This window comes from Amycolatopsis sp. NPDC104587, assembly GCF_055583645.1.
Genome location: NZ_JBVJNO010000018.1, coordinates 129,085 through 186,755, shown reverse-complemented (window position 1 = coordinate 186,755; position 57,671 = coordinate 129,085). Strand labels below are relative to the sequence as shown.

Here is a 57,671-nt window from a genome sequence, read left to right as displayed (position 1 = left end):
GTTCCCTGCTACGCTAAAACCTCACGTGGACGTGAGATTCAACCTCGAGTGCGGCAGATCACTTCGGGAGCGGCGATGCGGATCGGGGAACTGGCCGAGAAGTCCGGCGTGAGCGTGCGGGCGCTGCGGTACTACGAAGAACGGGGCATGCTCGTCCCGGAGCGCAGCGCGGGCGGGCACCGGCACTACACCGACCGCGGGGTGCAGCTGGTCTGGCTGATCCAGCAGTTCTACGCCGCCGGGCTGTCCAGCAAGTCGATCCTGGAGATCCTGCCGTCCGTCGACACGGGCGAGGCGACCCCCGAGGCGCTCGCCGTGCTCGTCGCCGAGCGCGACCGCATCGACCGGCAGCTGGCCGAGCTGGCGAGCACCCGGGAGAAGCTCGACCACGTCATCGCGAACGCGTCGGCGGCGTCGTGCTCGCACGAGTGCCCTCCGGTGGAGTGAGCACGACGAGCTTTCCCCGCCGCGGCCCGGTTTCCGCGGCGGTGTGGGCGGCGGCCGTGTCCTCGAGCGGGAAGACCGCCTGCACGGGCACGCGGAACGAGCCCTCGGTGAAGAGCCGCGCGGCGACCGCGAGACCGTGGCGCCCGTCGGGCTGGCCGGCCAGCGCGCCGACCGACATCCGGACGCCGTGTTCCGGCCCGCTGAAGTCGGCGAGCGTGACGACCGAGGACGGCGAACCGGTCAGCGCCACCAGTTCCGGAAGCGAGCCCTTTCCGGCGACGTCGAGGGCGGCGTCGACCGGGCCCGGCACCCGGCCGGGCAGTCCCGGGCCATAGGGGACCGGTGTCGCCCCCAGCCCGGCGACGAACTCCTGGTTGCCCGGCGCGGCCGTGCCGACCACGCGGGCGCCGCGGGCGAGGGCGAGCCCGACGGCGAGGCTGCCGACCCCGCCGGAAGCGCCGTCGACGAGCAGGGTCGACCCCGCGCCGACGCCGAGCAGGTCGAGCGCGCGGGTGGCCGTCTCGATCCCGGAGGCCGCCGCGCCCGCCTGCGCCCACGGCATGGCCGGCGGTTTCGGCGTCCAGAAGGCGAGCACCGCGAACTCGGCCGTCGCGCCACCGAGCCGGGCGAGGTCGACCGAGCCGAAGACCTCGTCGCCGACCGAGACGCCGTCGGCGTCCGCTTCATCGACCACCCCTGCCGCGTCGACACCGGGAACGTGCGGCAGGGAGAGAGGCGAGCGTGACTTCCCGGCGCGGATCGCCAGGTCGACGGGCGACACGCCGGCCGCGCGCACGCGGATCCGCACCTGCCCCGGCCCGGCGTGCGGCTCCGGCAGGTCGCCGACGGACAGGACACCGGGCGGGCCGAACCGCTCGAACCGGGCTGCGAACACGTTTCACTCCAGGGAAGTTCCGGCGGGCTGGTGGTGTTGACGCTAGGAGTGACCACCGGAGGCCGGGGCGAAGTGAGAGCCGTGCACGAGCAACTGACGCAGAACCGGCGGGCGGACGCCGAGCGCAACCGCCGTCACCTGGTTTCGGTGGCCCACACGACGTTCTCCCGGCTGGGCACCGAAGTCCCGGTCCGCGAGATCGCCCGGCGCGCGGGCCTGGCCCCCGCGACGGTGCACCGGCACTTCCCGTCCCGCGACGACCTGGTCGCGGTGGTCTTCGCCGAGCAGGCCTCGCGCTGCGCGGCACAGCTGAGCGCGGCGCTGGCCGACCCGGACGTCCGGCGGGCGCTGACCCGGACGTTCCACCGGTTCGGCGAGTGGCAGGGCCCGCTCACGGACGCGATGCGGGCGAACCCGGCGTACGCGGCTCTGGCCCGTGAGCACGGAGAGGTCTTCGCCCGGCTGGTGGACCGGGCGCGCGAAGCGGGCATCCTGCGGGCACCCGCCGAAGACGTCCGGCTGGGCCTGCAGGCGTTGACGTCGGTGCGCGCGTCCCCGGGAGACGCGGTGCGGCGCCTGACCGGCGTGGTGCTTTCCGGCCTGCTGACCCCCTAAGCCGATTCTCGGCGAACAAGCGCTTCGAGCACCGAACGCGCCGAGGTCGCCGGGCGGCCCAGGAGCGTCTCGAGCGCCGGGTCGGTGACCGCCATCTCGCCGGCCCGGGCGGCGCGGAACATGCCGAGGGTGAACTCGGCCGCGGCCGCGGGCATCCCCTGCCCGGTGACCGCCGCCGTCCACTCCTCGTCGTCGACGACGATGCGCTTGATCGTGCGGCCGGTGAGGTCGCCGACGATGTTCGCGACGTCGGCGAAGTCGAGCAGCTCGGGGGCGGTCAGGGGCGGGGTCGGGCCGTCGAACGCGCCGGGGCGGGTCAGCACGAGCGCGTCGGCTTCGGCGAGGTCGTCGTGGGCCGTCCAGGAGACCGGGCCGTCGGCCGGGAGCCGGAGCTCGCCCGTCCGCAGCGCGTCCGCGAGGTAGTACTCGAACGTGCTCGCGTAGAACCCGTGCCGCAGCGCGGTCGAAGCGACTTTTTGGGCCGCCAGATGGGTTTCCGTGGCGGCGTGCTGCCGGCCGGGGTCGAAGCGGGAGCCGGCCGAGGCCATCTGGTGGCTGGTGTACAGCACCCGCGACGCGCCCGCCCGGACCGCGGCGTCGATCGCGGCCTGGCTCGCTTCGGCGGCCTGCGGGCCGCGGATCGCGGCCGAGACGACGAGCACCTGGTCGGCCTGCTCGAACGCGGCGTCGAGCGTGGCCGGGTCGGTGAAGTCCCCGGCGCGGACGCGGACACCACGGGCGGCGAGCCCGGCGGCGGCGCCGGGGTCGCGCACGCTCACCCCGACGGTGTCCGCGGGCACGCGGCCGAGCAGGTTTTCGACGATCCGGGAGCCGAGGCGGCCGGTCGCGCCGGTGATGACGATCATGGGTTCTCCTCCGTGAATCACTGGTTCGCTTTCGACGATACCACTGATTCGAACCAGTGGTATCGCGATCCTGATACCATTGGTTCATGCAGGGAGAGTCCGCCGTCGACGTCCGGTCCGGGATCATCGCCGCCGCGGCCGAGCTACTCCACGACGACGGGGCGCGGGCGGTGACCACCCGCGCGGTCGCCCAGGCGGCGGGCGTGCCGCCGCCGACCATCTTCCGGCTGTTCGGCGACAAGGACGGTCTGTTGCGGGCGGTCGCCGAGCACGTGATGGCCGGCTACGCCGCGGGCAAGGCGGAGAAGGCCGCGGGGGAGAACGGCGACCCGGTCGACGACCTGCGCGCCGCGTGGCGGGCGCACATCGCGTTCGCCCTCGCCAACCCCGAAGTCTTCCTGATGCTCGCCGTGCCCGGCCGCCTGCGGGACTCGCCCGCGACGGCGGCCGGTGCCGAGGTGCTCCGCGCCCGGGTCGCGCGGGTGGCCGCCGCGGGTCTTCTCGCGGTGCCGGAAGCGCGCGCGGCCGACGTGATCCACGCGGCCGGCACCGGCGCCGTCTTCACCCTGCTCGGCCGTCCGGAAGAACGGCGTGACCCGGCGCTGGCCGAAGACCTGCTGACGGCCGTCCTCGCGACCGTGCTCACGTCGGTGCCGGCGCCGCCGGCGTCCGATCCGGGCGCGGTGGTCAACGTGTTCCGCGCGGTGCTGCCGGAGCTGGCCGTGCTCACCGACGCGGAACGCGCGCTCCTGGCGGAGTGGCTCAGCCGCTGACCGACCACCGCTGGCCGTCGGCTCCGGCGCCGGCCTGCTGGGTGACCCGGGCGCCGTCGGCGGCGGACGACGTGGTCAGCGTCAGGCCACTGTGGACGGACGTGAGCGTGACGGTGCCGTCGGCGCGCCGGACGGCGGTCCAGTGCTGGTTGTCCCCGCCGGTGCAGGGCCACTGGATGACGGCCGCGCCGGCCGTCGTGCGCCCGCCGTCGACGTCCGCGCACAGGCCGGACTCGGCGCTGCGCAGCTCGTAGGACCCGTCCGGCTGCCGCGTGAAGGTCCAGCGCTGGTTCGCGCCGCCGTTCGGGGTCCACGTGACCAGCTGCGTTCCGCGCGTGGTGCTGTGGCCGGGAACGTCCAGCGCCTTGCCGCCCGCCGTGAGGACGTGGGTGCCGTCCAGGCCGCCGGCGGTTCCCACCGGCGTGATGGCGAGCGTCTGCTGCGCCGCGGTGCGGCCGCCGCCGACCGCCGAGCCCGTCCGGTCCGTCCAGTGGCGGACCGGTGTCGTCTCGGCCGCCTGCCCGGTGGTCACCGGCAGGCCCAGCGCCAAGCCGCTGTAGCGGTTGACCAGCCGGTAGGCGCCCGACGGGCCGGGAACGACGAACCACTGCTGACCCACGGCCGGGCCGCCGGCGCCGGCCGCCGTCACCGTCGGCGCGGTGCCCCACGCCCGCGTCGCCGCGGAGGAGGAACCCACGCCCAGGAGGTGCCCGCTCGCGGCGTTCGTGATCCGGTACGAGCCGTCCCCGTTGCCGGTGAACGTCCACGCCTGCGCCGCGGACCCGTCGCCGGCCGCGACCGACGTCGTCGCGGAGCCGCCGGGGACCTGCGCGAGCACCCGGCCGGCACCGTCGGCGATCCGGTAGGTCTTCGCCGGGTCGAAGGGGACCGCCGCGCGCCGCGGGTTGTCGATCGAGACGTCCACGTACTCCCCGGAAGCGTCGCCGGAGCAGCCGAACGAGCAGTAGGCGCGGAAGTCCTTGCCGACGATGGTGGAGCTCGTCTTGTTCGCGGAGTCGACGAACCACCGGTACCAGGACGCGGTGTGGTAGCCGCCGGTGGTGCCGATCGGGAACCACTTCTGCGTGGCCAGGTCGTCGGTGGCGTAGTACTGCTGGGGCGCGTTGCCGCTCTGGTCGACCGCCTGCGGCTCGCCGACGTAGAGGCCGAGGTAGGCGTTGTAGGTGATGTCCATGACGAACAGCGGTGAGGTCGCGGGCATCTTGCCCGCGGCGACCTGCTGGTCTGCCGTGCCGGCGTTGGCGGGGTTGTACTCCTGGGCGGGCGGGGTGTAGCCGGCGGGGTTGTCCGCGCCGGCCGGCACCTGGTTGCTTTCCTTGCCGCCCACACCGGGTTCGGTCCAGGCGCCGTCGTACCACTTGCGCCAGGAGCCGGGCGCCATCTTCGAGGCGATCGGCGCGCGGGCGACGTGGGCGTAGAACGCTTTCCAGCTCCCGTTCTTGTCGACCACGCGCGAGCCGTAGAAGACGTAGAAGTACCCGGAAGCCGCGTCGACGTAGAGGCGCTGGTCGCCGTCGCCGTAGTAGTAGGTCTGGTTCGGGAACGCCGTGGTGTCGCCGCGCCGGGTGCTGTACGGCGAGGTGAGGACGTGGGCCTTGATCGTCCAGGTCCGGCCCCGGTCGGTCGAAACCGCGTAGTCGATCGCGTCGTAGTGCAGGCCGTCGCCGAACGGCTGCGGCGTGAACTCGTTGTGCACCAAGCCGTACCAGTCGCCGGTGTCCGGGTCGACCCAGGTGCCGACGAGGTCGCAGTAGTTCTTCTGCGCGTACCGCGACCCCGAGGGCGCGGCGGTGGACTCCACTCCGGTGGGGCTGGTGTTGCAGCGCCAGGTGGTGTTGTTGTTGCGGTCGTCGGGGTTCGCGGGGTTCACCGCGTCGCTGACGGCGTTCTTGGTGAAGCTGTCGAAGTCGCGGCCGCTGTAGAAGTCCCATTCGCGCGGGTCCGTGGCGCCGTAGAGGGCTGCGGACTGCTGGAAGTAGAACGTGCCGTCACGGTCCACGTACGGGGACGCGGGCGAGTCGGTCGGGGTCGACCACGGGTGCGTCGCGCCGACCGAGACGGTGTAGCCGTCGGTGGGCGGTGTGGCGGCGGGCGGCGTGGCGGGCGTGGCGGCGGCGGGCGTGGCGCCGCTGACCAGCGCGGCCGCGGCTACGGCGGCCAGGAGGGCGTGCGAGCCGCGCCGCGCGCGGGACGACCGGTCAGAACGCATCGGAACTCCTCGATCTCCGCACGGGCGGGTGGTCGGCGTGCTCGCAGTCTGCACGAAGATGCACAAAGTCGCAAGAAACTACTCGCAATCAATCAACATCAGTCATGGAGTGTGATCGGTGCTCCGGACGTCAGGGGGCGGGGTGTCCGCTGCGGGTGCTCGGACGTCGGCCCGGGGGAAATTGCCGACTTTTTTGGTGGAAAACGAAAGTCCGGCTATTCGTGTCGCGTCCTGGGTGGCGGGCGGATGTCCGGTTCGACGAATTCGACAGTGGTTCCTGGCTGACCGACGTCCGGGTCCCGATCGCTTGCCTGGACCGGGAATGTGAAGAAGTTTTTGGCGGTGGGATAGTTTTACGAAGGGGCACAAAAAGGCAACAACTGTGCATCTCACTCTTTCGAGTGGATTGATGTTCACGGCGAGTCAGAGGTGGTCAAACTGGTAACTCCGATGGCGGATTTCACGACTGTCGGGACGTCTCTTGTTCGCGATCGGTCACCGGGTGTGGCCGGTCCCGGCGGAAGGTCGGTGTCCGTGGGAGCTCATGGTCCGATGTCCCTGGTCACCCGGCGGCGGGTCGCCGTCGCGCGGGTCCGTCCCGCCGTCCGCAACCGGTGGCTGCTGTTCGCCCTGGTGGTCTTAGCCGTCGTACCGGCCGACGAGGGCGGCGGCGCGTGGGCGATGGCGGGAGTCTTCGTGGCGGCGGTCGCCGTGGCGCTGGCCCACCGCGCACTGACCCGGGCGGCCGCGAAGGTGCAAGCTGCACTGGACGACGAACTCGACGCGCGTTAGCCCAGGCGGGGCGGGGCGCCTCTGGTCGCGAGGCCGGGCCGACCCGGCTGCAGCCGCGCCGGCCGGAGCCGCGTCGGCCGGGTCGGAACCGGAGCGCGCTACAGCCGCACTGGCCGGATCAGCCTCGCCACAGGACCAAGGTGCCCGGAGCCCGGTCGGCCGAGCCTCGCAACAGATCCCACCGGAGCCGCGCCGGCCGAGTCGGCCGGGTCGGGACCGGGCGCGCCGGAGCCGCGTCGGCTGGGTCGGGACCGGGCGCGCCGGAGCCGCGTCGGCTGGGTCGGGACCGGGCGCGCCGGAGCCGCGCCGGCCGAGTCGGCCGGGTCGGGACCGGGCGCGCCGGAGCCGCGTCGGTCGGGTCGGGGAGCGGGCGCATCGGAACGCTCCGGTCCCGGCTCGGCCGATGCAGCTCCGCCGCACTCCGACCCCAAGCCAGGCCGCCGCGACCTGGCCCGCCTCCACCGAAACACGGGGTGTGGCGCCCGACCAGCGTGGCGGTTTCCGGCCCACTGCCCCATTAGTCACAACGGTAAATATGCCCGATCAGGTGCAACCGGACTACCCATTCAGGCGATAAACGACCGCCTGGAAGGGGGCCGGTATGACTTTGGGAAGGCTCAGAGCGCTAAGACACACTGTGGTGGCAGCCCTGCTGACCGGGGCGTTACTGCCCGTCATGTCCACCGGGGTCGCGGACGCGGCTCTTCCGCAGGGATTCGTGCTGAGGGACACCGACACGGGGCTGGGGCAGTACCAGTTGACCGACTTCGGGTACCTGCCGGACCAGTCCGTCGTCGCCACGGCGAAGGACGGGCGGGTCCAGTGGGTCCCGGCCACCGGGACGCCGCGGACGCTCGCGACGCTGCCGACCCGCGTAATCGGTGACCTCGGCCTGGTCGGCGTCGCCGTCGCGCCGGACTATGCGACGTCGCGCAGCGTCTACCTGACGCGGTCGCTCGACGTCGGCGGCGGTTTTGTCATGCGGCTGTCGCGGTTCACCGTGACCGTGGACGCGGCGGGCGCGCCGACCGGGCTGACCGGCGAGCAGTCGCTGTTCGAGGTGCCGGGCATCCACAACGTCCACGGCATCAACGGCGTCATCGCCGCCGCGGACGGCACCTTGTGGACGTCCATCGGCGACAATGGCGACTTCACGCAGGTCGACCCGGGCGCGCTGCGGGCACAGGACGTCAACCAGCCCTACGGCAAGATCCTCCACTTCACCCCCGACGGCAAGGGGGTGCCGGGGAACCCGTACTACGACGCCGCGAACCCCTCGTCGACGGCGAGCAAGGTATACGCGCGCGGCTTCCGCAACCCGTTCCGGTTCAGCATCGACCCGAACCTGGGCCTGCCGGTCGCCGGTGACGTCGGCTGGAACACCTGGGAAGAGGTCGACGTCGTGCAGCGCGGCGGCAACCAGGGTTGGCCGTGCTGGGAGGGCAACCACGCGACGCCGGGGTACACCAGCCTCGCGGGGTGTGCCGGCGTGGCGAACCAGCCGCCGATCTTCGAGTACCTGCACGGCACCGGGGCGATGCAGGGCAACAGCGTCACCGGCGGCATCGTCTACAACGGATCGAGCTACCCGGCCGCCTACCGCGGGTCGTACTTCTTCGGCGACTACGTGACGCACAAGATCTGGACGATGAGGTACGACGACCAGGGCAAGCTCACGCAGGCCCCGCAGAACCCGCCGCCCTTCACCGACATCGGTGGTCCGACCAAGTTCGCGGCCGCGGCCAACGGCGACATCGTCTACTCGGACATCCTGACCGGGAAGCTGCGGCGGCTGACGTACACGGCCGGCAACACCGCGCCGGTGGCGAGCGCGTCGTCGACCACCGACCCGGACACCCGCACGGTCTCCTTCGACGGCTCCGCGTCGGTCGACTACGACAACGACTTGCTGAAGTACGACTGGGACTTCGGTGACGGGAGCACCGCGGCCGACGCCGGCCCGAAGGTGAACCACACCTACGCGGCGGGCACCGAGTCGTTCACCGCGAAGCTCACGGTGCGCGACCCGCTGGGCGCCACCGGCACGACCACGGTCGTGGTGGCGCCGGGCAACCACAGCCCGGCGCTCACGGTGACCACGCCGGGGGACACCGCGACCTTCGCGGTGAACCAGCAGGTCGGTCTCAGCGGCACCGCGACCGACGTCGAAGACGGCGCCTTGTCGATCACGTGGACCACCGCGGTCCGGCATTGCCCGAGCGAAGCGACCTGTCACTCGCACCCGGGTGTCGGCGGCACCGGGTCGAGCTTCGCGCAGCCGTTCACCGACCACCCGGACTCCCGGATGGAGTTCACCGCGACGGTGACCGACAGCGCGGGTGTGGTCACGTCGAAGACCTACGTGGCCCGGCCGCGTGAGCACCGGATCACCCTGGTCGGCACGCAGCCCGCGGCGCTGAGCATCCCGGTGGAGGGAGGGGTCAGCTCCGCCATGGTCACCGAAGGCGCCACGTTCGACGTCGAGGCCGCGCCGCTGGGCACCGACGGTGTCTCGAAGTTCACCGGCTGGCAGGGCGGTCCGACGAGCACCACGTGGGTGGTCACCGTCGGCACGACCGACCTGACGCTGACGGCGAACTACGCGACGCCGATCGACCAGCGCTACGACGGCGACGCCGCGTTGCGGACCAAGCTGGGCGCGCCGACGGCGGCCGAGGTCACCGACGGCACGGTCCACTACCGCACGTACGTCAACGGCCGGTTGTACTGGAGTGCCGTCGGGGGCACGAAGTTCATCACCGGGCCGGTGCGGGACAAGTACCTCACCTTCGGTGGCCACGCCAAGCTGGGGCCGCCGACGACTGACACGGCGTCCACTCCGGACGGTGTGGCGCAGTACAGCCACTTCACCAACAACGGCAACATCGGGTCGATCTACTACACCGCGGCGACGGGTGCGCACGCGGTTTACGGTGAGATCCGGAAGCGGTGGGCGGCGCTGGACTACGAGCGCGGCCTGGGCTACCCGACGACGGACGAGGGCGGCACGCCGGACGGCGTCGGCCGGTACAACCACTTCATCAAGGGCGGCAACGTCGGGTCGATCTACTACACGGCCGGCACCGGCGCGCACGCGATCTTCGGTGAGATCCGGAAGCGGTGGGCGGCGCTGGACTACGAGCGCGGCCTGGGCTACCCGACGACGGACGAGGGCGGCACGCCGGACGGAGTGGGCCGGTACAACCACTTCCGGCTCGGCGCGTACGAGCACTCGATCTACTACACGGTGGCCACGGGTGCGCACGCGGTGAAGGGCGAAATCCGCAAGCGCTGGGCGGCGCTCGGGTGGGAGCGGTCCTACCTGCGCTACCCGACGACGGACGAGTACGTGACGGGAGGGGTGTACCGCAGCGACTTCCAGGGCGGTTACATCACCTACACCGTCGCGGGCGGGGCAGTCGACCGCCCTTGGTGACAGCTGAGTGAACGAAGGGCGGCCCGCCTCCGGAAGTTCGGGGGGCGGGCCGCCGTTTTCGCTCGAGCCAGCAGGCTGGGGGAGCACGACGGCCTTGTTACTGGGCGAAGGAGTCCGGTGGTTCGCCGGGAGCGTCGGGCGCCACCCGGTCCGGCGACGACCAGCCAGTCCGAGCCGGGGAGGGCGAGGCCGCTGTAGCGGTCGGCACCGAACACGTCGAAGACGGCGAACTGCGAGTGGTCCACCGGATTCGTGGCGGCGCACCCTCCTGTTTACATAACTCGAGAGCCGCCTCGCGGGACCCGGTGACACCCGACCTCCCCGCACCAGGGGATGATCTCCTGCCGAACGGGCACCCGTTCGTGGCACCCGGCGAGGAGAGGCATGCTCGACGACGTGATGGGGGCGCTCGACACCGTCCTGCCCCAGCTGGCCGCAGTCACCGGCACGCCCGGGGTGGCCGTCGCGGTGGTGACCGGCGCCGAGCTGCGGACCGCCGCGACCGGGTTCGCGGACCTCGGCGCCGGCACGCCGATGACCGGCGAGACGGTGGCGCCGGCCGGGTCGCTCACCAAGCCCGTCACGGGGCTGGCCTTCATGCAGCTCGTGGAGGCCGGCGCGCTCGGCCTCGACACGCCGATCGACCAGGTGCTGCCCGCGGGGCTGCGCGGGCAGGACCCGGCGCCCGTCACGGCGGCCATGCTGGCCGCCCACCAAGGTGGTTACTACGGCGACATCGTCACGGCCACGGCGCACGCGGCACCCGCCGAACCGGTCCTCGACTACGTCCGGCGCCGCCACGAAGCCGGGCGCGCCGTGGAGTACGGCGGGGCGCTGCCGCTGGTGACAAAACCGGGCCCCTACTCGTATTCCAGCTTCGGTGTCGGGGTGCTCGGCGGCGCCGTCGAGCACCTGACCGGCGAACCCTACGGCGCGCGCGTCCACGAGCACGTGTTCGCGCCCGCCGGGATGACCGCCACGAGCGTCGACGACGGCACGCGGAACCCGTGGGCGACCGGCGCGGCGGACCGGACCGGCGGGCGGGCGACCGGGTACATGGCGTTCGGTGACTGGTGCCTGCCGAGCCCGCCGCTGCGCACCTCCGCCTACCCGGGCGTCGGGATGCACACGAGCGTCGCGGACGCCGGGCGGCTGCTGCAGTCCTTGCTGCGCACCGCTCGCGGCGACCACGGTCTCGTCCGGGCGGAGTCGCTCGCGGCCATGGTGACACCGCGGGTCGCGCGCCCGAGCCACGGTGCCCGGTCGTACTCCGGCCTGACCCTCGAGCTCGCCGACCCGGAGCTGGGGCCGGACTGGTGGTGGGGGCACACCGCCGCGTTCCCGTGGGGCTTCTGGTGGGAGGCCCGGGTCTGGCCGCACCGCGACCTCGCCGCCGTCGCGGTCGGCAACCGGTGGGACATGGCCCGGTTCCACAACCCCGCCACCCGCAGCGCGCCGGGCCTGGCCGTCGAGTGGGCGGGCCGCTGGGCCGTGTCCGGCGTCCCGGAGAGCCTCCCGGACATGGACGGGCGGCCGCGGTGGACCGGGCCCCGGCCCACCGCGGAAACCTCGCGCTGGATGGGCGTTCTGGTGGGGGAGCGGACGCACGGGCTGCTCGGCGTCCTCGACCCGCTCCCGGTCACGGCGCTAGCTTCGGGGGCACGGTCGCTGGGCGGGGCCGACGTGCGTGGCTGGGACCCGGACGCGTTCGCGCGCGGGCTGGAGCAGGCGCGCGCGGTCGCCCCCGATCCGGACGCGCTCGGCGCGCTGGGCCGCGACCTCGGTCCCGCCGCGGCGCTGTGGATGCTCGAGTGCGGGGCGTCGAGCGCCGACTTGACGATGCCGGTCGGCGCGTTCGCCCGCGCGCCACGCTGAGCGCTCGTCACCCGCTGCCCGGCTGCCCGATGGCCGCGGCGTTCGACGCGGTCGGCGGGAAGTGGAAGCTGACCCTGCTCTACTGGCTCGCCCACGGTGAGTCCCACTCCGCCGCCGCGCCACGCCGATCACACCCAAGGTGCTCGCCGAACAGCTGCGCGAGCTCGAAGCCGACGGGCTCATCGAGCGCGTGGCGACCGGCCCGCGTCCTGTACCGGCTCACGCCCTACGGGACCACGGTCCTGCCGGTCGTCGAAGAGGTCCGGCTGTGGGGCGAAGCGCACCTGCGACGCGCCCGGCGCGGCTCAGCGGAGGCGGACCTCCAGGTCGACCCGGTGCCGCCCACGGGGCAGCGGCACCCACTTCGGCTCGGCCACCGGGGTCACCGCCGGGAAGCGGTCGAACAGGCTCCGCAGCGCCACCTCCGCCTCGACCTTCGCCAGGGCCACGCCCAGGCAGAAGTGCGGTCCCCAGCCGAAGCCGACGCCGCCCTCGCGGCCGCCGTGCCGGGCCTGCCAGCGGACGTTCGCCGTGTGCGGGTTGGCGAACTGCGCCGGGTCGCGGTTGGCCGCGCCGAGCACCACCTGGACCGCGTCGCCCGCGCTGATCTGCACACCCGCCACCTCCAGATCCGTTGCCGCGTAACGGAGGCGGGCCAGCTGGACCGGGCCGTCGGTGCGGACCAGCTCGCGCACCGCCGCCGGCCACAGCTCCGGCTCCGCGCGCAGCAGCTCGCGCTGGGCCGGGTCGCGCATGAGCGCGAGTGCCGCGTTGGACAGCATGTGCGCCATCGTTTCGTGGCCCGCCAGCACCAGGAACACCACCAGCGCCACGGCGTCGACGTCGGTCAGGTCGTCCTGCGCGACGACCTCGCTGAGCAGATCTTCCCGCGGTTCGGCGCGGCGCCGGTCCACCAGCGCGTGGCAGTACGCGAACATCTCGCCCAGCGTCGGCGTGATCCGCGCCGGGTCGCCTTCGACCAGCACCTTGCCCCAGCGGTACCAGTCCGCCCAGTCCGCTTCGGGCACCCCGACCATTTCGCACACCACGGCCATCGCCAGCGGGTACGCGTAGTCGGCGAGCAGGTCCGCCGTCGCGCCGCCCAGGCCGTCGAGCAGGCCGTCGACGATCTCCTGCACCCGGGGACGCAACGCGGCGACCCGCGACGCGCTGAACGCGTGGCTGATGCTGCGACGCAGGCGGGTGTGCTCGGCGCCGTCGAGGCTGAGCAGGCTCGCGCGCAGGTACGGCAGGTGCTCCGGCGGCGTGCCGAGCGCGAGGAACGCCTCCTCCTGCGTCTGCGCGCCCTGACCCGGCAGGCCGGTGGGATCGTTGCGCACGGCGGGATCGGACAGCACCGCGCGGGCGGCGTCGCTGCCGGTCACCAGCCAGCCCTCACCGCCGCCGGGCAGCCGTGCCCAGCAGACCGGCGCCTCGGCGAGGACCCGGTCGTACCCGCACATCGGGTCGCCGAGGACGGCCGGGTCGGCCACGTCCACCACAGGTTCGGACGCCATGTCAGCCTTTCAGCGGTCCGCCGTTGATCGCGACGCGGTGGCCGAAGCGGGTGTGCGGGTAGTAGTCGTACGTCGCGTGGTGCTGGACGCAGCGGTTGTCCCAGAACACCAGTGTGTTCGGCTCCCAGCGCACGCGGCAGGCCAGCATCGGCCGGTTCGGCACCATCGAGAACAGCAGGTCGAGCACGGCCTGGCTCTCGTCGGCCGACAGCTGGGGGATGCGCGAGGTGTAGGCCGGGTTGACGTACAGCAGCGGCCGGTCGGTTTCCGGGTGCCGCACGACGATCGGGTGCTCACTGGACGGCGGCTCGTAGCCCTCCGGGATCTTGTGGCCGCGGAAGGCGTGCGCGCCGTCGTGGATCGCGGTCAGGCCCGCCAGCAGCTCCTTCAGCTTCGGCGACAGCATGTCGTACGCGAGGTGCATGTTCGCGAAGAGCGTGTCACCCCCGCTGCCGGGCTCGGGCATCCGCGTGATGTGGAGCATCGAGCCCAGGGACGGCTCGGCGTCGGCGGTGCCGTCGGCGTGCCAGCCGTTGCCGAAGACGTTGGCCGACTCCGGCGCGGTCGCGACCTCGAGGATGTACGGGTCACCGTGCTCGGGCGGCGGGTTCACCGGACGCAGCTCACCGAAGCTCGCGGCGAGGCGCTTGTGGTCCTCCACCGTGATGTCCTGGTCGCGGAACACCAGCACGTGGTGGTCGAGGAACGCCGTCTTCAGCTCGGTGAGCTGCTCGTCGGTGAGCTCCCGGGTCAGGTCGAGGCCGGTGACCTCGGCGCCGATGACCGGGGTCAGGCCCCGCACCGCCAACGTCCGGAAGTCGCGCGCCGGCCGCGTCGTGATCCGCTTGACGGCGTCGAGTTCGTACTGCTCCATGGTTTCCTTTCTTCCCTGTGGGTCTCACAGTCCGAGGGCCGCGGCCACGGCGGTGACGTGCGGCGCGCGCACGATGCCGTAGTGGGTGGTGGGCAGTGCGTGCCAGCGGCTCGGTTCGGGCAGCAGGGCGCGCCAGCCTTCGCGGTCGCCGACCGGCAGGCCGGGTTCGGGTTCGGTGGCGAGCCAGACATGGCTCGGTGTCGCGGCCAGGCGCGGCAGCTCGTGGCCGGCCATGCTGCGCAGGTTGGCCCGGCACGCGCGGGCGAGCCGCCGCGCGTGCTCGCCGGCGGTGCCGCTCGAAGCGCCCAGCTCACGCTCGAACACCGCTTCCAGCTGCGTGTCGCTGTAGTCCGCGGCGCTCGCGCCGGGCGGCGGCGGGTCGATGAGGTGCAGGGCGCGCACCGGCTGCCCGGCCGTCTCGGCTTCGGCGGCCATGCCGGTTGCGACCCAGGCGCCGAACGACCACCCGGCCAGCTGCCAGGTGCGGCCGGGGAAACGCTTCTGCAGCGCCGCGTGGTAGCGACGGGCCCGGTCCGCGATCGGCCAGCCGGGCGGTTCCGGTCGGCTCAACGCCGGGTCGGCGATCACACAGACGCCGAGCTCGGGGTCCAGGGCCTCGACGAGCGGGCGGTACGCGTGGACGTCCCCGCCGACCGGGTGCACGAGGCACACGACGTCCGTTTTGGTCCCCTCGCGCCAGACCTGCACCACCACTTCGCCGGTGTCGCCGGCTTCGGAGAGCTTCGCGAGCAACGCCGTCATCGTCACCTCGGGCCCGAGCCAGGCGAGGTCGAGGTCGACGCCGTAGAGCCGTTTCACGGAGTCGATGACGTCCAGCAGGGTCAGGGAGTCGGCGCCGAGGTCGTACAGCGGCACGTCCGGGTCGAGTTCGGCGACGCCCAGCAGGGCGCGGACTTCCTCGGTCAGGTCGGCTTCCGCCGGTTTGGCCGTGATCTCCCGCTCGTGGAACCCGCGAGCCGTGTCGAGGCCGGTCGTCGCGACGAGGAGCTGCGGGAGGCCCGTGGTCAAGGCGCGGGCGAACGTGCGGCGGCCTTCTTCGTCGCTCAGGCCGACCGCGAGGTGCGCCTGGTGCCGCGTGTCGGTTTCCAGTGCGGTGACGGCCATCCCGGTGTCACGCCAGACGTCCCAGCCGATCGAGAGGCGGGCGGTGGGGCCGTCGCGGTGGGCGAGGGCGTCGAGGAACCCGTTGGCGGCGGCGTAGTCCAGCTGGCCGGTGCCGCCGAACCGCGCCGACAGCGACGAGCAGTAGACGGCGAACGCGGGCCGGTGGCGTTCGATGAGCTGTTCCACGAGCAGGGCGCCTGCGAGCTTGACGTTCTGCGTGCCTTCGCCGCGGGTGGCGATCAGGCTGCCGGCCGGAGCGCCGGCCGCGTGGACGATCCCGGCGAGGGGCTCGCCGAGCGCGGCGTCGACCTCGTCGGCGGTGATCGTCGTGACGTCGGCGGCGAGGAGGCCGACGCGGTCCGCCCAGGGTTTGAGCGCTTCGGGCAGGAAGGGGTTGCGCGCCAGCAGGACCACTCGGCCGGTGGTGCGAGTCAGGAGCTCTTCGGCGACGGCGGTGCCGATGCCGCCGGTGCCGCCGAGGACGAGGTGGGTGCCGTCGCCGTGGCCGGGTTCGCCGGGGGTGACCGGCGTGCTTTCCTCCGTCCACCAGAAACCGGCCCGGAGCGCGACCCGGTCCGGCGGGGGCGGGCCGGTGAGGAGGTCGGCGAGCCCGTCCAGGCTGGGGTCGGGCAGGTCGACCCAGTGGCCGGGCAGCCCGCTCTCCTGCGGGCCGACGGCCGTGATCCCGGCGAGCAGCCCGGCTTCGGGGCGCGTGACGGCGGTGTTGGCGGGAGCCGCGCCGCTCGAGATCCACCAAGTCCTGAGTGGACGGTCGTGGGCGGCTCGCACCAGGGCGGCTGGGGTGTCGAGGCAGGCCCAGGTCGCCTGGGCGAGGGAATCTTCGCCGAGGGGGCCGGTGATGGTGAGGGGGAGGGTGTGGAGCCAGTCGATGCCGGTGTCCGGCAGGGCGGCCAGGACCTGACGGAGGTCCGCGACGTCGGCCGGGTCGGCTTCGAAGGTGTCGGGTCCGAGGCGCGCGAACGCCGCCGCGGCGTGGACCCGGACGACGCGCGGGTAGGCGGCGTCGAGCGCGGGGGCGGTCAGCGGGCCTTCACCGGAGATGACGAGGACGCGGTCGGTCTTGGCTGCGGTGGTGGCGCGGCGGAGACGGACCCAGGTGGGCTGGTGGAGCCAGTCGCTTTCGGGCAGCCGCGAGGCGGTGGCTCGCCGCGGGAAGTCGAAGTCGCGGACGGCGAAGGCGGGCGGCGGGAAGTCCCACGGCGCGGACGCGGAGGAACGGCCCCAGTCGACGGCCGCCCCGGCCACCCAGGCAGCGGCCAGCTCGGCCGCGCCCGAGGCGAGCCCCGAGCTTTCACGTGAAAGCTCGACACCGAGAGCGGAGCTTTCACGTGAAAGCTCGGAGTCGGGCACCTCCAGGGGCTCGGCGGTGCGCAGCCAAGCCACCGCCGCGGTCGCGTCCTCGAAGACCGCCGCCATGCGCCAGCGGGCCTCCGGGCGGCCGGACTGCAGGTGGCGGAGAACGTCCACATACGACTCCGGGTGTGCGGTCAGGTAGTCCGCCACGCGGGCCGCCGTCAACCGGAGCGCGGACGCACTGCGTGCGGAAAGCACCAGGCACCGCACCGGTTCGGGCGCCGGAACCGCCGCCGGGCGGACCGACTCCAGCACGACGTGGGCGTTCGTCCCGCCGATGCCGAAGCTGCTCACCCCGGCCACCCGCGGGCCCGCGGGCCACGGCTCCGCCCGCGTCGGCACGCGGAACGGCCCCAGGTCCAACGCCGGGTTCGGCGCCCGGAAGTCCACCGTCGGCGGAAGCACGCCGTGGTGGAGGGCGAGGGTCGCGCGGATCAGGCCCACCACCCCCGCCGCCGCGCCGAGGTGGCCGATCTGGCTCTTCACCGACGACAACACGCAGCCCGTCGACTCCGGCATCGCCTCGCGCAGCGCCGCCACCTCGATCGGGTCGCCGAGGCGGGTGCCGGTTCCGTGCGTCTCCACGTACCCGACGTCGGCGCCGGAACGCCCGGCTCGCCGAAGCGCGGCTTGGACGGCCGCGCGCTGCCCAGCCGGAGACGGCGCGCTGTAGCCCTGCTTCACCGCGCCGTCGTTGGTCAGCGCCGAGCCCGTGATCACCGAGTACACCGTGTCGCCGTCGCGGCGGGCCGCCGACAGCGGCTTCAGCACCACCACACCGACGCCGCTCCCGCCGACGGTGCCGTCCGCGTCGTCACTGAACGGCCGGCAGTGCCCGTCCGCCGAGAAGATGTGCTGCGGCCGGTACCGGTACCCCTCGGCCAGGGTGACGTCGACGAGCACGCCGCCCGCCAGCATGACCTCCGCCTCGCCGCCGCGCAGCATCCCCGCCGCCTGGTGGACGGCGACGAGCGAGCTCGAACACGCCGTCTGCGTCGTCAGCGCCGGGCCGGTCAGATCCAGGTGGTAGGCGACCTTCGTGGCCAGGAAGTCCTTCTCGTGGTGCAAAGCGAGCTGGAAACCGTCCGGCAGCGCGCCCGGGTCGGCCGAGCGCAGCATCTCCTGGAAGTACGTGTTCTCCCCGCACCCCGCGATGAGCCCGACCCGGTCGGTCCGGGTGACCCCGGCGTGGGCCAGTGCTTCGACACACGCCATCAGCAGCTGCCGCTGCTGCGGGTCCATCAGCGCCGCGTCCCGGTGGCTGATCCCGAAGTGCTCCGGGTCGAACTCCAGCGGCCCGTCCAGCAGGCTGCTCGCGCCGACCAGGCCGTCGGCGGCCGGGAACTCCTGGATGCCCCGGCGGCCGGCGACGACCAGGTCCCAGAACGCCGCCAGGTCCGGTGCGCCGGGCAGCCGCACCGCCATCCCGACCACGGCCACCGGCTCGTCGGCCGCGGCCTCGGAAACGACCCGGGCCGGAGCCGGGCCGGTTTCGAGGTGCCGGGTCAGGTCCCGCAGCGTGACGTGCTCGAAGAGGTCGGCCGCGGTGAACCGGTACCCGGCTTCCGCGCAGCGCAAGTGGAACCGCATCAACGAAAGGCTGGTGGCGCCCGCGGCGAAGAACGTCTCGTCCGGCCCGATCGACGCGCCCGTCACCTCCTCGAACAACGCCGCCAGCTCGCTCGACGGCGGCGAGTCCCGGCGCAGATCCGTGCCCGGCGCCAGAGACGCGGCGTCCCGGTCGAGCTTTCCGCTGGGTGTGCGCGGCAGAGCGTCGACAACGCGGAAACGGTCCACTCTCGCGTGCGGTGGCAGCAGCGGCGCCAGATGATCCGCGAGCTCCGAAGCGGACGGCGTCCGGCGGCACTCCAGGAACGCGGCCAGCCGGTCGCCCTCGGGCACGACCACCGCGTTGACGACGTCCGCGTGCCGCAGCAGCGCGGCTTCGACCTGCCCGAGCTCGAGGCGGTACCCGCTGAGCTTGACCTGCCGGTCGGCCCGGCCGTCGAAGTGCAGCAGCCCGGCGCGGTCGAAGTGCGCGAGGTCGCCGCTGCGGTAGTACAGCTCCGGCAGCTCGGCGAACTTCTCCCCAGCCGCGTCGCCGAGGTAACACCGGTTCGCCGCGAGACCGCCGATGAGCAGCTCGCCGACCTGTCCCGGCGGCAGCGGCGCGCCCGAGGCGTCGGCGACCCGCAGCACCGCGTTCGCCACCGGACGCCCGATCGCGGGCCGCTCGGGCCATTCCGCCGGGTCGCCGTCGAGGGTCAACGCGCTCACGACGTGGGTCTCGGTCGGGCCGTAGTGGTTGTGCAGCCGCGCGCCGGGCAACCCGGCGAACCAGCGGCGGATCGCCGGGGTGCACACCAGCTGCTCGCCGGCGGTGACGACGTCCCGCAGCCGCGACGGGAACCGCCCGAGCCGGACGCCGTGCTCGGCCAGCAGCTGCAAGGCGACGTACGGCAGGAAGATCCGTTCGATCCCGGCGATGTCCAGCTGGGCCAGCAACGCCGGGACGTCGTGCCGCCACTCCGGACGGACCAGGTGCAGCCGCCCGCCGCCGCAGAGGGTCGTGAAGATCTCCTGGAACGACACGTCGAACGACAGCATCGAGAACTGCTGCGTCACCGCGGGCGGCGCGTCCTGCCACTGCAGCAGGTTGGCCAGCGTGCGGTCCGGGACGCGCACCCCCTTCGGCACCCCGGTCGAGCCCGAGGTGAACAGCGTGTAGAGCGGCCGGCCCGCGTGCCGGGCCGGGACCTCCGGGACCGGCCCGTCGGTGAGCGTGACGAACCGCCGCTCGACGTCGGTCTCGAAGTCCTCACCCGGGGCGAGCAGGACGCAGCGCGGCCGGACCTGGCCGAGCACGTCCCGCAGCAACGCCGGCGGGTACGCGGGATCCAGCGGCACGGCGGTGATGTTCAGCCGGGCGAGGGCGAGCAGCGCGACGACGTGTTCGGCCGACGGCCGCAGGTACAGCGCGATGTCGGTGGCGTCCGCGGGCAGGGTCGCGGCCAGCCGGGCCGCGTGGGCGTCCAGCTCGGCGTAGGTCAGCGTGGTCTCGCCGGTCAAAGCCGGGGCGTCGGGTGTCCGCGCCACCTGACGAGCGAAGCCTTCCGCCACGGTCTCCCACGTCAGCGCCGCCGTGGCGCCGCGGCCGTGGTCGCGGTGGTCCGGTGTCTGCGCGTCGCCGTGCAAGGCGCGGTCGAAGACGTCGCCGAGAGCGGTGATTTCGGCTTCGGTGAAGTGGCCTTCGCCGTACTCCCACAGGCAGTCGAAGCCGTCGGGCCGTTCGACGACCGAAAGCGTGAGCGCGCACTTCGCCTCGGCCGCCTCGATCCACTGTGGACTGACCGAGCAGCCCGGCAGCCGCAGCGCGCCGAAGTCGGTGTTCTCCAGGACGAACAGGTAGTCGAACGCCGCGTACCCGGGATCGAGGTCGGCGAAGGCGACGTCCTGGCCGTCCAGTGCCGCGCCGGACGCTTCGCCGAGCCGGCGGAGCTGGGAACCCAGGTCTTCGTCCGGATCCACCGTCAGCGGCAGCCGGACGGTGTTGGCGAACATCCCGACGCTGTCTTCGAACTCCCGCACCGGCCGGTTCGCCACCGGCGCGGCGATCCGCGGCCGGGTCCGCCCGGTCACGGCGTAAAGGCTCCAGGCGAACACGCCGAGCAGGAGCTGGAACCGGGTCAGGCCCAGCTCACCGGCCCATGCGTCGACCCGCTCGTGGTCGATCCGGGTCGTGTGCAGCCGCCCGGTCAGGGACGCTTCGCCGAGTGGCTCGGCGTCGTCGGCCCGGTCGGTCAGCCGGTCGCGGTAGCCGGGGGAGGCGAACCAGCGGGACTGCCAGGCGGCGAAGTCGAGTGGGGTGTGCGCTTCCGGTCGTGGCGGTTCGCCGGACAGCTCGCGGAACAGGATGTTGAGCGACCAGCCGTCGACCGCGATGTGGTGCAGGCACAGCAGAAGCGTGCCCTCGGGCCGCCAGGCCGCGCGCAGCAGCCGGCCGGAAGCGAGGTCGAACGGCGCGGTGAAGAAGTCGTCGGAAGGCGCGGTCCACGGGTCGTACGCCGGGTTCGGCGCCTGGCGCAGGCCGTCGGGAGTCGCCTCGAACGCGGTCCGCAGCGCCGGGTGCCGTGCCACGAGTGCCCGGACGTCGCGGCGCAACGCCTCGACATCGGGTGCGCCGCTGATCTCGAAAGCCAGCGGCACGTGGTACGCCGTGGCGGCCGGATTCCGTTGCTGCAGCAGCCAAAGCCGCTGCTGTTCGCTGGTGGCCGGGGCCGTCGTCGCCGTCGTCGGCGGTCCCACCGGCGGATACACCACGCGCCCGGCCGAGGAGACGGCGGCGGCGAGCTCGGCGAAGTTCCCGCGCTGCACCACCGAAGGCGGGAGGTCCGCGCCCCAGCGTTCCCGGATCGCGAACCGCAGCCGCAACGCCTTGAGCGAGTCGCCGCCCGACCGCAGCCACGTGTCGCCGGGACGAAGATCCGGGACGCCGAGGACGTCCGCCACGACGTCCAGGACTTCGTGTTCCCACGCCGTCGCGTCGCCGCCGGTGTCCGGTCGCCACGGCGGGAACCCGCCGGCCAGCAGCGCGGCTTCGTCGACCTTCCCGTTCGCGTTCCGAGGCAGCTCGCCGAGGCGGAAGACGTGGTGCGGCCGCATGTAGACCGGCACGGTTTCGCTCAGATGAGCGTCGAACGCGTCGAAGGTCAGGTCACCCGCCACGACGAACGCGAGCAGCTCGGCGGTGGCCGCGCGGCGCACGGCGACGTGGGCCTGCCGGATCGCGGGGTGCGCGAGCAGGCGCTGCTCCAGTTCACCCGGCTCGATCCGGAACCCGCGGACCTTCACCTGCCGGTCGGTCCGCCCGGCGTAGGCGTACCGCCCGCCCGGCAGCACCCGCACCAGGTCGCCGGTCCGGTAGAACCGCGCGCGGCCGTCGTCGAACCACGGCAGCCGGACGAACCGCTGCCCGGTCTCCGCCGGTAGACCGCGATAACCGAGCGCGACGCCGGCGCCGGAGAGGTACAGCTCGGCGATCTCGCCCTCGGCGGCGACCCGCTCGTCCGGCGTCACGGCGACCGCGCCGGTGCCGGGCAGCGGCCGGCCGATCGGCACTACATCCCCGTCGAAGCCCCGCGGGATGGCGTAGCTGAGCGCGAACGTCGTCGTTTCTGTTGGCCCGTAACCGTTCTGCAGCCGGGTCGGCGAGTCCGGGTTGGCCCGGTACCAGCGGCGGATCAGGGGCGCGTTGAGCTGCTCACCGCCGATGACGACCCGGCGCACGGTCGCGAAGCTGCCCGGCACGGTCTCCGCGACGGCGTTGAACAGCGTCGCGGTCACGAACATCGTGTCGACGCGTTCGCGGACCAGCGCGTCGGCGAACGCCCGCGGGTCCCGCACGGTCTCGTCGTCGAGGATCACGCAGGTGCCGCCGGTCAGCAGCGGCACCCACACCTCGAAGCTGATCGCGTCGAACGCCGGGTTGGCCAGGCAGGCGAACCGGCTGCCCGCGTCCAGCCAGCCGGGTTCGGCGAGCCGCAGGACACCCGCGTCCCGCACCTCGACGCCCTTGGGCCGCCCGGTCGTGCCCGAGGTGTAGAAGAGGAACGACGCCGGCGCGGGCTCGGCGGGCAGGCCGGGGGAAGCGGGCGTGGCCAGGAGTTCGGCCGGGGTGACACCGGGCAGCTCGTCGCTGACGACGGCGGCCGCGCCCGCGTCGGCGAGGATGACGTCACGGCGCGCGGGCGGGCTCTGCCTGTCCAGCGGCACGACCTGCGCGCCCAGGCGCAGCACGCCCAGCATGACCTGGACCAGCTCCGCCGAGCGCGGCAGGCCGACGGCGACCGCGTCACCCGGGCCGACCCCGAGGCGCGACAACGACTCAGCGACGGCCGCGGCGCCGGCGTTCAGCTCCGCGTAGGTGAGCCGCCGCGAGCCGTCGGACACGGCTACGGCGTCCGGGTGCCGCAGGGCCCGGTCGTGGACGCGGCGGGCGAGCGACGTCATCGGGCCGCCAGCTCGGCCGTGATCACCTTGGCGACCAGCGGCAGCGCGTCGCTCTCGAGCATGTCCCAGTGCCCGCAGCCGGCGGGGACGACCTCGAACTCCCCGCGGACGCGGCGGCGCCAGAACTCCGCGGTGCCGGGGATCGTGTCCTCGCCGACGGCCTGCACGAAGACCACCCGCGCGGCCGACTCGCCGGGGTCGTGCTCGCGCGCGGTCAGCCGGTTGTGGTTGTACGTGCGGTGGTAACGCTCGATCTGCGCGTCCTCGATGCCCGGGTACATCCCGTTGAACCGCACCAGCTTCTCGCGGAACTCGGCCGCCGGCACCGGCTCGATCGCCGCCTTCGCGGCCGGGTCGTCGGTGGCGGTGGTGTCGAGCAGGACAACGCTGACGCGCGGGTGGTGCCCGGCCAGCCGTCGTCCCATCTCGTAGGCGACCAGGCCGCCGTAGGAGAGTCCACAGAGGACCAAAGTCTCGCCGGGCCGCGGGTCGACGAGCCGCAGGTACTCCTCGGCCATCGCCTCGACGCTCGGCAGCAGCTCTTCGCCGGGGTTCAGCCCGGGCGACTGGATCCCGGCCACGCCGGCGTCCTCGGGCAGCTCGGCGCTGAGCGGCAGGTAGCAGAACGCCGTCCCGCCGGCCGGGTGCACGCAGACGACGCGGGCCTGACCGGCGCCGCGGCGGAACTCGATCAGGCTGCCGCCGTCCGGCGGGGTTTCCGCACGCAGCAGCGCGGCCTGCGCCTCGATGGTCGGGTGCACGAGGACGTCGCGGATCGGCAGCTCACGGCCGAACTCCGCGCCGATCGCGTGGGCCAGCTTGATCGCCGAGATGGACGTGCCGCCGACGTCGAAGAAGTCGTCGGAGACGCCGATCGCGGGGTGCAGCAACAGGGTCCGCCAGATCCGGAGCAGCGCCAGCTCGACGTGGTCGCGCGGAGCGGCGGTGTTGACCGCGGCGGGCGCCGAAGCCCGGGCGTGCGCCAGGACGGCGTCGCGGTCGAGCTTGCCGCTGCGGTTCAGCGGCAGCCGGCCGAACTCGGCGAACACCGACGGGATCATGTAGTCCGGCAGCCGGCCGGCCAGCGCGGCCCGCCACTCGTGCGGGGTCCGGGCGCCGCCCACGACCCCGGCGACCAGCCGGGGGTCGCCTTCGCGGTCCACCAGCACGGCGGCCTCGCGGACGCCGGGGACGGCCAGCAGCGCGGCCGTCACCTCGCCGGGCTCGATGCGGAACCCGCGCAGCTTGATCTGGTCGTCGCGGCGGCCCGCGTACTCGGCTTCGCCTCCCGCGAGCCAGCGGGCCAGGTCGCCGGTGCGGTACATGCGCTCACCGGGGACGAACGGGTCCGCCACGAACCGCTCGGCGGTCAGCCCCGGCCGGTGCAGGTAGCCGCGGGCCAGGCAGTCACCGGCCAGGAAGACCTCACCCGCGACCCCCGGCGGCACCGGCCGCAGCCGCTCGTCCAGGAGGTACATCCGCGAGCCGGGCAGCGGCCGGCCGATCGGCGCCGGGCGCTCCAGCGGCCGCGGGTCGAAGTGGGCGGTGGCGTAGAGCGTGGCTTCCGTCGGCCCGTACCCGAAGCAGATCCGCAGCCCGGGCACCGCTTCGGCGAACCGCGCGAGCGCGGCCTCCGACAGGGGTTCGACGCCGGTGAGGACCTGCCGCAGCGCGAGCCCGGCGACCCGGTCGGGGTCTTCGTCGATCCAGCGGACGTACGCGGGCGGCAGGAACGCCTGCACCACCCGGTGTTCGCGCAGCCACGCCATCAACGCCGCGGGGTCGGCCCGGACGTCCTCGGGCACGACGTGCAGGACCGCGCCGGTCGTCAGGGGGAGCAGCAGTTCGTGCACCGAGGCGTCGAAGCCGATGCTCGACCACGCCGACGTCGCTTCGCCGGGCGTCGCACCGAAGCGGTCGAGCCACTGGTCGAAGAGGGCGAGGACGCTGTGGTGCGTCACCGCCACACCTTTGGGACGCCCGGTCGAGCCCGAGGTGTAGATGACGTAGGCCGTCTCCCGCGGGCCGGTGGTCACCGGGGTCCGGGTCTCGTCGCCTTCGGCTTCCAGAGCCGGGACGTCGTCACCCAGGACCAGCACCGGGCGCGCGTCCTCGAGCATCGCCGCTCGCCGGGCTTCCGGCTGGGCCGGGTCGAGCGGGAGGTAGGCGGCGCCGGTCTTCAGCACGCCCAGCACGGCGACCACCAGCTCCACCGACCGTCCACTGAGGACGGCCACGACCTCGCCCGGCCCGGCCCCGCGAGCCCGCAGGGCGTTCGCCAGCTTCGTGGTGCGGCGGTCCAGCTCGCCGTAGGTGAGGGTCCGGCCGTCGCAGACGAGCGCGGGGACGTCCGGCGTCGTGTCGGCGTGGCCGGTGAACCGGTCGACCAGCCCGCCGGGCCGCCGGTTCGGCCGGGGGCCGGTGCTCCAGGCGGTGAGGATCTCGTCGCGCTCGGCGTCGTCGAGGAGCTCGTAGCTCGTGACATCCGCGTCCGGCCGGGTGGCCAGCTGGTCGAGCAGCCGGACGAGGTACCGGGCGTAGCGCTGCGCGGTGGTGTCGTCGAAGAGGGCGACGGCGTAGTCGAGGTGCCCGGCGACGTCGCCGTGTTCGTCGGCCAGGCCGAGCGCGAGGTCGAACTTCGCGGGCGCGTGCTCGACGTCGACCGAGGTGACGGCCACGCCCGGCAGCTCCAGCAGGTCGTGCATCGTCGGCACCCAGGCGAACATCGTCTGGAACAGCGGGGTGTGCGCCGGGCTGCGCGGCGGGTTGACCAGCTCGACGACCCGCTCGAAGGGCAGGTCGACGTGGTCGAGCGCGCCGCGCAGGGAAGCGCGGACCTGCCGGAGCAGGCCGGCGCCGGTGGGGGAGCCGCCCAGCTCGGCGCGCACGGCGATCGTGTTGACGAAGAAGCCGAGGGTGGCGGGGTGGTCGCCCCCGCCGCCGCCCCGGTTGGCGGTGGGGACGCCGACAACGATGTCAGTTTGGGCGGAAAGCCGGGAGAGCAGCAGGAACCAGCAGGTCAGGATGGCGGAGTAGAGCGTGCCGCCGTGCTCGCGCGCCACCGCCTTCACCCGGGCGGTGAGCTCCGGCCCGAGCGCGAGCGGCACCCGGCCGCCGCGGTGGTCCTGCCGCGCCGGGCGCGGCCGGTCGGCGGGCAGCTCCAGCACCGGCGGGACGCCGTCGAGGCGGTCCCGCCAGTACGCCTCGTGCGGCGCCGGGCCGGGGCCGGCGAGCCAGTCCTGCTGGGCCTGGGCGTGCTCGCGGTAGGGCCGCGTTTCCGGCAGGGAAGCCGGTTCACCGCTCATCTGAGCGGCGTAGAGGATCCCGAGCTCACGCAGCATCAGCGTGCGCGACCAGCCGTCGAAGACCGTGTGGTGGACGGTGATCAGCAGGACGTGGTGCTCGGCGCCGTCGGCCAGCAGCCGCGCCCGGCCGAGCGGCGCGCGGGTCAGGTCGAACGGCTCGAACGGGTCGGTGCGCCGCAGCTCGGCCGCCCGCTCCGGCCGCCCGGTCACGTCGGTGACGGTGACCGGGAAGCCGTGGCCGGCGGGTTCGACGATTTGCCAGGGCCGGCCGTCCTCGACGGCGAACCGGGTGCGCAGGGCTTCGTGGCGGTCGGCGAGAGCTTCGAACGCGCGGCGCAGCGCGTCGCGGTCCAGTGGGCCCCGCAAGGTGAACGCCATGGCCTCGTTGTAGGCCGGGCCGGCGCCGTCCAGCTGGGAGACGGCCCAAAGGCGCTGCTGACCGGACGACAGCGGTGCGGTCACCTGCATCGAGGACGGCCTTTCCGGGCAGGGCGGGCAGCCGAGGTCGGGGAAACGCTCTCTGTCTGTCCGGACAGTTAACACCACACCTTCGGGTGATCACGAGTCGTGGCGCAAGTCTGCCCTTAAGTTCGTGCCGGAGCGTCAGCCCGCGACTGTGTTGTAGTTCACGATCCGCTCCACCATCAGCGCGGTCGCGCCGGCCAGCGGGCTGTCCGCGTCCCGGCGGGCCACGTCGGGCAGCCGGTGCGCCTCCTCCGCGGTGACCGCGACCATGCCCCAACACGCGTTGAAGCCCGACGGGTCCGCCGGCTTCTCGGCGGCCGCCGCGACGGTCGCGGCGTCGCCTTCCCCGCTGACGGTGAGCGCGCCCGTCAGCCGCAGGGCGTCGGGATCGCGCTCCTCGGTGGCCACCACGCTCCAGCCGGTCTCCTTGGCCCGCTCCACCGCGGTGCCGAGGCTACCGGTGCTGCCCGCGCCGCTGACAACGATGTCAGGGAGCACGAGGGCCACCGGTCCCGCCGTCATCGGCAAGGCCGACCGGATCGCGCCGTCGAGCCCGGCCTGCAGCGATTCGTCCTGGTAGACGAAGACGATCTGGAAGGTCTGGGCGTACCGCTCGAGGTAGCGGACGGTGTCGAGCTTGTGCGTCCGGAACACGACGACCAGGCGCACGTCGAGCCCGTTTTCGGCCAGTTCGACGGCGGGCGCCAGGCTGCGGTCCAGCACCGTGACGCCGGGGGTCAGGCAGTGCAGCTCCTTCGAGTAGGGCGCTTCGAAACGCGTCGCGAATCCGGCGCACGGCAAGACGATCGAGACATCGGGGGTGGTCACGGACGAACTGCGCATCGAGGACTCTCTCCGTGAGTGGGATCGGGAACCGGGCGGGAGCGCCGTACACTCCTGCCGCACCGTAAGGGAAGATCGGCGGAAGTGGGGCGGAATGCGGGTGCTGCTGGCCACGTACGGGACCCGGGGCGACGTGGAACCGCTGGTGGCGCTGGCGGTCCGGCTCCAGGAGCTGGGTGTCGAGACGCGGATGTGCACCCCGCCGGACGAGGAGTTCGCCGAGCGGCTGACCGGTCTCGGGATCGAGCCGGTGCCGGTCGGGCTGTCGATGCGGGCGTTGATGAGCGGGGAGCAACCGCCGTCGGCGGCCGAGCTGTCCCGCTACCGCAACGCCGTCGTCGAGGCCCAGTTCGAGGCGTACCCGAAAGCGGCCGACGGCTGTGCCGCGCTGGTGGCGGCCGGGCTGGCGCAGGTCGGCGCGCGGTCGGTGGCCGAAGCTTCGGGCATCCCGTACTTCTACGCGACCTACGCGGCGGTCAACCTGCCCTCGCCCCACCACGCGCCGCCGCCGCGGCCGGGCTGGCCGGAGCCGGAGGCCACCGGCAACTGGGCGTTGTGGGAGCGCGACGCCGGCCACGCGAACACGCAGTTCCGCGAAGCGCTCAACGGCCACCGTGCGGCGCTCGGCCTGCCGCCGGTGGACAACGTCCGCGACCACGTCTACAGCGACCGGCCGTGGCTCGCCGCCGACCCGGTCCTGGGGCCGTGGCCGGAGACCCCGGGGCTCGACGTGGTCCAGACCGGCGCCTGGTACCTGCCGGACGACCGCCCGCTCCCGGCCGACCTGGAGAGCTTCCTGGCCGCGGGCCCGCCGCCGGTCTACGTCGGCTTCGGCAGCATCCCGCCGGCGCCGGGCATCGTTTCCCGGGCCGTCGAAGCGATCCGCGCGCTGGGGCACCGCGTGCTCGTCTCCCGTGGCTGGGCGGACCTCGACGTACCCGACTGCTTCGCCATCGGCGAGGTCAACCACCAGCGGCTGTTCGGTCAGGTCGCCGCCGTGGTGCACCACGGCGGCGCGGGCACCGCGCAGACGGCAGCCCGGGCGGGCGTGCCGCAGCTGGTCGTCCCGCTGCCGATCGCGGACACCCCGTACTGGGCCGCCCGGGTGGGGGAGGCGCGGGTCGGCGTGAACCTCGACGGCGCGACCGCCGGCGCCGAGTCGCTGACGGCCGCGCTCGAAACGGTCCTGGGCCCGGAAACCCGGGCGCGGGCCACGGCCTTGGCCGCCCGGATGCGCACCGACGGCGCGGCCGTGGCCGCCCGCCGGCTGTTCGACACCGTGGGGTGAGCGGTCACCGGGTGAAGGTGAACCAGTTGATGTTGACGAAGTCCGCGGAGCCGCCCCCGAACGTCAGGTAGAGGTCGTGCACCCCGGTCGCCGCGCCGACGACGTTGGCCGGGACCGTCTGCCACTGCTGCCACCCGCCGTTGTTGGCGAAGTCGATCTCGGCGACGACCGGCCCGCTCACGCTGTCCAGGCGGGCGAGGATCGCGCCGCTCACCCCGGCGGCCGCGCCGGAGGCCAGGCGGGCGACGAACTGGCGTGGTGAGCTCGAGCCGAAGTCGACACCGGAGTACTTCAGCCAGTCCCCACCGGCGATCCAGCCGACGTCGACGCCGCCGCCGGTGTCGCCGCACGCCTCGTTCTGCGTGCCGCTCTGCGCGGTGTAGGACTCCGCCTGGATCGTGGTGTACGCGCCCACGCCTCCGCCCGGCGGCGGTGTGGTGCCGCCGCCCGCGCCCGGGCCGAGGGCGACGGTCCAGGACGTCGGCGCCGGGTCCTGCAGGTGGCCGTCGACCGGCTGGGCGCCGGTCGGGCCGACGTCGTCGTACGGGAAGGCGTAGCCGATCGACGCGTGCTGGTGGACCAGGCGGGCGTAGTGGTTCGTCGTCGCGTCTTGGTAGTACTGCGAAGGGGCCACGCCGTCGGGCTGGTTGTTGCCGCCGCCGACCAGCAGGCTGCTGCGGTTGAGCGCGGCGGCCAGCCGCGCGGCGACGGCCCCGCGCGCGTCCGCGCCGGAGTTGTACAGCGGCCCGCTCGCGCAACCGAAGATGTCCACCGCGCTGGGTTTCGTGAACGGGACGCCGTTGGTGTTGAGGCCCGCGAACACGATCGTGTCCCCGCTGACCGTGCCGGTGTAGGAGCCGATGGCGCCCTGGCCGTTGACCGTCAGCGGCGTCGAGCGGTAGTGGTCCCAGACCGCGTTGAGGTAGTTGTTCCAGTAACCCCCGAAGTCGACGGGGGAGTGGCCGGGGGCGAGCAGCCGCACGACTTTCCCGGACGCGTCGGTGACGACCAGCCGGTCCCACGGCGCGCCGTCGGTCGAGTGCTGGGCGCGCAGCCCGTCGGCGATGGCGGCGAGCGCGCCGTCCGGCAGCGGGCTGACCGACTGCGCGCCGGCCGCGCCCGTGGTGGCCATGGACACCGGCAGCGCGACCATGTCGACGTAGCTGATGTTCGCGTAGAGGTTCGCGCTGTTGTAGGTGAACTCGCAGAAGGTCCAGTTCGTCTGCCAGTTCGGGTCCGAGCTGGTGAAGCCGGGCTGCACCAGTCCGGGCCCGGGGTTGACGAAGAACTGGATCTTCTTGTCCGCCGAGAACCAGACGCGGCCGCCGATGATGTAGTCGTTCAGCATCACCGTGACCTGGGATCCCGAGCCGCTCAAGGGAATCGCGTAGTCGGGGATCGGCGTCACCGGCGAGGAGGGGTTGGACAGCCGCTGGAACCGGCCGTCGGCGGTGACGAAGCCGGGCCACCCCGAGGTGTCGGCGCCGCTGACGTAGGCGTACACGGTGCCGTTGCCGGAGTTGTTCTTCAGGGTCAGCGGCAGCGCGGCGGCGGCCCGCGCCCGCGGCGCGGCGAGGGCGGACCAAAGCGGTGTGCCGGCCGCGGCGGCCACGAGCCCCGCGGTGACGAAGGTACGCCTGGAAAGCACTGGCACCTCCTGGGAAGGGGCGGATGCCATGTGGTCCAGACCCTTTATCCGCCGGTGGCCGAACGGTAGGTACGCGCCCCGGCGCGGTCAACGCCCGGCGGGCCGGGTCGGGTACGAACGTCCCTCGAACCTGCCCTTTCGGCGCAGCGGGGCGCGGCCGTCGGCGTCCGGACATCCCGGCGGTGGGCGAGCTCGGCTTGCCGCCCCCGTCACCACGTGCAGCGACCCGAGGCAGGCCGTCCGCCGTGCTCGCGAGTGCGTGATCATCGCTCCAAGCGATCAGCATCGAGCACTTGACATGCGCGGACTTGCTGGTTTTACTTCTCGGCACGTCGGCGTGGTTCTGTCCCGGCGTGAGAGGTACGCCCAGCCGGTATGTCGGCCGCCGCCGCGAGCCCGGACTGAGTCGCCAGGACGTGCACGGCGTCCGAGGCGGGGTCGTGCCCACCATCATCCGGAGACCGATGATGCCCTTCTCCCGCACCCGGTTCCTCACCGTCGCCGCGTGCTCGGCCGCGATCCTCGGCGGCAGCGCGTGCTCGGCCGCCGCCGCGCCGGCCGCGGCCCCTGTGCCCCCGCCGGTCAAGGCGGGCTTCGACTACCAGATCGGCGGCGCCTACACCCCGGCCGCCGACGTCAAGGTCGTCAGCCGCGATCACACCGCCCAGCCCGCCGCCGGGCTCTACAACATCTGCTACGTCAACGCTTTCCAGGCCCAGCCCGGCGCCGAGGGGGAGTGGAACGACCTCCTGCTGCGCGACGCCGGCGGCAAGGTGGTCGTCGACGAAGACTGGGGTGAGGCCCTGCTCGACCTCCGGACCGCGGACAAGCGCACCCGCGTCGCCGCGAAGGTCGACACCTGGGTCGACGACTGCGCGGCCAAGGGCTACCAGGCGATCGAGCCCGACAACTACGACAGTTTCACGCGCTCGAAAGGACTTCTGTCCGACAGCAACGCCCAGGCCTACATCCGCCTGCTCTCCGCGCACGCCCACGAAAAGGGCCTGGCGATCGCGCAGAAGAACACCTCCGAGCTGGCCGGCCGGCGCCAGGCGAACGGGCTCGACTTCGCCATCGCCGAAGAGTGCGGGCAGCAGAAGAACTGCGGTGAGTTCACGCCCGCGTTCGGCGACCACGTGATCGTCATCGAGTACACCGACAGCGGGCTCAAGACCGCCTGCAGCCGGTGGAGCTCGCTGAGCATCGTCCGCCGCGACCTCGACGTCGTCCCGAAGGGCGAGTCCGGCTACGTCCGCAAGACCTGCTGATGGACCGGCGGAGCTTCCTCCGCGGGGTCGGCGGCCTCACCCTCGGCACGGCGGTGGCCGGGTGCGGCGCGGCCACGACGGGCGACGGCGGTCCGGTGACGGTCGAGGTCTGGCACGGCCAGACCGACACCGGCAAGAAGGTCCTCGACACGCTCGTCGCGGACTTCCACCGGACGCACCCCGGCATCCGGATCGACCTGGGCGGCGGTGTCCTCGCCGACGCGATGCTGCAGAAGATCACCGCGGCGCTCGCGTCGGGGTCGTTCCCGGACATCGCCTACGTCTTCGGTTCGGACCTCGCCAGCGTGGCGCGCAGCCCGAGCGTCGTCGACGTCACCGGTCTCGTCGACGCGGGCCCCGGCTTCTGGGCGCCGGCTCGGGAGGCGGTCACGGTCAACGGCCGCGCCCGCGCCGTCCCGGCGCTGCTCGACTCGCTGGCCGTGGTGTGTAACAAGACGTTGTTCGACCAGGCCGGGATCCCGCTGCCCGCCGCGGGCTGGACATGGGCCGACTTCGTCGCCGTGGCCGCGAAGCTCACCGACCCGCGCAACGGCACCTTCGGCACCGCGTGGCCCGCCACCGGCGACGAGGACACCGTGTGGCGGCTGTGGCCGATGGTGTGGGACCTCGGCGGTGACGTCATCGGCGCCGGCGGGCGCGGCATCGGGTTCGCAGGCCAGGGTGTGCGCGCGCTCGAAGTCGTCCGCGACCTCGCCGCGGCGAAGTCCGTCTACCTCGACCCGAAGACCGGCAGCGAGCAGATGTACCAGGCCTTCGAAGCCGGCCACATCGGCATGGTCCCGACCGGGCCGTGGCAGCTGCCCGACATCACCGACGCCGGGATCGACTACGCGGTCGTGCCGCTGCCCAGCTTCAGCGGCCGCCCGGTGACGATCTCCGGCCCGGACACCTGGACGCTCTTCGACAACGGCGAAGCCCGGGTCGACGCGGCGCGGACCTTCCTGTCCTGGCTGGCGGACCCGGCCCAGGACGTCCGCTGGGACGACGGCGCGGGCAGCCTCCCGCTGAGCCGCCGGACGCAGCAGCTGCCCGCGTGGCAAGCGAAAACCGCCGAAACGCCGGGCTTGCCGGTGTTCGTCGACGCGCTGGACCACGCCCGTGTCCGCCCGGTGCACCCGGCCTACCCGCAGGTGTCGGCGGCGCTGGGCACCGCGATCGTCGCCGTGCTGCTCGGCCAGGCGTCCCCGGCCGACGCGCTGCGCGACTGCGCCGCGGCCGCGAACGCCGCCCTGATCATTCCGCGATAGGGAGCCGCCATGCCCGGACTGCCGAGGCCCGTCACCGTCACCCCCACTCAACGCAGGCGGCGCGAAACCGCCGCCGCCTGGGCTTACGTCTCGCCCGCTGTCCTCATCATCCTGGGCCTCGGTGTGGTGCCCGTCGCCTGGTCGCTGCTGCTGTCGTTCCAGGTCGACGACCTGGTGACGCCCAGCCGGTGGGTCGGCGGGGACAATTACGCCGCGCTCGCCCAGGACCCGCACTTCGCCCAGGCCGTCGGGAACACCGTGCTGTACATGGTGCTCTACGTGCCGCTGAGCATCGTGTTCGGCTTCCTGCTGGCGCAGGCGCTCAACCGGCGTATCCGGCTGATCGGCGTCTACCGGACGCTCGTGTTCGTCCCGTTCGTGCTCTCGGCGACCGCGCAGGGGGTGCTGTTCTCGTTCATCCTCGACCCGCAGTTCGGCGCGGCCAACTCACTGCTGCACCACCTCGGCGTGTCCCCGCAGGGTTTCCTGACCGATCCGGGACAGGCGCTGCTGGTGCTGGTCGGCATCACGCTGTGGAGCGGCACCGGATTCTGCGTCGTGGTCTACCTCGCCGCGCTGCAGGACGTCGAGCCGTCGCTGGTCGAGGCCGCGCGGCTGGACGGCGCGGGCACCTGGCGCGTGCTCCGGCACGTGACGCTGCCCGCGGTCACCCCGGTGACGGCGTTCCTCGTGCTGTGGCAGCTGATCACGTCGCTGCAGGTGTTCGACCTGGTCTACGTGACGACCAAGGGCGGCCCGCTCGGCTCCACCACGGTGATCGTCTACTTCGTCTGGGAGCAGGCGTTCAAGAACTTCACCGCCGGGTACGGCGCGGCGTCGGCCTACGTGCTCGCGCTCGCCCTGCTCGTCGTCGTGGTGGCCGTCCGCCTGCTGCGCCGCCGGCGGGAGGTGCTCCGATGACCACCCGGATCGGCAGTGTCCCCGCCCCGCGCGTCCTGCCCGTGCTGCGCCGGCCGCGGCTGCCCTTCAGCCCGTGGCACCTGCTGCTCGTGCCGCTGGCGCTCGTGTTCGCCGCGCCGCTGGTGTGGCTGCTGCTCAGCTCGGTGATGAGCAACGCCGAGATCAACCGCTTCCCGCCCGCGCTGTGGCCGTCCCGGGTCGACTTCTTGGGCTACCGCTACGTCCTCGACAACGCGCTCTTCGTGCGCTGGTTCACGAACTCGCTGATCGTCTCGGCCGTGACGGTCGCGTCCAACCTGCTGTTCGGCACGCTCGGCGGGTACGCGTTCGCGCGGATGCGCTTCGCCGGGTCGCGGGTGCTGCTCGGGCTGATGGTCGCGACGATGGCGATCCCGTTCCAGCTCACCATGATCCCGACGTTCCTGGTGATGAAGCGGCTCGGCCTGATCGACAGCCTGGGCGCGCTCATCGTGCCGTCCCTGGTCACGCCGTTCGCGGTGTTCCTGCTGCGCCAGTTCTTCCTGTCCCTGCCCAGGGAGCTCGAAGAAGCCGCCTGGATCGACGGCTGCTCGCGGCTGCGGGTGCTGGTCACGATCGTGCTGCCGCTCTCGCGGCCCGCGCTGACCACGGTGGCCGTGCTGACGTTCCTGAGCACCTGGAACGACCTGACCTGGCCGCTCATCGCGCTCAACCACGACACGACGTACACGCTGCAGCTGGGCCTCACCACCTTCCAGGGCCAGCACCACACGAACTGGGCCGCGGTGATGGCGGGCAACGTGATCACCGTGCTGCCGGTGCTGCTCGCCTTCCTCGGCGCGCAGAAGACGTTCATCCAGTCCATCACCACCAGCGGGCTCAAGGGCTGACCATGCACCGTTTCGACCTCCTGGTCGTCGGCGACGCCAACCCCGACGTCATCCTCGGTCCGCTTCGGACGGACCTCGCCTTCGGGCATCGCGAACAGCTCGCCCCCTTCGGCACGCTCACCCTCGGCGGCTCCGGCGCCATCACCGCCGCCGGCGCCGCCCGGCTGGGCCTGAAGGTCGCCCTCGCCGGCCGGGTCGGCGCCGACGAAGGGGGCCGGTTCGTCCGGGCCGCGCTCGAGGACCGCGGTGTCGACACCACGGCGTTGCGCACCGACCCGGACCTGCCGACCCCGCTGACCACCGTCCTCACCCGCGACGGCGACCGGGCGATCGTCACCGCGCCCGGCACCCTGGCCACGACGTCCGCGGCCGACGTCCCGCCGGAGCTGCTGGCCACCAGCAGGCACGTCCACGCGTCGTCGTACTTCCTGCTGCCGAAGCTCGCCGCCGGCCTGCCCGCCCTGCTGCGCACCGCCCGGGAGCACGGCGCGACCACGTCCGTCGACACCAACGACGACCCGGCCGGGACCTGGGACGTCGGCGGCCTGCTGGCGGAGACGGACTTCCTGCTGCCCAACGCCGCGGAGGCCATCCGGCTGGCGGGCGTGCCCGACGCGCGGCGGGCCGCCGCGGTGCTGGCCGCGCGCGGCCCCGCCGTGGTGGTCAAGGACGGCGAGGACGGCGCCTTCTGCTGCCAGGGCGGCGAATTCGCCTTCGCTCCCGGCGCTCCGGCGGCCGCCGTCGACACGGTCGGCGCCGGGGACAGCTTCGACGCCGGGTTCCTCGCCGGCGTCCTGGCCGGGCTGCCGCTCGCGACGGCGCTGCGCTGCGGCGTCGTCTGCGGCGGCTTCTCCGTCCGCGCCCGCGGCGGCACCGCGGGCCAGGCCACGTGGGACGACGTACTCGTCCACCTCGAACGCACCGGATCGGACCCCGCATGACCCCCAAGATCACCTTCGTCGGCGCCGGCAGCGTCGTGTTCACCCAGGGCCTGCTCGCCGACCTCTTCACCTACCCCGAGCTGGACGGCGTGCACGTCGCCCTGCACGACATCGACCCGGACCGGCTCGCGACCGCGCTGGCCGCGGCGCGACGGATCGCCGCCGTCCGCGGGGTCAAGCCACTGCTCACCGCGCACGCCGACCGCCGGGAAGCGTTGTCGGGCGCGGACTTCGTCGTGGACATGGTCCAGATCGGGATGGGGGCGGCGACCCGCGTCGACTTCGAGGTCCCGGCGCGCTACGGCCTGCGCCAGACCATCGGCGACACGCTCGGTATCGGCGGGATCTTCCGCGCGCTGCGCACGTTCCCGTTCCTGAAGGCGCTCGGCGCGGACATCGCCGACGTCTGCCCGGACGCCTGGCTGCTCAACTACACGAACCCGATGGCGATGAACGTCCAGTACCTGGCCGAGGCGACCGGGCTGACGCGGGTCGTCGGGCTGTGCCATTCGGTGTACTGGACCGTGCACGGGCTCGCGCAGCTGGTCGGCGTGCCGTTCGAGGAGGTCACCTACGTCGCGGCCGGGGTCAACCACCAGGCCTGGGTGCTGCGCTTCGAGCACGCGGGCGCCGACCTCTACCCGCGGCTGGCCGAGCTGGCCGCGGCCGACGAGCAGCTGCGGCGGCGCGTCCGGTTCGACATGTTCCGGCGCCTGGGTTTCTACCCGACGGAGACCAGCGAGCACTCCGCCGAGTACGTCCCCTGGTACCTCAAGCACGACAGCGAAGTCGAGCGCCTGCGGCTGCCGATCGGCGCCTACCTCGACATCGTCGCGGAGAACGAGGCCGAGTACGAGCGGACGCGGCGGGCGGTCGCGGCCGGCGAGCCGCTGCCCGTCGAAGGCACCGAGGAGTACGCGCCGCAGATCGTCCACAGTGTCCTCACCGGGACCCCGCGCACGGTGTACGGCAACGTGGTCAACCACGGCCTGATCGAGAACCTGCCGGCCGGCGGGGTGGTCGAGGTGCCGTGCCTGGTCGACGGCACCGGCGTCCGGCCGACCCGGATCGGCGCGCTGCCCCCGCAGCTCGCCGCGCTGAACCGGACGTACCTGAGCGTCAACGACCTCGTCGTGCGCGCGGCCGTCGAAGACGACCCGCGGCACATCCGCCACGCCGCGATGACCGATCCCGCGACCGCCGCCGCGCTGCCGGTCGAGCGGATCTTCCAGCTGTGCGACGACCTCGTCCGCGCGCACGGCGACCGCCTCCAGCCCGCCCTTCGCGCCGTCCTCGGCCACTGACCCCAGGAGAACCATGTCCCACACGCTCGACGAGATCACCAGCCAGCCGGAGTGCTGGGCGCGCGTGCTGCGCGAACTGCCGTCCCACACGCCCGCGCTGCCCGCCGCGGGGGAGCGCGTCGCGGTGGTCGGCTGCGGCACCTCGCTGTTCATGGCCCAGTGTTACGCCCAGCTGCGCGAGGAAGCCGGGCTCGGCCTGACCGACGTCTTCCCGGCGTCGGAGGCGAAGCTCGACCGGCCCTACGACCGGCTGCTGGTGATGACCCGCTCCGGCACGACGACGGAGATCCTCACCGCGATCGGCCGGGCCCGCCCGGGAACCCGCGTCACGACGATCACCGCGGTCGCCGGCTCCCCGGCCGCGGAGCTGTCCGACGACGTGGTCGCGCTGCCGTACGCGGATGAGCGGTCGGTGGTCCAGACGCGCTTCCCGACCACGCAGCTGCTGCTCCTGCGCGCGCACCTGGGGCTGCCGGTCGAGCGCGCGCTGGCCGACGTCGCCCGGGCGTTGGCCGAGCCGCTCGAGCCGGAACTGCTCGCCGCGGCCCAGATTTCCTTCCTCGGCGCGGACTGGCACGGCGGGCTGGCGAACGAAGCCGCGCTGAAGGTCCGTGAGGCGGCGGCCTGGTGGACCGAGTCGTACTCGGCGATGGAGTACCGCCACGGCCCGATCGCGGTCGCGGCGCCGGGCCGGGCGGTGTGGAGCCTGGCGCCCCTGGACACCGGCCTGGTGCGGCAGATCGAGGCGACCGGCGCCCACCTCCGTCAGGGCCGGCTGGACCCGCTGGCGGAGCTGGTCGCCGTCCAGCGGCTGGCGGTCGAGCTGGCGCTGGCGGCCGGCCGGGACCCGGACCGCCCGGCGCACTTGACCCGGTCGGTGGTCCTGGCCGGCTGAGCGGTCACGCCGGGTCCGTGAGGTAGTGGCGGATGACCGGCGTGACCCAGGCTTCGAGCTCCGCGCGTCCCATGTCCGCCAGCGGCGGCACCTTCAGGACGTAGCGGGACAGGGCCAGGCCGAGGATCTGGGAGCCGAGGAGCGCGGCGCGCTGCGGGGCGCGGTCGGGCACGACCGCGGCCACCGCCGGGGTGACCTGGGCGGTGAACAGCTCCAGCATCTTCTCGGCCGCGGCCGTGCTGGTCGTGGCGGCGCGCAGCAGGGACAGGAAGCCGGCGTCGCCCTCCCAGACACCGAAGAAGCGCGGCATCAGGACCCGCGCGAGGTCGTCCGCCGACACGCCGGTGAGGTCGGGCAGGTCCAGCTCGAACTCGGCGGCCGCGGCGAAGAGCCCTTCCTTCGTGCCGAAGTAGCGGATCACCATCGCCGGGTCGACGCCGACGTCGGCGGCCACGTCGCGCAGCCGGACGCGGTCGAACCCGTGGGCGCCGAAGCGCGTCCGGGCGGCCTCGAGGATCGCGGCACGGGTGGCGGGGGCGGAGCGGCGGCGCGGTGCGGTCACGCCGCCAGCATAAGTCACCGACGGTTGACTTGACTTCGCGACGCCCGCTACCGTCTAAGTCACCCGCTGTTGACTTAGGAGGTTCCGGTGGAGACGGTGGATGTCGTGGTGGTCGGGGCCGGCCCGGCGGGCTGCCTGCTCGCCGGGGAGCTGGCGCTGGCCGGCCGGTCGGTCGTGGTCGTCGAGAAGCACGCGGAGGCGTCGCCGCTCAGCCGGGCGTTCGGGACCCACGCCCGGACGCTGGAGGTCCTGGACAGCCGCGGCCTCGCCGACGCGCTCGTCGCGACGGGCGCCAAGGCGGGCAGCCTGAGCCTGTGGAAGAGCGCGGGGCTCGATCTCACGCGGTTGCCGTCCCGCTTCCCGTTCCTGCTGGTCACCCCGCAGCGCAACGTCGACAGCCTGCTGGAGGAGTGCGCCCGGGAGCTGGGCGCGCGGATCGTGCGCGGGGCCGAGCTCACGCGGCTGGACCAGCGCGACGACGGGGTTCTGGTGCACCTCGGCTCCGCCGGGAAACCGGCGCTGAAGGCGTCCTACGTCGTCGCGGCCGACGGCGCGCACAGCACCGTCCGGCGGCTGACCGGCACGGCGTTCCCCGGCAAGGTGCTGCTGGACTCGATCATGCTCGCCGACACGCGGCTCGCCGACCCGCCCGGCGACGTCGTCACGGTGGACGCCGTCAAGGACAGCTTCGCTTTTGTCGCGCCGTTCGGCGACGGGTGGTTCCGCGTGATCGCCTGGGACCGGCGCCACGAAGGCGACCCGGCGTTCCGCCCGGAGCCGGCCGTGGTGCGCGACATCCTGCGGCGGACGATGGGCACCGACTTCGGCATGGGGGAGACCCGCTGGATCTCCCGGTTCCGCAGCGACGAGCGTCAGGTCGGCGCCTACCGCGCGGGCCGGGTGTTCTTCGCGGGCGACGCCGCGCACGTCCATTCGCCCGCGGGCGGGCAGGGCATGAACACCGGCATCCAGGACGCGCTCAACCTCGGCTGGAAGCTTGCCGCCGTCCTGGGCGGCGCCGACCCCGCGATCCTCGACACCTACCAGGAGGAGCGGCACCCGGTCGGCAAGCTGGTGCTGCGCACGAGCGGCGCGACGATCCGCCTGATGACGGTGCGCTCGTGGCCGGCGCGGCTGCTGCGCAACCACGTTCTCGGCGCGCTGCTGCGCAACGGCCGGGTCGCCGGCAAGGCCGCGGGCATGTTCACCGGAACCGGCATCCGCTACCGCCGCCCGCCGTCCTCGCACCGGCTGGTCGGCCGCCCCGCGCGCGAGATCCCGTTGCGGACCGGACGGCTGGCTGAAGCGTTGCGGCACGGCGGGTTCGTGCTCGTGGCGGGGCGGGACGCCGGGCCGGTGCGGGCGCCGGTCCCGGTGGTCCACCGCACCGACGACGGCCCGGGCCTGCTGGTCCGCCCGGACGGCTACATCGCCTGGGCCGGCAATGCCGAGTCCGGTGACTGGGCGGCGGTCCTCGCCCGGTGGACGGCGCCGGTGCGCGAACGGAGTGCCCGCTGATGCAGGTCGTCGTGATCCGGTTCACGGTGCGTGAAGAGTGGGCGGATCGCTGGCTCGGGCTGGTGGAGGAGTTCACTCGGGCCACGCGTTCGGAGGACACCAACCTCTGGTTCTGGTGGGCGCGCAGCGTGGACGAGCCCGGGGTGTTCTTCCTGTTGGAGGGGCATCGAGAGGAGGGGGTCGAGCGGCATCTGAAGTCGCCGCTGATCCCGAAGATCCAGCGTGAGTGGCCGGCCGCGTTGGCCGAGACGCCTCGCGTGCTGATGACGAGGATGGCGGGGGAGGAGTGGGCGGAGCTGGCGCTGTTGCCGGTTCCGGCGGACGACCTCGCTTGAACTCCACCCGAAGCTCACCGGTTCAGACCAATTCCGCCCGAGCTGGATCGAGCAAGTCCCCCGCGCGCTACCGGATCCCGCGGCAACGGGTGATCCTTCCGGGAGGGCCCGCTTCGCCGGGACCACGACCGAGCAAGGGATGTGGTCATGAAGCTCTCCCGATGCGTCGCCGCTCTCGTTCTGCTCCTTGCCGTGGCTCTCGGTGGCGCGCCGGCCGCCGTGGCCGGGCAGACCTCCTTACGGGCCGCCGATCCGGGTGTGCTCCGGGTCGGGTCCACCTATGTCGCCGTGCAGTCCTCCGGGGGCGGGATCGTCGTGCGGCAGGCCGGCTCCACCGACGGGCTCGCGAGCGCGCCCGCGCGGCGGATCTGGAGTGACAGCCGGGGGCTCGGGGAGGTGTGGGCGCCGGAGATCGTCACCGACGGGGGCCGGTTCTACGTCTACTTCTCGGCCGGAACCGGGGCGGCGCACCGGATGTACGTGATCAGCTCCGCCACCGCCGACAGCGGCTACACCGGCGAGACCCAGCTGGCGCTGCCCGACGGGAAGTGGGCGATCGACGGCACGCAGTTCACCTTCAACGGGCAGCGCTGGTTCGTCTGGTCGGGCTGGGCCGGGGACACCAACGTCGAGCAGAACCTCTACATCGCCCGGATGAGCACCCCGACCACGCCGACCGGCGCGCGGTACATCATCTCGCAGCCGCGGGAAAGCTGGGAACGCGTCGTCGGCAACCCTTACATCAACGAAGCGCCCGTGCCGATCAAGGACCCCAACGGGCAGCTGCACATCGCCTACTCGGCCAACGGCAGCTGGAGCGACCAGTACTGCCTCGCCGAGGTCCGCCTGCGCGCGGGCGGTGACCCGACGTACGTCTGGGACTGGTACAAGTCGAACGGCTGTCTCTTCGGTTCCCACCGCGAGACGATGATGGCCGGCTGGGACCCGACGCTGTACGTCGACGGGCCGGGCAGCCACAGCTTCGTCCTGCTCAACGGCGACATCGCGACGAGCCCGCCCGCCGGGCCGAAGTTCCCGCTGATGTTCCACGCCGTCGCCAAGGGCACGCCCTACTCGTGGGCGAACCGGTACTGGTACACCGGGACGTTCTGCTGGTGGGGCTCGACCACCTACCGCCGCGCCAACGTCCCGGGCGCGACCACGGACACCGGCTGGAGCCTCAAGTTCTTCGAGTGACCGGCCGGCGGGCCGCCCGGGGCAGACCCGCCGACCGGCGTCTCACACGAGCGACGCGGTCAGCCCGCCGTCGAGGACGTAGTGGCTGCCGGTCACCCAGCTCGCGCGGTCGGACGCCAGGAACGCCGCCACCTCCGCGATGTCCTGCGGGGTGCCGAGCCGGCCCTGCTTCGCCGCGACGAGGTCGCCGAACGGGACCTGGGTCGCCGCCTCGAAGTCGGGGACCAGCCGCTCGACCATGGCCGTGTCGGCGAAGCCCGGGCAGACCGCGTTGACCCGGATGCCGGCCGGGCGCATCTCCACCGCGGCGACGCGGGTCAGCTGGATGACCGCCGCCTTCGTCGCGCAGTAGGAGCCGAGCAGCGGGCTGCCGCCGACGCCGGCGATCGAGGAGATGTTGACGATGTTGCCCTTCGACTCGACCAGGTGCGGGGTCGCCGCCTTCATCGCGACGAACGTGCCGCGCACGTTGACCGCGAAGATCTTGTCGAAGCTCTCCGTGGACTGCTGCAGCAGCGGCGACGACACCTCGATGCCGGCGTTGTTGACCAGGACGTCGAGGCCGCCGAGGATCTCGACCGCCTGCTGGATCGCGGTCTGGACCTGGGTTTCGTCGGTGACGTCGCAGTTGGCGACGCCGGCCGCGCCGATCTCCTCGGCCGCCTGCTTGGCCGAGTCGGCGTTGAGGTCGCTGACCACGACCTGGGCGCCGCGTTCGATGAACAGCTTCGCGATCGCCTTGCCGATGCCGGCGCCCGACCCGGTGACGAAGACGCGCTTTCCCTCGAGTTCGGACATGGTCTTTCCCTTCACATCGCTTCGATCTTGGGCAGGATCTCTTCCTTGAGACGCTTCAGGTCGTCGAGCGTCTTCGCGACCGGGACGTCCGCGAACGGCGGCCACAGGAAGGGCATCGTGAGCCCGGCGTCCTGGTAGCGCTTGAGCTGGTCGGTGATCTGCGCCGCCGACCCCACGAGCAGGTTGGTGCCCTTGCCCCGCGGGGTCTGGTCCATGTCGCCGTCGGTGATGACGAACCAGATCATGCTGGAGATCTCGAGGTCGTCGACCGATCGCGGGGTGTCGAGCGCGTCGAGCTCGCGCTGGATCTCGGTGCGCCACCGCCGGATGTCCTCGGGCGAGTCCTGGATCCCGATCCAGCCGGAAAGGCCGTACTTGGCGATGCGGGCGGCCGAGCGCTTCGGGTCCTTGAGGCCGCTGAAGAAGATCGGCGGGTGCGGTTTCTGCACCGGCTTGGCCCCGAACCCGGCCGGCTCGAAGTCGGCGAACTCGCCGTGGTACTCGAAGACCTCGTTGGTCCAGATGCCCTGCATGATCTCCAGGGTTTCGCGGACGTGCTTGTGCCGCTTGGGGAAGATGTGCGCGGCGCTGGCGGCGGCGAACTCCTCCGGCATCCAGCCGGAGCCGACGGCGACGTTGAGCCGCCCGCCCGAGAGGTGGTCGATCGTGGCCAGCTCCGCGGCGAGCACGCCGGGGGACCGGTACGGCGTGTCGATGATGCTCATGCCGATCCGGACCTTCGAGGTCTTCGCGGCGAGCCAGGGCAGCAGCGGCATGCCCTGCAGGAACTCGCCCCGCGAGCTCACCGGGAGCTGCTTGCCCATTTCGTCCAGCATCCCGAAGGGGTACTGCATCTCCCCGCGGTCCGAGGACTCCGGCACGATGATCCGGTCGAGCGTCCAGACGGAGTCGAAGTCGAGGTCCTCGGCGAGGGCGGTGAGGTCTTCGAGCTCCCGGACGGTCACCTTGTCCCGGAAGTTCGGCAGGTAGAGCGCGAGTTTCATGGTCGGACAGCCTCCTTGCTGTGCTGGGTGAAGGTGGAGCGGATGTCGGCCTTGAGCACCTTGCCGACGGTGGAGCGCGGCAGCTCCGGCCAGATCTCGATCTGCTTCGGCGCCTTGACGCTGCCGATGCGGTCCTTGACGAACGCGATCAGCTCACCGGAGTCCAGCTCGCGGCCGGGCTGGAGCTGGACGACGGCGGTGACGCGTTCGCCCCACTTGTCGTCGGGCAGGCCGATGACGGCGCAGTCGCAGACGGCGTCGTGGGCCATCACCGCCTGCTCGACTTCGGCGGAGTAGACGTTGAACCCGCCGGTGATGACCATGTCCTTGGCGCGGTCGACGATGTGGAGGAAACCCTCCTCGTCGAGGAAGCCGATGTCCCCGGTGTGGTGCCAGCCGTGGGCCGACGCCTCCGCCGTCGCCTCGGGGTTGCGGTAGTACCCGGCCATCACCAACGAGCCGCGCACGCAGATCTCCCCGCGTTCGCCCCGCGGCACGGGCCGGCCCTCGTCGTCGAGGATCGCCACGGTGACCAGCGGCGACGGCCGGCCGGCGGACGACAGCCGTCCCGTGTGGACGGTCCCGTCGGGACGGCGGTGCTCGGCGGGGGACATCGTCGAGATCATCATCGGCGCCTCGGACTGGCCGAACAGCTGCGCCATCGGCCCGATGCGGTCGAGGGCCTCGGTCAGCCGGGCCGTCGACATAGGCGCCGCGCCGTACCAGAAGCACTGCAGCGACGAGAGGTCCGTCGTCGCGAGCGTGTGGTGGCCGAGCACCATGTAGATCAGCGTCGGCGGCAGGAACGTGTGCGTGACGCCGTGGCGCTCGATCAGCTCCAGGAACCGTCCGACGTCGGGCTTCGGTATGATCACGATCTCGCCGCCACGGGCGAGCACCGGGAAGCAGAGCACCCCCGCCGCATGGGTCAGCGGCGCCAGGGCGAGGTACACCGGGCGCCCGTCGAAGGGGTAGCTCATCAGCGTGATCGCCGACATCACTTCGAGGTTCCGGTCGGTGAGCATGACACCCTTGGGGCGCCCGGTGGTGCCGCCGGTCCCGACGAGGGCGACCACGCCGTCGGGCTGGTCCGCTTCGGCCGAGGGGTCGTCCTTCGCGGCGCCGAGCCACGTGTCGAAGCCGGGGGCGAAGTCGTCGCCGTCCCCGAGCCGGACGAGCGTGGTCAGCTTGGGGAGCTTCGGGGCGATCTGGCGCACCAGCTCTTCGAAGCCGGGCTGGAAGATCAGCGTGGCGCAGTCGAACAGGTCCAGCAGCTCGGCGTTCTCGCCGGCGGCGTTGCGCGGGTTGATCGGGCACCACACCGCGCCGGCCCGGGCGACGCCGAAGACGCACGTGAACGCCGTCGGGTCGTTGGCCGAGAGGATGCCGACCTTGTCCCCGGGCCGCACGCCGGACCGGCGCAGGGCGCGGGCGACGGCCTGGGCGAGTTCGACCACTTGGCCGTAGGTCCGGGACACCCCGTCGAGGGTCAGGCAGGGCGCGTCCGGGTCCAGGGAGGCGCCTTTTTCCAGGTAGAAGTACAGAGACATCGTCGTCCCTCCCGAGCTCCGTCGGTCGCTGGACACGACCTTGGCCGCCGTTTGGACGAATGTCAAGATTTTCTTGGACGATTGGTCAGAGAGTGGCTCGATGGTATCTTCGGGCCCGTGACCAGCGCAGCCGCCGTCAGGCACCGGAGCCGGGCCGACAAGTTCGAGGAGCGCCGTCGCGAGCTCGCCGACGCGGCGCTGCTGGCGTTGGCCGACCTCGGGTACGCCCGCACGAGCCTGCGCACCATCGCCGAGCACACGAAGTTCTCGCACGGGCTGCTGCACTACTACTTCGCCGACAAGGTCGAGCTGATCACCTACTGCGTGCGGCGGTACAAGGCGTCCTGCGTGACGCGCTACGAAGGCGGCGTCGCCGAAGCGGCCACGCCGGCCGGGCTCGCCGCCGCCTGCGCGGACGGGTTGGCCGCCACCCTCGGCGACGCGCCCCTGATGCACCGGCTCTGGTACGACCTGCGCACGCAGTCGCTGTTCGAGGCGGCGTTCCGCGACGACGTCGCCGAGATCGACGAGAGCCTGCGGGACATGATCTGGCGCAACGTCCGCGCGTACGCCGACCTCACCGGCGCCGAGCCGAACTGCGGCCCGGCCGAGGCGTACGCGTTGTTCGACGGTCTGTTCCAGCAGGCCCTGCAGCACCACCTCGCGGGCGCCGAAACGGCCCTCGGCGACCTGCGGCAGCGCGTGCGCGACCTGTTCCCGCGCCTGGTCGGCTGACGCCTACGCGGGCACGTCGTGGGTCGAGCAGTGGATCCCGCCGCCCCCGGCGGCGATGGCGTCGATCCGCACCGGAACCACCTCGCGGCCCGGGAACTGCTCACCCAGGATGTCCTGGGCGCGCGCGTCGGCCGCCGCGTCCCCGAACTCCGGCAGGAACACGGCGCCGTTGGCGACGTAGAAGTTCGCGTAGGACGACACGAACGCGTCACCCTCACCGGTGATCCGGTCGGGATCGGGCTGCGGCAGGTCGATGATCCGGAACGGCCGGCCGGCGGCGTCGGTGGCGCCGGCGAGGACGGCACGGGCCTGCTCGGCCGAGCGTGACCAGACGTCCGGCGGGGAGCCCGGGAAAGCCTTGTCCAGCAGCACAACGCCGGGCGCGGTGTAGCGGACCAGGCAGTCGACGTGGGCGTCGGTGATGTCCTGCCCCTGCACACCCGCGAGCCAGACGACCTTCGTGACGCCGAGGGTCTGCTTGAGCTCGTCTTCGATCTGCTGCCGGCTTTTGCCGGGGTTGCGGTTGTCGTTCACGATCGAGCTTTCGGTGACCAGCAGCGTGCCTTCGCCGTCGGTCTCCAGCGCGCCGCCTTCGGCGACCAGCGGCGCCGTGACGCGCGGGAGTCCGGCGGTCTCCAGCACCGCGCGGGCCACCCGGGCGTCCCTCGGGTGCCGCTGCTTCCCGCCCCAGCCGTTGAAGTTGAAGTCGACGCCGGTCAGCTTTCCGTTTTCCCGCACGAAAACCGGGGCCGTGTCGCGAGCCCACAGGTCGTCGGCGGGGATGGCCGTCACCTCGACACCGGAGCCCACAGCCTGCTGTGCGCGGTCCTGGTCACCGGGCCCGGCCAGCAGGACCACGTGCTCGAACCCGGCGATGGCGCGCGCCAGCCGCGCGATGTCCGCCTGGACCGCGGGCAGGTCGGGGCCCCAGATCCCGTCGGAGGTCGGCCACGCCATCAGTGTCCGGGCGTGCTTTTCCCACTCGGCGCCGAAGACCCGCCCGGCCGGGGCGGGCGCGCTGCCGCTCGCGGGCGCGGCGGGGGAGCCGGGGGAGCTGCACGCCGGCATCCCGAGCGCGGCGCCGAGGCCGAGCGCCGTGGTGAGGGCGCTGCGGCGGGAGAAGGGTGCGGAGGGCATGGGGTGGGTGCTCCTGTGCGGCCGGGGTCGGTCACCCCAGCCTGACACTGACTGAAAATTCAGTCAAATCGAGCCGCGCCTCGGGTGACTTGGACAACACGCAGACGTCAGGAGCCGAGCTCGGCCGCGACCGCGCCGAGGAGCAGGTCGCGGGCCCGGTCCACGGTGAGCGTCCCCGACAGCCACCGCTCCGACAGGCCTTCGACCAGCGCGGTCAGCCGCTCGGCGACGTCGTCCGGCTCGGCGGCCGGGCCCGCGGCGGTGACCAGCTCGGCGATCTCGGCCACCCAGATCCGGGTGGCCTCTTCGAGGCGCTCGCGCAGCTCGGTCTCGAACACGGCGCTGGCGCGCAGCTCACCCCAGGCGATGCTGTTCTCGCGGACCTCGTCGACGTCCTGCAGCTCCAGCAGGAGCCGCTGCTCCAGCAGGGCCCGCGCGTCCCCGCCGCCCGGCAGCGCCGCGGTGGTGTACCGCGCGGCGCGGTCGTTGACGTGGTCCAGGGTCGCGCTCAGCAGCCCGGCGCGGTCCTTGAAGTGGTAGTAGATGAGGCCGGTGGACGTCCCGGCTTCGGCCGCGACCTCCTCGACGCGCAGCCCGCGGACCCCGCTGCGGGCGACGAGGCCGGCCGCGGCCCGCAGGATCAGGTCGCGCTTGCCCGCCACACCGCCGCCCTCCGCCGCTCGAAAGTTCCCCGGCCCACCGTATCCGGCGGGGTCGTCGGCAACCTCGGCGGACGCGCCTCAGCGGTTCACAACCGGGCCGCGGGCAGTCCGAGCCGGGCGCAGGTGCCCGGGTCGCCCGGGAAGACCCCGACCGCTCCCGCCACCACGCCGGCGGCTTCCGGCGTCAGCACGCAGGCGACGAGCGGTTCGCCGTCCGACGGCCGGCGGTCACGGCATATCTGCATGATCTCGCCGGTGACGTCGACCCGGCCCGCGCGGTCGCCGACGCCGATCGCGACGTGCTGGTCCGGCGCCGGGCTGCCGATGTCCGCGGTGCGGTAGCAGTAGCCGATCTCCCGCTCGGTGGGGGCGACGAGGCTGCCCGGTGCGGCGTCCCGGGGCGCGGACACCAGCATCACCGCGCCGGAGACGACGGCGACCCCGGCCACCACCGCGGCCGCGCCGAGCCGGCCGTGCGTGCGCCGGCGGGCCCAGCCACGGGCCTCGAGCGCGTCGAAGTCGAGGCGCAGCGGCGGCTCGCCGTCGCCGAGGGCGCGGGCCAGCAGGTCCTTGGCGTCCGTCATCAGCTGCTCCTCTCGGTCACCGCGGTGGTTTCGCCGAGCAGACGGCGGAGTGTGGTGAGGCCGCGGGCGGCCTGCGACCGCGCGGTGCCCTCGGAGATACGCAGCACCTTCGCGACTTCGATGCTGCTGAGATCGCTGAAGTACCGCAGCACCAACACGGCTCGCTGCCGTGGCGGCACGCGCTGCAGGGCGGCCCGGACGTCGAGCGCGTCCGCCGGCTCCGCGCCCGCGACCGGCGTGTCCGGAAGCTCGTGACGCAGCTCCGCGCGCCGGTACGGGCGGCGGGCCTCGTCGATCGCCAGCCGGGAGATCACGCGGCGGGCGTAGGCGTCGACGCCGGCCGGGTCGATGCGGTGCCAGCGGGTGTAGAGCCGCAGCAGGGCCGTCTGAACCAGGTCCTCGGCCAAGGCCCAGTCCCCGCACATCAGGAACGTCTCACGCCGCCAGATCGCCGCGCGTTCCCGCGCGACCCGGCTGAATTCCCCTCGATCGGCCACGACCACCCCTCTCGCAGGGACATACGAGAGCGCACCGGCGGAGCGTTGCACGCCTGCCGTGAATTCGGTGGCCGGCTCAGAACAACGTCGCCTGCTGCGGCTCCGCCTCCGGCTGGTTCCGCCGCCCGTTCAGCGCGAACTTGTCCTCGATCGACTCGTCCGGGTCCGGGAGCCCGTACCGCGCGATGATCGCCCGGATCCGCTCGCTCACCTCTCGGCGGTACGGCCGCAGCGTCTCCGACCCCGACGAATACAGCGTTGTGTAGTCCGGCACCAGGTGCGGATGGTTGCGCCGCAGCCAGGAGAAGAACACGTCCTTCACCCCGGACGACAGGTACAGCGGGTGGAACAGCACCGTCGTCGCGCCCGCGGTGGCCACCGCCGACACCAGCTCCTCCAGCTGCTCGGGGGAGTCGGTGAGTCGGGGGAGGATCGGGGACAGGAAGACCGTGCAGTCCAGGCCCGCGTCGCGGATCGCGCGGACCGTGGCCAGGCGCGCGGTCGTCGTCGCCGTGCCGAACTCCACCGACTGCTGCAGCTCTTCGTCCATGATCGAGATCGACAGCCCGAGGTGCACCGTCGTCGCGCGGCTCGCCTTGACCAGGCGGTCGAGGTCACGGCGGATCGTCGTGCCCTTCGTCAGGATCGAGAACGGCACCCGGTGGCCCGCCAGCGCGTCGATGATGCCCGGCATCAGCTCGTAGCGGCCCTCGGCCCGCTGGTACACGTCGGTGTTCGTGCCGAACGCCACCCGCGGCGGCAGCTTCCGCTTGCGGGCCAGCTCGTTGCGCAGCACTTCGACGATGTTCGTCTTGACGATGATCTCGTTGTCGAAGTCGCCGGCGACGTTCAGCCCGAGCCGGGTGTGGGTGGGACGCGCGAAGCAGTACTGGCACGCGTGCGTGCAGCCGCGGTACGGGTTGATCGTGTACTCGCCGGGCAGCATCCGCGCGTCCGCGGGCACGTGGTTGAGCGCGCTCTTCGCCAGCACCTCGTGGAAGGTCACCCCGCGGAAGTCCGGGGTCCGGACACTGCGCACGAACCCGCTCATCCGCGCCAGCCCCGGCAGGGTGCCGTCGTCGACGCGGTCGGTGCGCTGGCCGCTCCAGCGCATCGCGCCGTCTTCGCTGCTCGTCAAGGAACCCCCTTTGTCCGGCCCGAATTTACACCGCCTCGCCCCAGTGCCCCGGCCCCGACAGGTCGAGCGTCGCGGCCGGGGGCCGGCTCACGGCGTGGTACTCGCCGTGCACGAACACCAGGGCCGGCGTCCTTCGATCGTGTCCGGTGGCCAGGACGTTTCCGACGACCAGAGTGTGGTCGCCGAGGTCGAACCGCTCCTGGAGCGCGCATTCGAGCCAGGACGCGCCGTCGAGCACCAGCGCGCCGGTGTGCGCGCCGGGCCGGGCGGCGAGCGTGGTGAGGTGCTCGGCCCGCCGTTCGCGCGGGCCGGCGAAGCGGCCGGCGAGCTCACGCGCGTCGGCGGGCAGGATCGACACCACCCACCGGCCGCCGGCCAGCAGGTCGGTGAGGAACGCCGAACCCTTGCGGAAGCACAGGGAGATCAACGGCGGGTCGAGGGAGATCGAACTGAGCGAGTTGACGGTCACGGCGTCGTGGTGGCGGCCGTCGGGGGTGTCGCGGTACGTGCTCGCGACGCACACCCCGGTGGCGAACGCGCGCATGGCACCACGGAGGTCGGGCGGCATTCGGCTGCTCCTGGGTCGGGGGCCGGCCCGCGCGGGACGCGGGCCGGCCGGTGGGTCACAGGGCTTGCGGGAAGCGGAAGAACCGGTCGGGGTCGTAGGTGCGCTTGACCTCGGCGAGCCGGCCGGCGTTGGGCCCGTAGTAGGCCCGCGGCCAGTCCTCGAGGTCCGGATCGGTGAAGTTGACGTAGGAGGCGTCGGGCGCGAACTCCCCGGCCTCGGCGTGCAGGGCGTGCAGCCAGTCCAGGTTCGCCCGGACGGTCGTGGCCGGGTCCTGCTCGGTCCACGACGTGTCGAGGCTGAGCAGGAACTTCGTGTCCCGGTGCGGGAACGCCGTTTCCGTGACGGGGACGCGGTTGATCGCCCCGCCCCACGCGAACAGCGCGGCCCCGGCGCCGTCGGGGTTGCCGCTGCCCGGCCACTTGTCGACGGCGCGCACGAGCGCCGCCAGCCCGGTGTCGCCGATCGCGTGCGGCGTGCACCGCGTGCGGGCGGCGAACGCCCCGCCTTCACTGCCGTGGTGCAGGTACCGCGCGGCCTCCCAGAAGTCCCGGTCCTCGATGTCGGCGCGGTCGGGGACCGCGACGGCGAAGACCGGCGCGAGCAGCTCACGCAGCTCCTCGGCCGGGCCGAGGTGGTGGCCCACCACGGAAACCACGCCGTCGTCGCCCGCCGAGCGGGCGATGCCGATCCGAGCCGAGAACCGGTCCGGCGCGGTCAGCATGATCTCCTGCATGGTGGCGAGCACCTCGACCGCGTGCGGCCACGACCAGAGCAGCAGGCACGTCGAGCCGGCCGGCGCCGGCCGCGCCTGGAACGTGAAGCTCGTGTTCACGCCGAAGTTGCCACCCCCGCCGCCGCGGCACGCCCAGAACAGGTCCGGGTTCTCCGTCGCCGACGCCGTCACGGTCCGGCCGTCGGCGAGCACGACCTCGGTCGACACCAGCGCGTCGCAGGTGAGGCCGAACGCGCGCGAGATCGTCGTGACCCCGCCGCCGAGGGTCAGGCCGCCGATGCCGACGGTGTCGGAGTTGCCGAGCGGGAAGGTCAGGTCCCACGGCCGCAACCCGGCGTAGAGCGCGGCCATCGGCGTCGCCCCGCCGACCGTGACGCGCCCGGTGTCGCAGTCGATCCGGATCCCGGCCAGCCGCCGCAGGTCCAGCACCAGGCCGGTGCCGGTCGAGTGGCCGGCGTAGCTGTGCCCGCCACCGCGGACGACCAGCGGCACCGACTCGGTGCGCGCCCACTCGACGGCCTTCGCGACGTCGCCGGTGTGGGCCGCCGAGAGGACCGCCGCCGGGCGGGTGGCGGCGAACCGCCGGTTCTCCGGCGCGGTGGCTTCGTCGAAGCCGGGCTCGCCGGGGAGCCGCAGGTCGCCGTCCACCCGGCCGGCCAGCGAAGACCACGCGGTCACGACGCCGCTCCGACCGGGACCGCGGCGGGGATCTCCTCGAGGAAGGAGACGCCGGTGTCGGCGTGCTCGCCGTAGCGTTCCCAGACCTCGCGCAGCACCAGGGTGCCGCCGTGCCGCTGCGGGCTGTTGGTGCTGTGCCCGGCGATCACCTCGCCGGACTCGAGCACCATCGTGTAGGCCAGGCGCAGCACGCCGGCCGCGTCGCAGGTGCCGGTGATCGTCCCGCGCCGGACGCGCCCGCCTTCGAACACGGCCCAGACGAGGTCGCCGCGCTGGTGGTACTCCGCGCAGGTGCCGTCGCCGCCGCCGAGCTTGCGGAACCGGCGGCCGTCGTAGTCGATGGTCATTCGTCCACGTCCAGGAGTCCGGCCGGCATCTCCAGCGTGGTGCCGGCGGGCGGCGGCTCGATCTCCTCGGTGTCGATCTCGACGAGCGACGCCGCGTGCGCCAGCCGCCGCGAGACCTCGTCCGGGCCGGAGCCTTCGCAGACGACCAGGGAGTGCCGGGCGATGTAGCCGCCCGGCGGCAGCCGCAGCGTGGTGCCCGCCTCGGCCATCGGCGACGCGAGCACCAGTCCGGGAGCCGCCTCGGGCACCTTGACCGAGTGCAGGACGCAGTCGTGCGCGGGGTAGCCGAAGCGGATGCCGGCGGTGCCGGCGCGAGTGTGCGCGACGTCCGGACGCTGCCCGGTGGCGACGTCGAACAGCACGCCACCGGGGTCGATGCCGGTCGCCGTCTTGCCGAGGAACGGGATCAGGTCGCCGCCGAGACGGCCGTTGACCTCGATGATGACCGGGCCCTTCGCGGTCAGCCGGACCTCGGTGTGGGTGATGCCGTTCTCGATGCCCAGCACGTGGTGGGCCCGGGTCAGCACGTCCAGCAGGGCCTCGTCGCGCAGCAGCGGGTCGGCGGCGTCGACGACGTGGCCGGTCTCCTCGAAGAACGGCGGCATGCCGGTGCTCTTGCGGGCCAGGAACATCGGCAGGTACTCGCCCTTGTAGACGGCGCCGTCGATGCTGATCTCGGGACCGTCGGCGAACCCCTCGATGAGCGCGCCGCCGCGGTAGGGCTCGTCACCGACCAGGCTGGCCTCGTGGGCGACGCGGTAGGCGGAGACGAGCTCTTCTTCGTCGGCGGCCAGGGAGACACCCATGCTGGCGCCCAGCGCCCGCGGCTTGACGATCACCGGATAGCCGATGCGCGCGGCGGCCGCTTTCGCCCCTTCGAGGTCCGGGACCAGTTCGAAGCCGGGCTGCGGCAGGCCGGCCGCGGTGAGCCGGGTGCGGCAGCTGTGCTTGTCGCGGCAGCCGTGCACACCGGGGATGCTCAGGCCGGGGACGCCGAACTCGGCGGCCAGCTCGGCCGCGGGCATCACGAGCGGCTCGTCCCAGCACAGCACGCCGGTGACGGCGTAGCGGCCGGCCAGCTCGCGGGCGGTCTCGGCGAGCAGCGTGTGGTCGAAGACGTTGACGACGGTGATGTCGTCGAAGTACTCGTGCTGCCAGGTGGGCTTGAGGTTGTTGACCAGCACCAGTTTCAGGCCGGCCTCGCGGGCGCGGGCGGAGACGGTGCGGACGATGTACTCGCGGTAGAGCTTCAGGCCGCTGCCGATGACGAGCAGCGCCCCCGGGGCGTTCGTGGTCATGAAGGTCGTCCTCCGGTCGGATGGGTGGTTCGCGGTCAGGCCGCGGCTCGGACGGTGTGGCGGGCGAGCTCGGCGACAACGGCGTCGGCTGCCAGGGGAGCGGTGCGGAAGCCGTCGCCGCCACTGGCCGCGCGGGCCCACACGGCGGGCCCGACGCGCACGAAGCCGGTTTCGCCGCCGTCGGTGGTGGCGTAGTGGCAGTGCTTGACACGGTCGACGGCGTAGGTGTCCACTTCGGACACGATGCCGGCCGAGAGCACGCGCCCGGCCCAGTTCGTGCCGTCGTCCGATGTGGACAGACCGGCGACCTCGCGGCGGGCCGCGTCGGTGCTGATCTTGAGCAGGGTGCCCGCCACCGACGGCAGCAGCCAGGCCCGGCCGTCGGCGCCGATGCCGCCGGCCGTCGGCGTCGCCGCCCACGCGCGGGCGAGCTCCGCCGGCGGGCGCAGGTACACCATCGTCTGGCGGTGCACTGTGACCGGCCGGTCGACCAGCGCCGACGACCACGGCCCGGCGGCGACGAGCACGACGTCGCCGTGCTCGCTGGTGCCGTCGGCCAGGTGGACCCGCCCGCTGCCGGCGTCGACGTCCACCGCCTCCCGGCCGGGCCGCAGCTCGGCCAGGGGGTGGTGGCGCAGCCAGCGGGCGGCCGCGTGCAGCACGCGGTCGGCCAGCAAAGTGCCGGCGTGCGGCTCGAGCACCGCGCCGGATCCCGCCGGGAACCCGATCAGCGGCAGGCTGGCCGGGTCGGCGACCCGGACCGGCACCCCGGCGGCTTCGGCCGTCGCGACGGCTCCGGCCACCTCGCCGGCGGGCAACGCGGTCAGCACGCCGACGCGGCGGTAGAGGCAGGCACCCGGCAGGTGGTCGCACAGCAGCGCGTCCAGCGCCCGCCACCGGCGGTGCAGGTCGGCGCTGCGGCGGGTGGCCTCCGGGTCGCCGGCGACCAGCGCGCGCAACGCCCGGTGCTGGTCGAACGACGTCGCGCCCGGGTGCGGGACCGGGCCCCGCTCCAGCAGCACGACGCGGTGCCCGGCCCGCACGCAGCCGATCGCGGTGAGCAGCCCGGTGATGCCGCCGCCGACCACCACGACCCGCAGGCCGTCCTGCCGGGTGCCCGCGCTCATCGCGCGGCCCGCGCCGGGCTCAGGCGGGGCAGGGCCACCGGCGTGAACGAACCGGTGACGGCGGGCGCCGGACCCGCGTCGGGCCCGAAGACCTGCGCCGCCAGGTCGATCAGCACCGGCGCCGCCGCGCGCAGCAGCCGGTCGACCTCGAAGCAGAAGTCCCCGGCGTCGGCGCCGGTCACCTCGTGCCCGTCCAGCCGCGCCAGCTGCTCGGTGATGGCCTCCGCCGCCCGGTTCAGGCTGAACCCGGCCAGCTCGTAGGAGGCCGCGAACCGCTCGCCCATCCGGGCCGCGGCCCGGACGGCGCGGTCCGACACCGGCAGCGGGCCGAGCCCGACCCAGCGGTTCACCTTGTCCGCCACCCGGTTCCAGGGGCCGACCAGCCGAGCGTCGGTGACCTGCGTGAGCGCGTCCCGGCTGAAGCTGGTCCGCTGGTGCTCGGGGCTGGTCGCGGCCAGGTGGAACCGGATCAGGTCGCGCGGCACCTCGGCGGCCAGCTCCCGGCTCCAGATCACGTGCCCGCGGCTGGTCGAGAACTTCCGGTAGTCCAGCTCGTAGAACTCGTTGGTCAGGTACCGGGTCGGGAGCTGGTACACCCCGCCGAGCGCGAGCAGCATCGCCGGCCCGGCGACCGCGAACGGGTAGATGTTGTCGAACCCGAGGAAGTACACGATCTCCGAACCCGCGCCGGCGAGCCACAGCGCGTCCTCGGTGCCTTCCGCGACCCCGCGGGCCTCCGCCGCCAGCGCCGAAGCGTGCATGCTCCACGCCATCGGCTCGGCGTTGGGGTTGACGACCTGCCCGGAGACCTCGGGGAAGGGCACGCCGATGCCCCACGAGATCGGGTAGGTGACCGGGAAGTCCGGCAGCGGCCGCGCCAGCATCGCCGCGAGCGCCTGGGCCATGTGCGGCCGGATCCCGTCGGCGTGCGCCGCGAAGTGCGCCCGCAGCCGCTCCCGGTAACGCTCGACCGGGAGCACGAGCACGTCGGCCTCCCGCAGCTCGACGACGTCGTCGGGGTCCAAAGTGGACCGGACGTCGATGAGCTCGCCCGCCGCCACCAGCTGCCCGCAGCTCTCGCAGAGCCCCGCGCAGCCTTCGGACAGGCACTCCGGACAGTTGCCGGAGGCGAACCCGTCGACCAGGAACTGCCCGGTCCGCGTCGAGAACGGGAACTTCATCGTGCGCAGCTCGAGCTTGCCTGCCGAGTACAGCCGGCCGATGAAGTCGACGACCCACTTGGTGAACCGGTCGTCGTCGCCGGTGTAGCCGTCGACGCCGATGCCGAGCGCGGCCAGGCTGGCCTCGATCTGCGCCGCCGAGTTCGCCACCAGCTCCGCCGGGGTCACGCCCCGGCGGTGCGCGGTGGTGACGACGAACGTCGAGGTGTCCTGGAACCCGGTGCCCAGCAGCACTTCCCGGCCCTGGGCCCGCGCGTAGCGGGTGTGCACGTCCGCGGCCAGGAACGGGCCGGCGATGTGCCCGAGGTGCAGGTCCCCGTTCGCGGTCGGCGCCGGGGAGATGATCACGGTCCGGGTGCTCATGGCGCGCTCGCTTCGTGCCGGGCCACGAACCGGGCCGACATCTCGGGGTCCCACCAGACGCCGAAGTACTCGAAGTCCGCGTCCCCGGCGTTGACGACGCGGTGCGTCGAACCCGGCGGCAGCCGGACGACGTCCCCGGCGGCGAACGCGCGCCGCTCGTCGTCCACGACCAGCTCGGCCGAACCGCTGACGGCGATGAAGATCTCGTACTCGTGGTGGGCGTGCGGGTCGGACTCGGTGCCGGCGCGCAGGACGCACCAGGCTCCTTCGAAGGGGGCGTTGAGCTCGGGCCAGGGCAGCAGCCGCTGCCCGTCGAGGCCGTAGGCGCGTTCCAGCCGCGCGCGGTCCAGCGGACGGACGTCGATCATGCCGCCACCACCACGGACTGGTCGTTCGAGCCCGGCGCGGCCGCGGGCCGGGCGCCCCGCCGGTCGAAGATGTCGCCGGAGATGTCGCCCGAACGCTGGGCCAGCACGCTGATCAGCGAGTCGGAGATGCCGTGCGTCGCCTCGTTGACCCCCTGCAGGTACAGCGCGCCGCGGGCGTCGTCGCCGAGGTCCGCGCGGTACTGCCGGTTGACCGTCACCTCGGGCAGGCCGATCGCGTCGGCCAGGTCGCGGACCATCGCCGGCATCCGCGGGTCGAAGCCGGTGCCGAGGAACACCGCGTCGCAGTGGAACTGCTCCTTGCCGCCGGTCTTGAGGTCGTGGACCTCCAGCACGACCTCTTCCCCGCCGCCGGGGCGGTGCTCGGTCCACGCGCCGGTGACCTCGGTCAGGCCGCGGATGGTCGAGACCGGCTCGCCGAGCATCTTCTGGCGGTAGATCATCGTGTACAGCTCCTCGAGGAACGGGGCGGCCAGGCCGGCGTAGTTCGTCAGGTGCATCTCCTCGAGCACCTTCGCCCGGACCCCGTCCGACATCCGGTAGAACTCGTCCACGAAGGACGGGTAGAACAGCTCGTTGACGAACTTGCTGGTCTGGTAGTCCTTCAGCGCGATCGAGCGCAGCAGCATGGTGGGCGACGAGCCCGGCGCGTGCTGGTGCAGCGCCATGAACATCTCGGCCGCGCTCTGCGCGCCGCCGACGACGACCGGGCGCAGCGGCTTGCCCTCCCGGGCCAGCCCGACGGTGGTCTCGACGCGGCTGCTGTACTGCGTGCTGTGCACGACCCGCTCGGCGGGCAGGTGCTTGAAGACGTCCGGCACGTGGGCGTCGCGGCCGCCGCCGACCACGAGGTCGCGGCAGAGCACGGTGTCGCCGTCGGACAGCGGGACGGTGAAGCCGAGCACCGAGCCGTCCTCGGAGTGGATCGGCAGGATCCGCTCGGCGCGGGCGTTGTAGCGGATCCGGACGTGCTCGAGGGAGTCGGCCACCCACTGCTGGTAGGCCGAGACCTGCCAGCGGAACGGGTTGAAGGTGCCGAGGTTGACGAACTCGTCGAGCTCACCGCGCTCGTGCATGAAGTTCAGGAACGAGAAGCGGCTGCGCGGGTTCCGCAGGGTCACCAGGTCCTTCACATAGGACACCTGGCTGCGGGCCCAGGGCAGCAGCAGGTTGCGCTGCCACACGATGTCTTCGTACTGCTCCAGGATCATCGAGCCGCGGGCCAGCTCGGTGTTCCCGCTCTCCTCGAGCGCCACGGCCAGGGCGAGGTTCGCCGGCCCCGCGCCGATCATCAGGACATCCACCTCGTGGACGGTCACGTCGGTACCTCTTTCGGTTCGGGGTGGGGGGGGGGGGGGGGGGGGGGGGGGGGGGGGGGGGGGGGGGGAGGGGGGGGGGGGGGGGAGGGAGGGGGGGGAGGGGGGGGAGTT

General features: G+C 73.0%; 44 protein-coding genes. 18 read left to right on the top strand and 26 right to left on the bottom strand.

The window, feature by feature from the left end:
• The first annotated feature begins 75 nt into the window (after positions 1-75).
• Positions 76-447 carry a MerR family transcriptional regulator gene (locus ACZ61C_RS41645; protein WP_465313462.1) on the top strand — a complete coding sequence of 124 codons (372 nt, stop codon included), beginning with the start codon at positions 76-78 and terminating at the stop codon, positions 445-447.
• Here ACZ61C_RS41645 and ACZ61C_RS41640 read toward each other — a convergent pair.
• Positions 392-1,342, bottom strand: coding sequence for an NADP-dependent oxidoreductase (locus ACZ61C_RS41640; RefSeq protein ID WP_465313461.1), 951 nt, complete (start codon positions 1,340-1,342; stop codon positions 392-394). The genes ACZ61C_RS41645 and ACZ61C_RS41640 overlap by 56 nt on opposite strands.
• 81 nt (positions 1,343-1,423) lie before the next feature.
• Between ACZ61C_RS41640 and ACZ61C_RS41635 the strand changes: the two genes are divergently transcribed.
• On the top strand, positions 1,424-1,957 hold the full coding sequence (locus ACZ61C_RS41635) for a TetR/AcrR family transcriptional regulator (protein WP_465313460.1): 534 nt from the start codon (positions 1,424-1,426) through the stop codon (positions 1,955-1,957).
• Here the strand turns inward: ACZ61C_RS41635 and ACZ61C_RS41630 are convergent.
• Positions 1,954-2,823, bottom strand: coding sequence for an NmrA family NAD(P)-binding protein (locus tag ACZ61C_RS41630; RefSeq protein ID WP_465313459.1), 870 nt, complete (start codon positions 2,821-2,823; stop codon positions 1,954-1,956). The two genes, ACZ61C_RS41635 and ACZ61C_RS41630, sit on opposite strands and share 4 nt — an antisense overlap.
• An 86-nt stretch (positions 2,824-2,909) precedes the next feature.
• Between ACZ61C_RS41630 and ACZ61C_RS41625 the strand changes: the two genes are divergently transcribed.
• A complete protein-coding gene (locus tag ACZ61C_RS41625; RefSeq protein ID WP_465313458.1) occupies positions 2,910-3,596 on the top strand; it encodes a TetR/AcrR family transcriptional regulator in 687 nt (228 codons plus the stop codon).
• Here ACZ61C_RS41625 and ACZ61C_RS41620 read toward each other — a convergent pair.
• Positions 3,586-5,826 carry an RICIN domain-containing protein gene (locus ACZ61C_RS41620; protein ID WP_465313457.1) on the bottom strand — a complete coding sequence of 747 codons (2,241 nt, stop codon included), beginning with the start codon at positions 5,824-5,826 and terminating at the stop codon, positions 3,586-3,588. The two genes, ACZ61C_RS41625 and ACZ61C_RS41620, sit on opposite strands and share 11 nt — an antisense overlap.
• A gap of 552 nt (positions 5,827-6,378) precedes the next feature.
• On the opposite strand from ACZ61C_RS41620, the gene ACZ61C_RS41615 reads away from it, so the two are divergent.
• The 3 genes from ACZ61C_RS41615 (at position 6,379) to ACZ61C_RS41605 (ending at position 11,929) form a co-directional block, all read left to right on the top strand.
• On the top strand, positions 6,379-6,618 hold the full coding sequence (locus tag ACZ61C_RS41615) for a hypothetical protein (RefSeq protein WP_465313456.1): 240 nt from the start codon (positions 6,379-6,381) through the stop codon (positions 6,616-6,618).
• A 601-nt stretch (positions 6,619-7,219) separates the two neighbouring features.
• On the top strand, positions 7,220-10,054 hold the full coding sequence (locus tag ACZ61C_RS41610) for a PQQ-dependent sugar dehydrogenase (protein ID WP_465313455.1): 2,835 nt from the start codon (positions 7,220-7,222) through the stop codon (positions 10,052-10,054).
• A gap of 384 nt (positions 10,055-10,438) precedes the next feature.
• Positions 10,439-11,929 (top strand): serine hydrolase domain-containing protein, encoded by a 1,491-nt coding sequence (locus ACZ61C_RS41605; protein WP_465313454.1) that lies wholly within the window; start codon positions 10,439-10,441, stop codon positions 11,927-11,929.
• 305 nt (positions 11,930-12,234) lie between these two features.
• Here the strand turns inward: ACZ61C_RS41605 and ACZ61C_RS41600 are convergent, their stop codons facing one another.
• The 5 genes from ACZ61C_RS41600 to ACZ61C_RS41580 form a co-directional block, all read right to left on the bottom strand.
• A complete protein-coding gene (locus tag ACZ61C_RS41600; protein WP_465313453.1) occupies positions 12,235-13,446 on the bottom strand; it encodes a cytochrome P450 family protein in 1,212 nt (403 codons plus the stop codon).
• Between the two features lies 1 nt (position 13,447).
• Positions 13,448-14,320, bottom strand: coding sequence for a TauD/TfdA dioxygenase family protein (locus ACZ61C_RS41595; protein ID WP_465313452.1), 873 nt, complete (start codon positions 14,318-14,320; stop codon positions 13,448-13,450).
• Positions 14,321-14,344: 24 nt separating this feature from the next.
• Entirely contained in the window at positions 14,345-22,828 is an 8,484-nt protein-coding gene (locus tag ACZ61C_RS41590) for an amino acid adenylation domain-containing protein (protein ID WP_465313451.1), read from the bottom strand.
• The gene (locus ACZ61C_RS41585; protein WP_465313450.1) at positions 22,825-26,601 is read right to left on the bottom strand and encodes a non-ribosomal peptide synthetase; all 3,777 of its coding nucleotides are present in this window, start codon (positions 26,599-26,601) and stop codon (positions 22,825-22,827) included. The genes ACZ61C_RS41590 and ACZ61C_RS41585 overlap by 4 nt, the downstream gene beginning before the upstream one ends.
• Before the next feature lie 135 nt (positions 26,602-26,736).
• The gene (locus ACZ61C_RS41580; protein ID WP_465313449.1) at positions 26,737-27,441 is read right to left on the bottom strand and encodes a glycosyltransferase family protein; all 705 of its coding nucleotides are present in this window, start codon (positions 27,439-27,441) and stop codon (positions 26,737-26,739) included.
• 94 nt (positions 27,442-27,535) lie between these two features.
• Here ACZ61C_RS41580 and ACZ61C_RS41575 point away from each other — a divergent pair, with 94 nt between their 5' ends.
• A complete protein-coding gene (locus ACZ61C_RS41575) occupies positions 27,536-28,729 on the top strand; it encodes a glycosyltransferase (RefSeq protein WP_465313448.1) in 1,194 nt (397 codons plus the stop codon).
• A 4-nt stretch (positions 28,730-28,733) separates the two neighbouring features.
• On the opposite strand, the gene ACZ61C_RS41570 is transcribed toward ACZ61C_RS41575, so the two are convergent.
• Entirely contained in the window at positions 28,734-30,377 is a 1,644-nt protein-coding gene (locus ACZ61C_RS41570) for a beta-1,3-glucanase family protein (RefSeq protein ID WP_465313447.1), read from the bottom strand.
• A 467-nt stretch (positions 30,378-30,844) separates the two neighbouring features.
• On the opposite strand from ACZ61C_RS41570, the gene ACZ61C_RS41565 reads away from it, so the two are divergent.
• Genes ACZ61C_RS41565 through ACZ61C_RS41535 form a run of 7 tightly spaced genes read left to right on the top strand, consistent with a single transcriptional unit; the run spans position 30,845 to position 37,843 of the window.
• Complete coding sequence (locus ACZ61C_RS41565) at positions 30,845-31,645, top strand: endo alpha-1,4 polygalactosaminidase (RefSeq protein WP_465313446.1); 801 nt, start codon at positions 30,845-30,847, stop codon at positions 31,643-31,645.
• Positions 31,645-32,913 carry an ABC transporter substrate-binding protein gene (locus ACZ61C_RS41560; RefSeq protein WP_465313445.1) on the top strand — a complete coding sequence of 423 codons (1,269 nt, stop codon included), beginning with the start codon at positions 31,645-31,647 and terminating at the stop codon, positions 32,911-32,913. Before ACZ61C_RS41565 ends, ACZ61C_RS41560 begins: the two co-directional genes overlap by 1 nt.
• A 9-nt stretch (positions 32,914-32,922) precedes the next feature.
• Complete coding sequence (locus tag ACZ61C_RS41555) at positions 32,923-33,834, top strand: carbohydrate ABC transporter permease (protein WP_465313444.1); 912 nt, start codon at positions 32,923-32,925, stop codon at positions 33,832-33,834.
• Entirely contained in the window at positions 33,831-34,703 is an 873-nt protein-coding gene (locus ACZ61C_RS41550) for a carbohydrate ABC transporter permease (RefSeq protein WP_465313443.1), read from the top strand. The genes ACZ61C_RS41555 and ACZ61C_RS41550 overlap by 4 nt, the downstream gene beginning before the upstream one ends.
• Before the next feature lie 2 nt (positions 34,704-34,705).
• On the top strand, positions 34,706-35,644 hold the full coding sequence (locus ACZ61C_RS41545; RefSeq protein ID WP_465313442.1) for a carbohydrate kinase family protein: 939 nt from the start codon (positions 34,706-34,708) through the stop codon (positions 35,642-35,644).
• Positions 35,641-36,948, top strand: coding sequence for an alpha-galactosidase (gene melA, locus ACZ61C_RS41540; RefSeq protein ID WP_465313441.1), 1,308 nt, complete (start codon positions 35,641-35,643; stop codon positions 36,946-36,948). Before ACZ61C_RS41545 ends, melA begins: the two co-directional genes overlap by 4 nt.
• A gap of 13 nt (positions 36,949-36,961) precedes the next feature.
• A complete protein-coding gene (locus ACZ61C_RS41535) occupies positions 36,962-37,843 on the top strand; it encodes an SIS domain-containing protein (RefSeq protein WP_465313440.1) in 882 nt (293 codons plus the stop codon).
• A 4-nt stretch (positions 37,844-37,847) separates the two neighbouring features.
• On the opposite strand, the gene ACZ61C_RS41530 is transcribed toward ACZ61C_RS41535, so the two are convergent.
• Complete coding sequence (locus ACZ61C_RS41530) at positions 37,848-38,405, bottom strand: TetR/AcrR family transcriptional regulator (protein ID WP_465313439.1); 558 nt, start codon at positions 38,403-38,405, stop codon at positions 37,848-37,850.
• 87 nt (positions 38,406-38,492) lie between these two features.
• Here ACZ61C_RS41530 and ACZ61C_RS41525 point away from each other — a divergent pair, with 87 nt between their 5' ends.
• The 3 genes from ACZ61C_RS41525 (at position 38,493) to ACZ61C_RS41515 (ending at position 41,455) form a co-directional block, all read left to right on the top strand.
• Positions 38,493-39,923, top strand: coding sequence for an FAD-dependent monooxygenase (locus ACZ61C_RS41525; RefSeq protein ID WP_465313438.1), 1,431 nt, complete (start codon positions 38,493-38,495; stop codon positions 39,921-39,923).
• Positions 39,923-40,258 carry a putative quinol monooxygenase gene (locus ACZ61C_RS41520; protein ID WP_465313437.1) on the top strand — a complete coding sequence of 112 codons (336 nt, stop codon included), beginning with the start codon at positions 39,923-39,925 and terminating at the stop codon, positions 40,256-40,258. The genes ACZ61C_RS41525 and ACZ61C_RS41520 overlap by 1 nt, the downstream gene beginning before the upstream one ends.
• A gap of 147 nt (positions 40,259-40,405) precedes the next feature.
• A complete protein-coding gene (locus ACZ61C_RS41515; protein WP_465313436.1) occupies positions 40,406-41,455 on the top strand; it encodes a glycoside hydrolase family 43 protein in 1,050 nt (349 codons plus the stop codon).
• A gap of 42 nt (positions 41,456-41,497) precedes the next feature.
• Here ACZ61C_RS41515 and ACZ61C_RS41510 read toward each other — a convergent pair whose 3' ends face one another.
• Genes ACZ61C_RS41510 through ACZ61C_RS41500 form a run of 3 tightly spaced genes read right to left on the bottom strand, consistent with a single transcriptional unit; the run spans position 41,498 to position 44,807 of the window.
• Positions 41,498-42,253, bottom strand: a complete 756-nt coding sequence (locus ACZ61C_RS41510) for an SDR family NAD(P)-dependent oxidoreductase (RefSeq protein ID WP_465313435.1) — start codon at positions 42,251-42,253, stop codon at positions 41,498-41,500.
• 11 nt (positions 42,254-42,264) lie between these two features.
• Positions 42,265-43,257: an LLM class flavin-dependent oxidoreductase gene (locus tag ACZ61C_RS41505; protein WP_465313434.1), complete on the bottom strand. Its 993-nt coding sequence runs from the start codon at positions 43,255-43,257 to the stop codon at positions 42,265-42,267.
• Positions 43,254-44,807, bottom strand: coding sequence for an acyl-CoA synthetase (locus tag ACZ61C_RS41500; protein WP_465313433.1), 1,554 nt, complete (start codon positions 44,805-44,807; stop codon positions 43,254-43,256). The genes ACZ61C_RS41505 and ACZ61C_RS41500 overlap by 4 nt, the downstream gene beginning before the upstream one ends.
• Positions 44,808-44,924: 117 nt before the next feature.
• Between ACZ61C_RS41500 and ACZ61C_RS41495 the strand changes: the two genes are divergently transcribed.
• A complete protein-coding gene (locus tag ACZ61C_RS41495) occupies positions 44,925-45,542 on the top strand; it encodes a TetR family transcriptional regulator (RefSeq protein ID WP_465313432.1) in 618 nt (205 codons plus the stop codon).
• Between the two features lie 3 nt (positions 45,543-45,545).
• Here ACZ61C_RS41495 and ACZ61C_RS41490 read toward each other — a convergent pair whose 3' ends face one another.
• From ACZ61C_RS41490 to ACZ61C_RS41430, 13 genes are all read right to left on the bottom strand, one after another.
• The gene (locus tag ACZ61C_RS41490) at positions 45,546-46,679 is read right to left on the bottom strand and encodes an agmatine deiminase family protein (RefSeq protein WP_465313431.1); all 1,134 of its coding nucleotides are present in this window, start codon (positions 46,677-46,679) and stop codon (positions 45,546-45,548) included.
• 107 nt (positions 46,680-46,786) lie between these two features.
• Positions 46,787-47,341 (bottom strand): TetR/AcrR family transcriptional regulator, encoded by a 555-nt coding sequence (locus ACZ61C_RS41485; RefSeq protein ID WP_465313430.1) that lies wholly within the window; start codon positions 47,339-47,341, stop codon positions 46,787-46,789.
• An 86-nt stretch (positions 47,342-47,427) separates the two neighbouring features.
• Positions 47,428-47,925 (bottom strand): hypothetical protein, encoded by a 498-nt coding sequence (locus ACZ61C_RS41480; protein ID WP_465313429.1) that lies wholly within the window; start codon positions 47,923-47,925, stop codon positions 47,428-47,430.
• On the bottom strand, positions 47,925-48,422 hold the full coding sequence (locus ACZ61C_RS41475; RefSeq protein ID WP_465313428.1) for a sigma-70 family RNA polymerase sigma factor: 498 nt from the start codon (positions 48,420-48,422) through the stop codon (positions 47,925-47,927). Before ACZ61C_RS41475 ends, ACZ61C_RS41480 begins: the two co-directional genes overlap by 1 nt.
• Positions 48,423-48,498: 76 nt before the next feature.
• Positions 48,499-49,560 (bottom strand): radical SAM protein, encoded by a 1,062-nt coding sequence (locus ACZ61C_RS41470; RefSeq protein WP_465313427.1) that lies wholly within the window; start codon positions 49,558-49,560, stop codon positions 48,499-48,501.
• Between the two features lie 25 nt (positions 49,561-49,585).
• Positions 49,586-50,128, bottom strand: a complete 543-nt coding sequence (locus ACZ61C_RS41465) for a flavin reductase family protein (protein ID WP_465313426.1) — start codon at positions 50,126-50,128, stop codon at positions 49,586-49,588.
• Positions 50,129-50,183: 55 nt separating this feature from the next.
• Entirely contained in the window at positions 50,184-51,539 is a 1,356-nt protein-coding gene (locus ACZ61C_RS41460; protein ID WP_465313425.1) for an FAD-binding oxidoreductase, read from the bottom strand.
• Positions 51,536-51,886, bottom strand: a complete 351-nt coding sequence (locus ACZ61C_RS41455) for an avidin-fold protein (RefSeq protein ID WP_465313424.1) — start codon at positions 51,884-51,886, stop codon at positions 51,536-51,538. Before ACZ61C_RS41455 ends, ACZ61C_RS41460 begins: the two co-directional genes overlap by 4 nt.
• The gene (locus tag ACZ61C_RS41450; protein WP_465313423.1) at positions 51,883-53,184 is read right to left on the bottom strand and encodes an ATP-grasp domain-containing protein; all 1,302 of its coding nucleotides are present in this window, start codon (positions 53,182-53,184) and stop codon (positions 51,883-51,885) included. The genes ACZ61C_RS41455 and ACZ61C_RS41450 overlap by 4 nt, the downstream gene beginning before the upstream one ends.
• A gap of 35 nt (positions 53,185-53,219) precedes the next feature.
• Positions 53,220-54,311: an NAD(P)/FAD-dependent oxidoreductase gene (locus ACZ61C_RS41445; protein WP_465313422.1), complete on the bottom strand. Its 1,092-nt coding sequence runs from the start codon at positions 54,309-54,311 to the stop codon at positions 53,220-53,222.
• The gene (locus tag ACZ61C_RS41440; protein ID WP_465313421.1) at positions 54,308-55,855 is read right to left on the bottom strand and encodes a class I tRNA ligase family protein; all 1,548 of its coding nucleotides are present in this window, start codon (positions 55,853-55,855) and stop codon (positions 54,308-54,310) included. Before ACZ61C_RS41440 ends, ACZ61C_RS41445 begins: the two co-directional genes overlap by 4 nt.
• Entirely contained in the window at positions 55,852-56,223 is a 372-nt protein-coding gene (locus tag ACZ61C_RS41435; RefSeq protein WP_465313420.1) for a cupin domain-containing protein, read from the bottom strand. Before ACZ61C_RS41435 ends, ACZ61C_RS41440 begins: the two co-directional genes overlap by 4 nt.
• Positions 56,220-57,560, bottom strand: a complete 1,341-nt coding sequence (locus ACZ61C_RS41430; protein ID WP_465313419.1) for a SidA/IucD/PvdA family monooxygenase — start codon at positions 57,558-57,560, stop codon at positions 56,220-56,222. Before ACZ61C_RS41430 ends, ACZ61C_RS41435 begins: the two co-directional genes overlap by 4 nt.
• Positions 57,561-57,671: the final 111 nt, after the last annotated feature.

Coding starts and splice junctions, on each gene's coding strand:
- ACZ61C_RS41645 (WP_465313462.1), top strand. CDS start 76: ATGCGGATCGGGGAACTGGCCGAGAAGTCCGGCGTGAGCGTGCGGGCG.
- ACZ61C_RS41630 (WP_465313459.1), bottom strand. CDS start 2,823: ATGATCGTCATCACCGGCGCGACCGGCCGCCTCGGCTCCCGGATCGTC.
- ACZ61C_RS41625 (WP_465313458.1), top strand. CDS start 2,910: ATGCAGGGAGAGTCCGCCGTCGACGTCCGGTCCGGGATCATCGCCGCC.
- ACZ61C_RS41620 (WP_465313457.1), bottom strand. CDS start 5,826: ATGCGTTCTGACCGGTCGTCCCGCGCGCGGCGCGGCTCGCACGCCCTC.
- ACZ61C_RS41615 (WP_465313456.1), top strand. CDS start 6,379: ATGTCCCTGGTCACCCGGCGGCGGGTCGCCGTCGCGCGGGTCCGTCCC.
- ACZ61C_RS41610 (WP_465313455.1), top strand. CDS start 7,220: ATGACTTTGGGAAGGCTCAGAGCGCTAAGACACACTGTGGTGGCAGCC.
- ACZ61C_RS41605 (WP_465313454.1), top strand. CDS start 10,439: ATGCTCGACGACGTGATGGGGGCGCTCGACACCGTCCTGCCCCAGCTG.
- ACZ61C_RS41600 (WP_465313453.1), bottom strand. CDS start 13,446: ATGGCGTCCGAACCTGTGGTGGACGTGGCCGACCCGGCCGTCCTCGGC.
- ACZ61C_RS41595 (WP_465313452.1), bottom strand. CDS start 14,320: ATGGAGCAGTACGAACTCGACGCCGTCAAGCGGATCACGACGCGGCCG.
- ACZ61C_RS41590 (WP_465313451.1), bottom strand. CDS start 22,828: ATGACGTCGCTCGCCCGCCGCGTCCACGACCGGGCCCTGCGGCACCCG.
- ACZ61C_RS41585 (WP_465313450.1), bottom strand. CDS start 26,601: ATGCAGGTGACCGCACCGCTGTCGTCCGGTCAGCAGCGCCTTTGGGCC.
- ACZ61C_RS41580 (WP_465313449.1), bottom strand. CDS start 27,441: ATGCGCAGTTCGTCCGTGACCACCCCCGATGTCTCGATCGTCTTGCCG.
- ACZ61C_RS41575 (WP_465313448.1), top strand. CDS start 27,536: ATGCGGGTGCTGCTGGCCACGTACGGGACCCGGGGCGACGTGGAACCG.
- ACZ61C_RS41565 (WP_465313446.1), top strand. CDS start 30,845: ATGCCCTTCTCCCGCACCCGGTTCCTCACCGTCGCCGCGTGCTCGGCC.
- ACZ61C_RS41560 (WP_465313445.1), top strand. CDS start 31,645: ATGGACCGGCGGAGCTTCCTCCGCGGGGTCGGCGGCCTCACCCTCGGC.
- ACZ61C_RS41555 (WP_465313444.1), top strand. CDS start 32,923: ATGCCCGGACTGCCGAGGCCCGTCACCGTCACCCCCACTCAACGCAGG.
- ACZ61C_RS41550 (WP_465313443.1), top strand. CDS start 33,831: ATGACCACCCGGATCGGCAGTGTCCCCGCCCCGCGCGTCCTGCCCGTG.
- ACZ61C_RS41545 (WP_465313442.1), top strand. CDS start 34,706: ATGCACCGTTTCGACCTCCTGGTCGTCGGCGACGCCAACCCCGACGTC.
- melA (WP_465313441.1), top strand. CDS start 35,641: ATGACCCCCAAGATCACCTTCGTCGGCGCCGGCAGCGTCGTGTTCACC.
- ACZ61C_RS41535 (WP_465313440.1), top strand. CDS start 36,962: ATGTCCCACACGCTCGACGAGATCACCAGCCAGCCGGAGTGCTGGGCG.
- ACZ61C_RS41520 (WP_465313437.1), top strand. CDS start 39,923: ATGCAGGTCGTCGTGATCCGGTTCACGGTGCGTGAAGAGTGGGCGGAT.
- ACZ61C_RS41515 (WP_465313436.1), top strand. CDS start 40,406: ATGAAGCTCTCCCGATGCGTCGCCGCTCTCGTTCTGCTCCTTGCCGTG.
- ACZ61C_RS41510 (WP_465313435.1), bottom strand. CDS start 42,253: ATGTCCGAACTCGAGGGAAAGCGCGTCTTCGTCACCGGGTCGGGCGCC.
- ACZ61C_RS41505 (WP_465313434.1), bottom strand. CDS start 43,257: ATGAAACTCGCGCTCTACCTGCCGAACTTCCGGGACAAGGTGACCGTC.
- ACZ61C_RS41500 (WP_465313433.1), bottom strand. CDS start 44,807: ATGTCTCTGTACTTCTACCTGGAAAAAGGCGCCTCCCTGGACCCGGAC.
- ACZ61C_RS41490 (WP_465313431.1), bottom strand. CDS start 46,679: ATGCCCTCCGCACCCTTCTCCCGCCGCAGCGCCCTCACCACGGCGCTC.
- ACZ61C_RS41480 (WP_465313429.1), bottom strand. CDS start 47,925: ATGACGGACGCCAAGGACCTGCTGGCCCGCGCCCTCGGCGACGGCGAG.
- ACZ61C_RS41465 (WP_465313426.1), bottom strand. CDS start 50,128: ATGCCGCCCGACCTCCGTGGTGCCATGCGCGCGTTCGCCACCGGGGTG.
- ACZ61C_RS41455 (WP_465313424.1), bottom strand. CDS start 51,886: ATGACCATCGACTACGACGGCCGCCGGTTCCGCAAGCTCGGCGGCGGC.
- ACZ61C_RS41450 (WP_465313423.1), bottom strand. CDS start 53,184: ATGACCACGAACGCCCCGGGGGCGCTGCTCGTCATCGGCAGCGGCCTG.
- ACZ61C_RS41445 (WP_465313422.1), bottom strand. CDS start 54,311: ATGAGCGCGGGCACCCGGCAGGACGGCCTGCGGGTCGTGGTGGTCGGC.
- ACZ61C_RS41440 (WP_465313421.1), bottom strand. CDS start 55,855: ATGAGCACCCGGACCGTGATCATCTCCCCGGCGCCGACCGCGAACGGG.
- ACZ61C_RS41435 (WP_465313420.1), bottom strand. CDS start 56,223: ATGATCGACGTCCGTCCGCTGGACCGCGCGCGGCTGGAACGCGCCTAC.